The 56,376-nt window shown below is 71.4% G+C and carries 56 protein-coding genes, 1 tRNA gene and 1 pseudogene (1 of these 58 only partly in view); 40 read left to right on the top strand and 18 right to left on the bottom strand.

The genetic code is table 11. From position 1 onward, the window contains the following. From AB0J93_RS25380 to AB0J93_RS25355, 6 genes are all read left to right on the top strand, one after another. Positions 1-42, top strand: partial view of a hypothetical protein gene (locus tag AB0J93_RS25380; protein WP_363924828.1) — the 3' portion only. It extends 255 nt beyond the left edge of the window; only the last 42 of its 297 coding nucleotides appear in the window; its start codon lies off the left edge, out of view; its stop codon occupies positions 40-42. Between the two features lie 15 nt (positions 43-57). Then, positions 58-966 carry a bifunctional DNA primase/polymerase gene (locus AB0J93_RS25375; RefSeq protein WP_363924827.1) on the top strand — a complete coding sequence of 303 codons (909 nt, stop codon included), beginning with the start codon at positions 58-60 and terminating at the stop codon, positions 964-966. Further along, entirely contained in the window at positions 963-1,733 is a 771-nt protein-coding gene (locus AB0J93_RS25370; protein ID WP_363924826.1) for a DUF6884 domain-containing protein, read from the top strand. Before AB0J93_RS25375 ends, AB0J93_RS25370 begins: the two co-directional genes overlap by 4 nt. Continuing rightward, on the top strand, positions 1,730-3,331 hold the full coding sequence (locus tag AB0J93_RS25365; protein WP_363924825.1) for a YfjI family protein: 1,602 nt from the start codon (positions 1,730-1,732) through the stop codon (positions 3,329-3,331). The genes AB0J93_RS25370 and AB0J93_RS25365 overlap by 4 nt, the downstream gene beginning before the upstream one ends. A gap of 532 nt (positions 3,332-3,863) precedes the next feature. After that, positions 3,864-4,064 (top strand): helix-turn-helix domain-containing protein, encoded by a 201-nt coding sequence (locus tag AB0J93_RS25360; RefSeq protein WP_210936130.1) that lies wholly within the window; start codon positions 3,864-3,866, stop codon positions 4,062-4,064. Continuing rightward, a complete protein-coding gene (locus tag AB0J93_RS25355) occupies positions 4,061-5,464 on the top strand; it encodes a tyrosine-type recombinase/integrase (protein WP_363924824.1) in 1,404 nt (467 codons plus the stop codon). The genes AB0J93_RS25360 and AB0J93_RS25355 overlap by 4 nt, the downstream gene beginning before the upstream one ends. 124 nt (positions 5,465-5,588) lie before the next feature. Here AB0J93_RS25355 and AB0J93_RS25350 read toward each other — a convergent pair. Beyond that, positions 5,589-5,675 (bottom strand) — tRNA-Ser (locus AB0J93_RS25350). 149 nt (positions 5,676-5,824) lie between these two features. Here AB0J93_RS25350 and AB0J93_RS25345 point away from each other — a divergent pair. Further along, positions 5,825-6,802: an NAD(P)H-quinone oxidoreductase gene (locus AB0J93_RS25345; RefSeq protein ID WP_363924823.1), complete on the top strand. Its 978-nt coding sequence runs from the start codon at positions 5,825-5,827 to the stop codon at positions 6,800-6,802. A gap of 72 nt (positions 6,803-6,874) precedes the next feature. On the opposite strand, the gene soxR is transcribed toward AB0J93_RS25345, so the two are convergent. Further along, positions 6,875-7,312, bottom strand: coding sequence for a redox-sensitive transcriptional activator SoxR (soxR, locus tag AB0J93_RS25340; protein ID WP_363924822.1), 438 nt, complete (start codon positions 7,310-7,312; stop codon positions 6,875-6,877). 46 nt (positions 7,313-7,358) lie between these two features. Between soxR and AB0J93_RS25335 the strand changes: the two genes are divergently transcribed. Both AB0J93_RS25335 and AB0J93_RS25330 read left to right on the top strand, forming a co-directional pair. Further along, positions 7,359-8,084: a transketolase gene (locus tag AB0J93_RS25335; RefSeq protein WP_363924821.1), complete on the top strand. Its 726-nt coding sequence runs from the start codon at positions 7,359-7,361 to the stop codon at positions 8,082-8,084. Between the two features lie 2 nt (positions 8,085-8,086). Beyond that, a complete protein-coding gene (locus tag AB0J93_RS25330) occupies positions 8,087-8,974 on the top strand; it encodes a transketolase (RefSeq protein WP_363924897.1) in 888 nt (295 codons plus the stop codon). Positions 8,975-9,100: 126 nt separating this feature from the next. Here AB0J93_RS25330 and AB0J93_RS25325 read toward each other — a convergent pair whose 3' ends face one another. Continuing rightward, on the bottom strand, positions 9,101-9,805 hold the full coding sequence (locus AB0J93_RS25325) for a glycosyltransferase family 2 protein (RefSeq protein ID WP_363924820.1): 705 nt from the start codon (positions 9,803-9,805) through the stop codon (positions 9,101-9,103). 125 nt (positions 9,806-9,930) lie between these two features. Between AB0J93_RS25325 and AB0J93_RS25320 the strand changes: the two genes are divergently transcribed. Both AB0J93_RS25320 and AB0J93_RS25315 read left to right on the top strand, forming a co-directional pair. Continuing rightward, complete coding sequence (locus AB0J93_RS25320; RefSeq protein ID WP_363924819.1) at positions 9,931-12,213, top strand: hypothetical protein; 2,283 nt, start codon at positions 9,931-9,933, stop codon at positions 12,211-12,213. 164 nt (positions 12,214-12,377) lie between these two features. Then, positions 12,378-13,976 carry a ricin-type beta-trefoil lectin domain protein gene (locus tag AB0J93_RS25315; RefSeq protein ID WP_363924818.1) on the top strand — a complete coding sequence of 533 codons (1,599 nt, stop codon included), beginning with the start codon at positions 12,378-12,380 and terminating at the stop codon, positions 13,974-13,976. Between the two features lie 79 nt (positions 13,977-14,055). Here AB0J93_RS25315 and AB0J93_RS25310 read toward each other — a convergent pair whose 3' ends face one another. From AB0J93_RS25310 to AB0J93_RS25290, 5 genes and pseudogenes are all read right to left on the bottom strand, one after another. Further along, a complete protein-coding gene (locus AB0J93_RS25310; RefSeq protein WP_363924896.1) occupies positions 14,056-14,547 on the bottom strand; it encodes a hypothetical protein in 492 nt (163 codons plus the stop codon). Between the two features lie 203 nt (positions 14,548-14,750). Next, positions 14,751-16,138 (bottom strand): annotated as a pseudogene (locus AB0J93_RS25305) (HAMP domain-containing sensor histidine kinase). Further along, positions 16,131-16,823, bottom strand: coding sequence for a response regulator transcription factor (locus AB0J93_RS25300; protein ID WP_363924817.1), 693 nt, complete (start codon positions 16,821-16,823; stop codon positions 16,131-16,133). Before AB0J93_RS25300 ends, AB0J93_RS25305 begins: the two are co-directional and overlap by 8 nt. Before the next feature lie 70 nt (positions 16,824-16,893). Continuing rightward, on the bottom strand, positions 16,894-17,403 hold the full coding sequence (locus AB0J93_RS25295; protein WP_363924816.1) for a hypothetical protein: 510 nt from the start codon (positions 17,401-17,403) through the stop codon (positions 16,894-16,896). A gap of 168 nt (positions 17,404-17,571) precedes the next feature. Then, complete coding sequence (locus tag AB0J93_RS25290) at positions 17,572-18,744, bottom strand: acetyl-CoA C-acyltransferase (RefSeq protein ID WP_363924815.1); 1,173 nt, start codon at positions 18,742-18,744, stop codon at positions 17,572-17,574. Positions 18,745-18,945: 201 nt separating this feature from the next. Here AB0J93_RS25290 and AB0J93_RS25285 point away from each other — a divergent pair, with 201 nt between their 5' ends. After that, entirely contained in the window at positions 18,946-19,356 is a 411-nt protein-coding gene (locus AB0J93_RS25285; RefSeq protein WP_363924895.1) for a PH domain-containing protein, read from the top strand. Between the two features lie 61 nt (positions 19,357-19,417). Here AB0J93_RS25285 and AB0J93_RS25280 read toward each other — a convergent pair whose 3' ends face one another. Both AB0J93_RS25280 and AB0J93_RS25275 read right to left on the bottom strand, forming a co-directional pair. Beyond that, entirely contained in the window at positions 19,418-20,329 is a 912-nt protein-coding gene (locus AB0J93_RS25280; protein WP_363924814.1) for a rhomboid family intramembrane serine protease, read from the bottom strand. Positions 20,330-20,716: 387 nt separating this feature from the next. Further along, on the bottom strand, positions 20,717-21,244 hold the full coding sequence (locus tag AB0J93_RS25275; protein ID WP_093410764.1) for a peptidylprolyl isomerase: 528 nt from the start codon (positions 21,242-21,244) through the stop codon (positions 20,717-20,719). A gap of 59 nt (positions 21,245-21,303) precedes the next feature. On the opposite strand from AB0J93_RS25275, the gene AB0J93_RS25270 reads away from it, so the two are divergent. Beyond that, the gene (locus AB0J93_RS25270) at positions 21,304-22,101 is read left to right on the top strand and encodes a hypothetical protein (protein WP_363924813.1); all 798 of its coding nucleotides are present in this window, start codon (positions 21,304-21,306) and stop codon (positions 22,099-22,101) included. A gap of 156 nt (positions 22,102-22,257) precedes the next feature. Here AB0J93_RS25270 and corA read toward each other — a convergent pair whose 3' ends face one another. The 4 genes from corA to AB0J93_RS25250 form a co-directional block, all read right to left on the bottom strand. Further along, on the bottom strand, positions 22,258-23,316 hold the full coding sequence (corA, locus tag AB0J93_RS25265) for a magnesium/cobalt transporter CorA (protein ID WP_363924894.1): 1,059 nt from the start codon (positions 23,314-23,316) through the stop codon (positions 22,258-22,260). A gap of 461 nt (positions 23,317-23,777) precedes the next feature. Then, a complete protein-coding gene (locus AB0J93_RS25260; RefSeq protein WP_363924812.1) occupies positions 23,778-24,872 on the bottom strand; it encodes a PLP-dependent aminotransferase family protein in 1,095 nt (364 codons plus the stop codon). A gap of 128 nt (positions 24,873-25,000) precedes the next feature. After that, the gene (locus AB0J93_RS25255; protein ID WP_363924811.1) at positions 25,001-25,459 is read right to left on the bottom strand and encodes an ester cyclase; all 459 of its coding nucleotides are present in this window, start codon (positions 25,457-25,459) and stop codon (positions 25,001-25,003) included. Between the two features lie 106 nt (positions 25,460-25,565). After that, positions 25,566-25,958 (bottom strand): CBS domain-containing protein, encoded by a 393-nt coding sequence (locus AB0J93_RS25250; protein ID WP_221086736.1) that lies wholly within the window; start codon positions 25,956-25,958, stop codon positions 25,566-25,568. A 117-nt stretch (positions 25,959-26,075) separates the two neighbouring features. On the opposite strand from AB0J93_RS25250, the gene AB0J93_RS25245 reads away from it, so the two are divergent. The 5 genes from AB0J93_RS25245 (at position 26,076) to AB0J93_RS25225 (ending at position 29,855) form a co-directional block, all read left to right on the top strand. Further along, on the top strand, positions 26,076-26,525 hold the full coding sequence (locus AB0J93_RS25245; RefSeq protein ID WP_363924810.1) for an NUDIX domain-containing protein: 450 nt from the start codon (positions 26,076-26,078) through the stop codon (positions 26,523-26,525). After that, complete coding sequence (locus AB0J93_RS25240) at positions 26,522-27,265, top strand: hypothetical protein (RefSeq protein ID WP_363924809.1); 744 nt, start codon at positions 26,522-26,524, stop codon at positions 27,263-27,265. The genes AB0J93_RS25245 and AB0J93_RS25240 overlap by 4 nt, the downstream gene beginning before the upstream one ends. Before the next feature lie 103 nt (positions 27,266-27,368). After that, the gene (locus AB0J93_RS25235; protein ID WP_363924808.1) at positions 27,369-28,100 is read left to right on the top strand and encodes a phosphocholine cytidylyltransferase family protein; all 732 of its coding nucleotides are present in this window, start codon (positions 27,369-27,371) and stop codon (positions 28,098-28,100) included. After that, positions 28,088-29,155, top strand: a complete 1,068-nt coding sequence (locus AB0J93_RS25230; RefSeq protein ID WP_363924807.1) for an iron-containing alcohol dehydrogenase family protein — start codon at positions 28,088-28,090, stop codon at positions 29,153-29,155. The genes AB0J93_RS25235 and AB0J93_RS25230 overlap by 13 nt, the downstream gene beginning before the upstream one ends. Then, entirely contained in the window at positions 29,139-29,855 is a 717-nt protein-coding gene (locus AB0J93_RS25225; RefSeq protein WP_363924806.1) for a CDP-alcohol phosphatidyltransferase family protein, read from the top strand. Before AB0J93_RS25230 ends, AB0J93_RS25225 begins: the two co-directional genes overlap by 17 nt. A 171-nt stretch (positions 29,856-30,026) precedes the next feature. On the opposite strand, the gene AB0J93_RS25220 is transcribed toward AB0J93_RS25225, so the two are convergent. Continuing rightward, positions 30,027-31,364 carry a glycosyltransferase family 4 protein gene (locus tag AB0J93_RS25220; RefSeq protein WP_363924805.1) on the bottom strand — a complete coding sequence of 446 codons (1,338 nt, stop codon included), beginning with the start codon at positions 31,362-31,364 and terminating at the stop codon, positions 30,027-30,029. Between the two features lie 24 nt (positions 31,365-31,388). Between AB0J93_RS25220 and AB0J93_RS25215 the strand changes: the two genes are divergently transcribed. From AB0J93_RS25215 to AB0J93_RS25130, 18 genes are all read left to right on the top strand, one after another. Beyond that, positions 31,389-32,249, top strand: a complete 861-nt coding sequence (locus AB0J93_RS25215) for a DNA-formamidopyrimidine glycosylase family protein (RefSeq protein ID WP_363924804.1) — start codon at positions 31,389-31,391, stop codon at positions 32,247-32,249. A 266-nt stretch (positions 32,250-32,515) separates the two neighbouring features. Then, entirely contained in the window at positions 32,516-34,087 is a 1,572-nt protein-coding gene (locus AB0J93_RS25210) for a sugar transferase (protein ID WP_363924893.1), read from the top strand. Positions 34,088-34,137: 50 nt separating this feature from the next. After that, the gene (locus AB0J93_RS25205) at positions 34,138-35,364 is read left to right on the top strand and encodes a histidine kinase (protein WP_363924803.1); all 1,227 of its coding nucleotides are present in this window, start codon (positions 34,138-34,140) and stop codon (positions 35,362-35,364) included. Continuing rightward, positions 35,361-36,140, top strand: a complete 780-nt coding sequence (locus AB0J93_RS25200) for a LytTR family DNA-binding domain-containing protein (RefSeq protein ID WP_363924802.1) — start codon at positions 35,361-35,363, stop codon at positions 36,138-36,140. The genes AB0J93_RS25205 and AB0J93_RS25200 overlap by 4 nt, the downstream gene beginning before the upstream one ends. A 102-nt stretch (positions 36,141-36,242) precedes the next feature. After that, positions 36,243-36,689, top strand: coding sequence for a hypothetical protein (locus tag AB0J93_RS25195; RefSeq protein ID WP_363924801.1), 447 nt, complete (start codon positions 36,243-36,245; stop codon positions 36,687-36,689). Between the two features lies 1 nt (position 36,690). Then, entirely contained in the window at positions 36,691-38,331 is a 1,641-nt protein-coding gene (locus tag AB0J93_RS25190; RefSeq protein WP_363924800.1) for a cation acetate symporter, read from the top strand. Between the two features lie 108 nt (positions 38,332-38,439). Further along, positions 38,440-39,204 (top strand): ABC transporter ATP-binding protein, encoded by a 765-nt coding sequence (locus AB0J93_RS25185; RefSeq protein ID WP_363924799.1) that lies wholly within the window; start codon positions 38,440-38,442, stop codon positions 39,202-39,204. Beyond that, a complete protein-coding gene (locus AB0J93_RS25180) occupies positions 39,189-40,880 on the top strand; it encodes an ABC transporter permease (RefSeq protein ID WP_363924798.1) in 1,692 nt (563 codons plus the stop codon). The genes AB0J93_RS25185 and AB0J93_RS25180 overlap by 16 nt, the downstream gene beginning before the upstream one ends. Positions 40,881-40,986: 106 nt before the next feature. Then, entirely contained in the window at positions 40,987-41,517 is a 531-nt protein-coding gene (locus AB0J93_RS25175) for a flavin reductase family protein (RefSeq protein ID WP_363924797.1), read from the top strand. 40 nt (positions 41,518-41,557) lie between these two features. Beyond that, positions 41,558-42,532, top strand: coding sequence for an NAD-dependent epimerase/dehydratase family protein (locus AB0J93_RS25170; protein WP_363924796.1), 975 nt, complete (start codon positions 41,558-41,560; stop codon positions 42,530-42,532). Positions 42,533-42,596: 64 nt separating this feature from the next. Beyond that, positions 42,597-43,823, top strand: coding sequence for an LCP family protein (locus tag AB0J93_RS25165; protein ID WP_363924795.1), 1,227 nt, complete (start codon positions 42,597-42,599; stop codon positions 43,821-43,823). Positions 43,824-43,994: 171 nt separating this feature from the next. Continuing rightward, entirely contained in the window at positions 43,995-45,182 is a 1,188-nt protein-coding gene (locus AB0J93_RS25160) for an LCP family protein (RefSeq protein ID WP_363924794.1), read from the top strand. 199 nt (positions 45,183-45,381) lie between these two features. Further along, on the top strand, positions 45,382-46,320 hold the full coding sequence (locus tag AB0J93_RS25155) for an LCP family protein (RefSeq protein ID WP_363924793.1): 939 nt from the start codon (positions 45,382-45,384) through the stop codon (positions 46,318-46,320). Positions 46,321-46,389: 69 nt separating this feature from the next. Continuing rightward, positions 46,390-46,725 (top strand): rhodanese-like domain-containing protein, encoded by a 336-nt coding sequence (locus AB0J93_RS25150; RefSeq protein WP_363924792.1) that lies wholly within the window; start codon positions 46,390-46,392, stop codon positions 46,723-46,725. A gap of 10 nt (positions 46,726-46,735) precedes the next feature. After that, a complete protein-coding gene (locus AB0J93_RS25145) occupies positions 46,736-47,527 on the top strand; it encodes a glycerophosphodiester phosphodiesterase family protein (RefSeq protein ID WP_363924791.1) in 792 nt (263 codons plus the stop codon). Positions 47,528-47,586: 59 nt separating this feature from the next. Continuing rightward, complete coding sequence (locus tag AB0J93_RS25140) at positions 47,587-49,044, top strand: ATP-binding protein (RefSeq protein WP_363924790.1); 1,458 nt, start codon at positions 47,587-47,589, stop codon at positions 49,042-49,044. Positions 49,045-49,077: 33 nt separating this feature from the next. Next, positions 49,078-49,524, top strand: a complete 447-nt coding sequence (locus AB0J93_RS25135; RefSeq protein ID WP_363924789.1) for an ATP-binding protein — start codon at positions 49,078-49,080, stop codon at positions 49,522-49,524. Between the two features lie 87 nt (positions 49,525-49,611). Continuing rightward, a complete protein-coding gene (locus AB0J93_RS25130; RefSeq protein ID WP_363924788.1) occupies positions 49,612-50,493 on the top strand; it encodes a DUF5926 family protein in 882 nt (293 codons plus the stop codon). 51 nt (positions 50,494-50,544) lie between these two features. Here AB0J93_RS25130 and AB0J93_RS25125 read toward each other — a convergent pair whose 3' ends face one another. Beyond that, a complete protein-coding gene (locus AB0J93_RS25125) occupies positions 50,545-51,762 on the bottom strand; it encodes an arginine deiminase (RefSeq protein ID WP_363924787.1) in 1,218 nt (405 codons plus the stop codon). 163 nt (positions 51,763-51,925) lie between these two features. Here AB0J93_RS25125 and AB0J93_RS25120 point away from each other — a divergent pair, with 163 nt between their 5' ends. From AB0J93_RS25120 to pheA, 4 genes are all read left to right on the top strand, one after another. Next, entirely contained in the window at positions 51,926-52,666 is a 741-nt protein-coding gene (locus tag AB0J93_RS25120) for a hypothetical protein (protein WP_363924786.1), read from the top strand. Positions 52,667-52,833: 167 nt separating this feature from the next. Continuing rightward, positions 52,834-53,292 (top strand): PAS domain-containing protein, encoded by a 459-nt coding sequence (locus AB0J93_RS25115; protein WP_363924785.1) that lies wholly within the window; start codon positions 52,834-52,836, stop codon positions 53,290-53,292. A 62-nt stretch (positions 53,293-53,354) separates the two neighbouring features. Next, positions 53,355-54,038 (top strand): hypothetical protein, encoded by a 684-nt coding sequence (locus AB0J93_RS25110; RefSeq protein ID WP_363924784.1) that lies wholly within the window; start codon positions 53,355-53,357, stop codon positions 54,036-54,038. Between the two features lie 9 nt (positions 54,039-54,047). After that, complete coding sequence (gene pheA / locus AB0J93_RS25105) at positions 54,048-55,004, top strand: prephenate dehydratase (RefSeq protein ID WP_363924783.1); 957 nt, start codon at positions 54,048-54,050, stop codon at positions 55,002-55,004. A 65-nt stretch (positions 55,005-55,069) separates the two neighbouring features. Here the strand turns inward: pheA and AB0J93_RS25100 are convergent, their stop codons facing one another. Then, positions 55,070-55,786, bottom strand: coding sequence for an AIM24 family protein (locus AB0J93_RS25100; RefSeq protein ID WP_363924782.1), 717 nt, complete (start codon positions 55,784-55,786; stop codon positions 55,070-55,072). Between the two features lie 67 nt (positions 55,787-55,853). After that, entirely contained in the window at positions 55,854-56,198 is a 345-nt protein-coding gene (locus AB0J93_RS25095) for a metallopeptidase family protein (RefSeq protein WP_281566818.1), read from the bottom strand. Positions 56,199-56,376 lie beyond the last annotated feature (178 nt).

The raw sequence follows: 56,376 nt of genomic DNA, 5'->3' as shown, positions 1-56,376 counted from the left end.
GCGCTGCTCAACCTCGACACCGCCCGCCGCAAGACCGCCTGATCAGGAGACATCTCCATGTCTGACCTGCTGACCGCTGCGCTCGGCCACGCCGAACGCGGATGGCACGTCTTCCCGCTCCGTCCCGACGACAAGCGACCCGCCTTCCCCGACCATGCCGCCGACCGGTGCATCGGCCGCGACCCGCGCTGCCGCGCTGCTGGCCGGCATGTCGGGTGGGAGGACCGTGCCACCACCGACCCCGACCGCATTCGCCGCGCATGGTCGGCCCGCCCGTACGGCATCGGCATCGCGTGCGGGCCGTCTCGGCTCGTGGTGGTCGACCTCGACACCCCGAAGCGGTCCGCCGAGACGGGCGGGCGGGACGGCCTGGCGGTGCTGGCCGAGCTGGCCGACGCCCACCGGGCGACCATCGATCCGACCTACACCGTCACGACCGGCCGAGGCGGCACTCATCTCTACTACCGCCACCCGGCAGGTGGCACGGTGCTGCGGAACACGGCCGGGACGCTCGGGCCGATGGTCGACACTCGCGCCGCCGGTGGCTACGTCGTTGCCGCCGGTTCGACCGTCGCCGCACGGCCCTACACGGTGGCGCTCGACGTTGATCCCGCACCGCTGCCCGGGTGGCTCGCCGACCTGCTCGCCCCTGCACCGTTGCCGCCGCAGCGGCCCGTGGTGGTCGACCTCGGCACCAGCCGTGCCCGGGCGTACGTGCGGGCCGCCATCGCCCGAGAAGTCGACCGGGTGACCGCCGCCGCGCCGGGCGAGCGGAACCGCAGCCTGTACGTGGCCGCCGTCGCGCTCGGGCAACTCGTGGCCGGTGGCGCGCTGACCGAGGACGACGCCCAACACCTGCTGGAACAGGCGGGCGTGACGGCCGGGCTGCGCACCGCCGAGGCGTACCGCACCGTCCGATCCGGCCTCACCGCTGGTGCCCGCCGACCTCGGACGGTGGCCGCATGACGCCGCCTGACGACAACCCCGGTTGTCACCGTGCGCCGCAGCTCGACGCGGCGACCGGTCACGTGAGCGAGCATGCCGCCGCGCTGGCGACCGCCCGCACCCCGTCCGATGCACTCGCCGCGCTGGCCGCGTTGGAGACGGCGTGCCGTGAGGCGCGAGAGTGGCTGGCGGTTGACCTGGTGCTCATCGACGGATGGTCCTACGCCGACCTCGGCCGCACGCTGAACGTCACCCGGCAGGCCGCAGCCAAGGCATACGCCGATCCGGTGAACACCCGCATGCGGCGCACCGTGATGGGCCGTGATGACGCGCTGGTGATCGTGCCCTGCGGCACGGCGAAACTCGGCCGACCCGCGCATGCCGGGCACATGTACACCGGCAGCTACCACCGGGCGTGCCGCCGCGCCGCCGACCGTCTCGGCGGACGGCTGTTCATCCTGTCCGCCCGCCACGGCCTACTCACCCCGCACACCGTGATCGAACCCTACGAACAGCGCATGAACACGCCCGGTGCGGTCACGGTGCCGACCCTGCGCGCCCAAGCCCGACGCCTCGGCATCGACACGGCAGGCCGAGTGACGGTGCTTGCCGGCCGCGACTACGCCGACCCGGTAACAGCGGTCTGGCCGCACGCCGTTCGGCCGTTGGACGGCACACGCGGGATGCCCGAACAGATGGCCCGGCTCGCCGAGCTGGCGCGCACGACGACAACCCCGGTTGTCACCAACCCAGGCCCCACCGCACCACCGGAAGGACGTGCCGCATGAGCGCCGCCCGTCTCCACCTAGTCACCGACCATCCGCAAGCCACCAGCGAGGAAACCGCAGGCGGGCCGCTGTGGGATGTTCCAGTGCCCTTGACCGGTCCCAACACCGCGCCGCCGCCGTTCCCGGTGGAGGTGTTTCCCCGATGGTTGGGCGACATGGTGACCGGGGTGGCCCGGTTCACCGCCACCGACCCGGCGATGGCCGGCACCCTCGCCATGGCCGTCCTGTCCGCGTGCGCGGGTGGCCGGCTGGACGTCGAACCCGTGCCCGGGTGGCGGGAGCCGGTGAACATCTTCGCCGCCGTCATCGCCGGCCCTGGCGAACGGAAGTCACCCGTGCATCGAGCGATGACCGCACCCCTGTTCGCTGCTCAGTCGACGCTCGCCGAGGCGGCGCGGCCTCGGATCGCTGAGGCCGCCGCGCTGCGGGACATCGCCGACCGGCAGGCCGAGCAGGCGAAGACGGCCGCGGCGAAAGCGACTGACCCCGGCAAGCGGGATGAAGCCGCGGCCGAGGCCGTCGCCGCTGCCATCGCGGCCGAGGCGATCACGGTCCCGACGTTGCCGAAACTGATCGTGGATGACGCCACCCCGGAAGCGTTGATCGGCCTGATGGCCGCGAACGGCGGGCGGATGGCGATCATCAGCGATGAGGGCGGGATCTTCGACACCCTCGCCGGCCGGTACTCCGGTGCGCCGAACCTCGACCCGTATTTGAAGGGTCACGCGGGTCAGCCGATGAGCAACGAACGGCAGACCCGCGAGGGTGCATCGGTCGACAAGCCGGCGCTCACGGTGTGCGTGATGGCGCAGCCGACCGTGCTGCGCAAGTTCGGCGGTAACGCCGACCTGGCCGGGCGTGGCCTGCCGGCCCGGTTCCTGTTCGCCCTGCCCCGATCGCTGGCCGGATATCGGCCGGTGGACACGCCGCCGGTGCCGGAGCAGGTGACCGCCGGCTACCGGCACCGGGTGCACGACCTGGCCGCGACGTTCGCCGAGTGGCCCGACCCGGACGTGGTCACCCTCACCGACGACGCCGGACGGGTGCGGCGGGCCGCCGCCGAGCAGGTCGAAGCCGAGCTACGGCCCGGCGGAAGCCTGTACGACATGCGCGAGTGGGGCAACAAACTCACCGGCGCAACCCTGCGGCTGGCCGGGCTGTTGCACGTCGCGCACCATCCGACCGATGCGTGGCTGCGGCCGATCGACGCCGACCGCATGGCCGACGCCGTTCGCCTGGCCGAATTCTTCGCCGCGCACTATCGGACCGCGCTGACCGCCATCGGTACCGACAGCGCGGTGGAGAACGCTCGGTACGTGCTCGGCGTGCTCACCGGCAAGGGCATGACCACGTTCACCCGCCGGGAGCTACACCGCCGGGTGTCGCGCCGGCTACCGAAGTCCGATGACGTGTCGGCGGTGCTCGCCGAGCTGGCCGCGCTCGGATGGGTCCGCCACGGGCCGGACGGCCGCTACGAACTGCACCCCCGCGCCACCGCCGAGCAGGAACCCGGAAGCGTTGACACGCTGACACCTGACCCCGACAGCGACGTTTCCGCAGCTCAGGACACCCGAGCGGGTGTCAACGGCTCGCGTTGACAGCCGTTGACAGGCGTTGACAACCCACCGCCGGCCCGCCCGGTGTCAACGGGTGTCAACGGGTGTCAACGCCCCCCGGTGACACCCGCTCACCCGCCGCCACCTGCGGAAACGGCCGAATGTTGGCGGGTTGTCAACGTGTCAACGTTTCCCGGCCCATTTTCGACCGGCACCGGCGATCCGGATCGGGCCGCCGGTGGCCGGAAACGGCCGCTGAGAGCGTCTGAGAGCGCCACGCCCTACGCCCTACACCGGGACACCCGCGATCTTGCGCCCACGGCGCTCTCAGCGGGCCGTTCTACGCCACTCTGCGGCGATACCTCCCCGTACCTCCACAAGTGACCGCCACCGACCGGAAGGCCGCCACCGTGCGAATCAGGCTGCACGGCACACCCGCTGAAACAGCCGCAGCACTCAACGCCATCGCCCGAGTGCTGCACATCCGCTCTGCGTCCCGGCCCTACCCCGACCGCCGATCCCCGATGTTCCAGCGCATCTACCTCGACGCCACCCCGAGGGAGGACACCCGCCGATGACCGCCCGCCGCACCTCCACCGGCAACCTGCTCACCCTCGCCGAAGTCCTGGACGAACTTCGCGTACCCCGGTCGACCTTCTTCCGCTGGAAGGCCACCGGCCGCGCACCCCGAACCATCAAGTACCCGAACGGAAGCCTCTACGTCCGCCGCCGCGACCTGGACAACTGGCTCAACGATCACGAGGAGGCCGCTTGAGCAGCTACGACGTACGCATTCACGCGATCCTGGCCAATGACCTAGCGGGCAAGCGGAAGTCGTACACGGTCCGATGGAAGGTGGCCGGCAAGCCGTTCCGAAACACGTACGCCACTCGGGCACTCGCCGAGAGCTTCCGATCAAAGCTGGTCGTGGCACAGCGCGAGGGAACGGCATTCGATGAGAAGACCGGGCTACCGGAACCGATGGCACGGGAACTGAACAGCCGGAATTGGTATGACGTAGCCGTTGCGTTCGTGGACATGAAATGGCCGCGTGCGGCAGCGACGCAGCGCAAGAGCATTGCCGATGCGCTCACCACAGTCACGCTCGCCCTGCTCGCCACGTCACGCGGCGCACCGGATGACGCCGAGATCCGTCACGCCCTCTACACCTGGACCTTCAACAAGTTGCAGCGCGACCGGGACAACGGCATACCGCCGGAGAACCTTGCGCCGGTCATCCGATGGCTGACCGCGAACACTCTGCCGCTCACCGACGTGGCAAATCCAGCCACCATCAGGAAGGCACTCGACGCTCTCACGGTTCGGATCGACGGTGGCCCGGCCGCAGCGAACACCGTCGCAAGAAAGCGGGCCGTCTTCTACAGCGCCTTGAAGTACGCGGTTGAACTTCGCTATCTCGAAGCTCACCCAATGGACTTCATTCAGTGGCGAGCGCCGAAGAACACCGATCAGGTTGACCGGAAGGTGGTCGTGAATCCTGAACAAGCGCGTTCCTTGCTCTCAGCAGTGCGCAAGCGCGATCCGCACTTGGCAGGCTTCTTCGCCTGCATGTACTTCGCCGCGCTCCGCCCCTCCGAGGTAATCCACCTACGCGCCGACGAATGCGAGCTACCCGAAAAGGGATGGGGTTGGCTCCACCTCAGCGGTTCTACGCAGCAGGTAGGCGAGGATTGGAGCGACAGCGGCAAATCGTTGGAAGATCGGGAGTTGAAGCACCGGGCGAAGAAGGCGACCCGCGATGTCCCGGCCTGCCCGGAGTTGGTTCGCATCCTGCGGCAGCACGTCCGGGCGCACTGCCGCGACGCCAACGGGCGGATGTTCAACGCCGCTGGCGCGCGACCCGCCCCGGTGTCCAAGAGCACCTATCTGCGCGCCTGGCGACAGGCACGCGAGGCTGCGCTGACACCGGCTCAGCAGCGCTCACCACTGGCGCACCGGCCGTACGACCTGCGGCACGCGGCCGTGTCGCTCTGGCTGAACGCCGGAGTGCCGGCTACCCAGGTCGCCCAATGGGCGGGGCACAGCGTGCATGTGCTGTTGAAGGTCTACGCCTCGTGCATCGACGGCCAGGACGAGGCCGCCCGGAAGCGAATCGAGGGAGCGTTAGGCACCGACGACCAGGCCGAGGAAGCGCCGGGCGACGCCGACACGTAAACGACACGACCAGTGAGACACGGCGGCACCGGGCGAGACAAAGTGAGACTCATTCACCACCCATAGAAGCGCCCCCTGATCAGCGTTCGCGCTGGTCAGGGGGCGTTTTTGCTGTCCAGGTGGGCGGAGGGTGTGGGATTCGAACCCACGAAGACATTGCTGCCTTACCGGTTTTCAAGACCAGCGCCATCGGCCACTAGGCGAACCCTCCCGGACCACGCGGTGCGCGGCCGTGCCTAGTCTGCCACGCCGCGTACATCGGTGAACGGCCGAGCTACCCGGTGCCTCGGGACCACTGACGCTGGGTGTTGACCCGGGGCACCGACGTGGAGCCGGCCCGGGATCGGGTAAGACTGGGCCATGCGAGCGATCACCATTGCGGAGCCCGGCGGACCCGACGTACTGGCCTGGAGCGAGGTGCCGGACCCGCGGCCGGGTCCGGGTGAGGTCGTCGTGGACGTACGGGCCACCGCGGTGAATCGGGCCGACCTGTTGCAGCGGCAGGGGCACTACCCGCCCCCGCCGGGCGCGCCCGCGTACCCCGGGTTGGAATGCTCCGGGGTGGTGAGCGCGACCGGGCCCGACGTGGTCGGCGTGCGGGCGGGTGACCAGGTCTGCGCGCTGCTGGCCGGCGGCGGGTACGCCGAACGGGTGGCCGTGCCCGCCGGGCAGTTGCTGCCGGTGCCGGCCGGCGTCGACCTGGTCGACGCCGCCGGGTTGCCGGAGGTGGCGTGCACGGTGTGGTCGAACGTGGTGCAGGTGGCCCGCCTGGCGGCGGGAGAGACGTTGCTGGTGCACGGCGGTGGCAGCGGAATCGGCACGTTCGCGATCCAGCTCGGTGCGGCGCTCGGCGCGACAGTGGTGGCGACCGCCCGGGCCAGCAAGCACGAGCGGCTGCGCGAGTTGGGCGCCGATCTGCTTGTCGACTACCGGAAGCAGGATTTCGTCGAGGAGATCCGTCGGGCCACCGACGGCCGGGGCGCAGACGTCGTCCTGGACATCATGGGCGCGTCGTACCTGGGCCGGAACGTGGCCGCCCTGGCCGCCGACGGTCGGCTTGTGGTGATCGGCATGCAGGGCGGTCGTAAGGGTGAGTTGGACCTGGGTGCGCTGTTGGCCAAGCGCGGCACGGTCGCGGCCACCGCGCTGCGCTCCCGGCCGCTGGAGCAGAAGGCGGCGATCGTACGCGGGGTACGCGAGCAGGTCTGGCCGCTTGTCGAGGCGGGCCGGGTGCGTCCGGTGATCGACCGACGGCTGCCGATCACCGACGCGGCGCAGGCGCATCGGCTCGTGGAGTCGAACGAGCACGTCGGCAAGGTGCTGCTCACCGTCGGCTGAGCCCCGGCGACATACCCGCCACCGACAGCCAGGCAACCGGGCAACCGGGCAACCGGGCAACCGGGCGGGAAGCTAGCCGGGCAGCACGAGGCGGGCTCCGGGGCCCTCACCGCCCAGGTTGTCCTCCGGGTTGTAGAGGGTGCAGCGGCGCAGTGAGAGGCAGCCGCAGCCGATGCAGGCGTCCAGGTCGTCGCGGAGCCGGCTCATCAGCCGGATCTTCTCGTCCAGTCGGGCCCGCCAGACCGTGGAGAGCTTGGCCCAGTCCTCGGCGGTGGGGGTACGGGCGGCGGGCAGCGAGTCGAGCGCGGCACGGATCTCCTCCAGCGAGATGCCGACCTGCTGGGCGATCCGGATGAACGCCACCCGCCGCAGCTCGCCGCGGTGGTAGCGGCGCTGGTTGCCGCTCGTCCGCTCGGCCCGGATGAGCCCCAGCCGCTCGTAGTAGCGCAGGGCGGACTGCGCCACCCCGCTGCGGGCGGAGAGTTGGCCGATGGTCAATGCTTCCTGCATCACGTCGCCTTGAGTTGAACCTCGCTTCAACTTGCAGGCTATCCGTATGACCACACTCGCCACCACGGCCCGGGTCGCCGAGGCCGCCGCGCCGCTCGACGGGCGCGATCCGGTCGCACCACTGCTGGAGCGCGTTCGCGCCGGTCGGCAGTTCGGTGCGAACGTCCTGTCGACCCTCGACGTGCTTCAGGTGCTCTACGACCGGGTGCTGCGGATCACCCCGGAGACCGTCGACGACCCCGACCGCGACCGCTTCCTGCTCTCCAAGGGCCACGCAGTGGCCGGCTACTACGCGCTGCTCGCCGCGAAGGGCTTCATCCCGCCCGACTGGCTGGACGACCAGGGCGGGCCGGGGAGTCGACTCGGCGACCACCCGGACCGCACCCTGATCCCCGGCGTGGAGATCGGCTCCGGCTCGCTCGGGCACGGCCTGGGGCTGGGCGTCGGCACCGCACTCGGGCTACGTGCCCAGGGCCGGCACGAACCACGGGTGTACGTGCTGCTCGGCGACGCCGAACTGGACGAGGGCTCCAACCACGAGGCGATCGCGTACGCCGGAGCGGTCGGTCTGGGCAACCTGACCGCGATCGTGGTGGACAACTCCTCCGCAACCCACGGCTGGCCGGGCGGAGTGGCCACCCGGTTCACCGTCAACGGGTGGACCGCCGCGACGGTCGACGGGCGGGACCGGGACGCCCTCCACCCGGCGCTGACCGGACACCACGGCCACCGCCCGCACGCCGTCGTCGCGCTCATCAGGGACGGTGAGTGATCGTGCGGGACACCTTCGTGGCCACCACGACCGCGTTCCTGGACGACCCGCGGACCGTCGTCGTGCTGGCCGACATCTCCGCCGCGGCGTTCGCTCCGGCCGCTGCCCGGCATCCAGACCGGGTGCTCAACGTCGGTATCCGGGAGCAGCTCATGTTGGGGGTGGCCGGGGGCCTGGCACTGACCGGGCTGCGCCCCATCGTGCACAGCTATGCGCCGTTCCTCGTCGAGCGGACGTACGAGCAGATCAAGCTGGACCTCGACCACCAAGGGGTGGGAGCGGTGCTGGTAAGCGTCGGCGCGTCGTACGACCGCGCGGCAGCGGGCCGCACCCACCTCGGCCCGGCGGACGTCGCACTGATCGACACCCTGCACGACTGGACGGTGCACGTACCCGGCCATCGGGACGAGATCCCCGGGCTGCTGCGCGACGTGGTCTGCGGCCGGGACTCGGCATACGTGCGGCTGTCCACCCAGAGCAACGCGCAGGCGTACCCGGAGGCGGGCGACCTGCGGGTACTCCGGGACGCCGGACCGGGGGCGGCGCTGCTGGTCGCGGTCGGTCCCACGGTGGACGCGGTCCTCGACGCGACCTCGGACCTGCCGGTCACCGTGGCGTACACCCACCGGCCACGCCCGTTCGACACCACCGGCCTGCGGGCGCTCGTGGACAGTGAGGTGATCCTGGTCGAGCCGTACCTGGCGGGCACCTCGGCCCGGCTGGTCTCGGCCGCGCTGACCGACCGGCCGCACCGGTTGTTGGCGCTCGGGGTCCGTCGCGAGGAGCTGCGCCGGTACGGTTCGGCGGCGGACCACGCGCGGTGGCACGGGCTGGACGCGGCCGGACTACGCCACTCGATCACCGAGTTCCTGTCTCCGGCGCTGGTCTGATCGCTCGCCGGTTCGCGGCATGTCGCGGTTTCCGGGGCCGTGATACGGCCGGCATGCCGCAACCGGCGCCGTGTCATCGGCGGGGCGCGGTCAGCCGGGCGGTCAGCGGGGCGGTCAGCGGGGCGGTCAGCGGGGCGAGGCGTCGGGGTTTCGACGGGTGCGCTCGCGGCCGAGGATCCAGAGTGCCTCGACGCCGTCCCGCCAGGTGATCTTCTTGCCTTCCTCGCGGCCCCGGGCCCGGTAGCTGATCGGCACCTCGTAGGGCCGGATGCGGCGACGCAGCAGCTTGCCGGTCACCTCGGCCTCCATGCCGAACCCTCGGGAACGGACGTCCAACGAGCGGTAGAGCGCGACCGGCATCAGCTTGAAACAGGTCTCCAGGTCTCCGATGTAGGAGTTGAACAGCACGTTCGCCGCCATGGTGACGCCCTTGTTGCCGATCACGTACCAGAAGCTGTAGGCGCTGTGGCTGCCGAATGTGCGGTTGCCGTAGACCACCGTCGCCCGCCCGTCCAGCACCGGGGCCAGCAGCTTGGGGATGTCCTGTGGGTCGTACTCCAGATCGGCGTCGAGGATGACCATGTACTCGCCCTCGGCGTTGGCCACCGCCGTGCGAATGGCCGCGCCCTTGCCCGCGTTGCGCTGGTGCGTGATGACCCGCAGCCGGGCGTCGTCGGCACGCCCGAGGATCTCCCCGGTGCCGTCGCGGCTGCCGTCGTCGACCACCACGAGCTCGATCTCGCACGGGTATTCGACCGCCAGCGCCTGCTTGAGGGCATCCGCGATGCGTTCCTCCTCGTTGTAGACCGGCATGAGGATCGACAGCTTCACGGGAATCTCCACGAGGGCGGGTAATGTGTCGGCCATAGCCTAGCCCGGCAGCTCAGTCAGGTGGCGACGACCACCGACGGCGATCCACGGTCGGACACCCAGGATGATGGTGTTTACTTCCGGCCATGTCGGCCGCCGGCTTCCCGTTCGTCCTGGTTCCCGTCGCCGCGCTCGTTCTGCTCAGCGTGGCACTACGGCCACGCAAGGTGGACGTCGTGGCACCACGGCGACTCGCAGTGCTCCGGGCGGTCCTCGTCGTCGGTGCCTTCGCGGTGGCGACCGTCGAGGCGCTGGGCGCGTTGCGGCTGCTCACCGCGCCCGCCTTCGGCCTGGCCTGGCTGCTCTTTCTCGCCGTGGCGGCAGTGGCTGTGGCGTGGCGTCGGCGGGTCGACACCCGGCTCCGCGAGCATGACGCGACCGGGCGCCGGGGCACCGCAGCGGTCGGCGGTCCCACGCCACAGTCGCTGCCCGGCCCCGCCCGCGCCGACGCGCCGGAACCGCCGGCGGAGGTCCTCGGTGAAGCGTCGAGGGGGGCGGCCACCGCGACGGTCGTCGTGGGGCCGGATCGTCCGGCGGTACCTTCCGCTTCGGACACCAGGCCGGGCACCCCCGCGACCGGCGGCTGGCGCAACGCCGCCAGCGGTTTCTGGCGTACGGCGAGCCGAGGCGAACGGCTGCTCGCCGGTACGGTCGCCGGGCTGCTCCTGGTCGAACTGCTTATCGCCCTGCTGGCCGCACCGAACAACTTCGACTCGCAGACCTACCACCTGCCCAAGGTGGAACGCTGGGTGGCCCAGGGCGACCTGACGTTCTGGGCGACCGCGATCCACCGCCAGGTCACCATCCCGCCGGGCGCCGAGTACCTGCTGCTGCACCTGCGACTGCTCACCGGCGGCGACGCGCTGCACCACCTGGTGCAGTGGGCCGCCGGACTGGTCTGCCTGCTCGCGGTCGCCCGGGTGACCGCGCAACTCGGCGGTGGCCGGCGAGCCCAGTTGCTCACCGTGTTCGTGCTGGCCAGCACGCCGATGGTGGCCCTACAGGCGACCAGCACCCAGACCGACCTGGTCTGCGCCGCCTGGGTGCTCTGCGCCGGCACGCTCGCGCTGGACGGGCTGCGCCGACGTGCGCACCTGGGTGACCTGCTCGTGCTCGGGGCGGCCACCGGGCTGACCGCGGTCACCAAGACCAGCGGGCTGCTGGCGGTCGGTCCGCTGCTGGTGCTCTGGGGGCTCGGCCAGCTACGCCTGGCGTACGTCGACCGGCCGGCCACACACCGTCGGGCCCCGGTCGGCGGGATCACCCGCACCGTCGGCGCTTCCGTCCTGATCCTGCTGGTCGCCGCCGCGGTGGTCGGCCCCTTCCTGGGCCGGGTGTACGCCGAGTTCGGCCACCCGCTCGGACCGGAGCGGCTGCGCGAGTCGGTTCCGATGGAACGGCACGACCCGCCGTCGGTGCTGGTGAACGCGCTCCGGATCGGGCACACCGCGCTGGACACTCCGCTGGCACCGCTGCGCGAGGTGTCCGCCGAGGCGATCATCGGGGTGGCCGGACTGATCGGGGTCGACCCGCAGGACCGCGCGATCACGTTCGGCCGGGAGATCTTCCCGGTCGCGTCCTGGTATCCCGACGAGGACCGGGTCGCCTTCCCGCTGGCCGGTGCGCTGGCGCTTGTCGGTGCGGTGGCGGCGCTGCGCCGCCCCGCCCGGGTCAGCCCGGGTGCGGCGGGGGCGCTGCGCGGGTACGCCCTGGTGGTGGTCGTCGCCGTGGTGCTGCACACCGCGACGATCAAGTGGCAGCCGTGGGGGAACCGCCTGATCCTCTACGCCCTGGCGGCCTCGGTGCCACTGGCCGGTCTCTGGCTCGACGCCCTCTTCCGTCGCTCGGGTCAGGTCGCGTCCCGCGTCCGCGAACGACGCGGTGGCCCAACGGGTGGCGGCGGCAGGCGGCCCGTCGCCGCCGGGCTCGCAGTGACGGTGCTGGCCACCTGCGCGCTGGCCGGAGTGTTGTCGCTGTCGTACGGCTTCCCGCGCCGGCTGGTCGGGGCGGGCTCGGTCTTCACCACCTCCGACTGGGAGAGCCGTTTCGTCCGGCGTCCGCAGTGGGCGGCGGAGTACCGGTGGGCGGCCGACGCGGTCCGGACTGCCGACGCGCGCCGAATCGGGCTGTCCCAGCGCAACGACGACTGGGAGTACCCCTGGTGGTTGCTGCTCCGCGACGCGGACGGTAGGCAGCCCGAACTGCTCGCGCTCCAGTCGGTGCTTGACGATCGACCACCGGCCGACCCGGCCTCGGTCGACGCGATCCTCTGTGTCGGCAGCCGGAAACTCTGCGCCGACCTGCTGCCCGCCGGCTGGCGGCTGGAGTTCCGCAGCTACGTCGGCTACGCCCTGCCCGAGCAGCGGTGACCGGTCACCGCTGTGCACCGAGCGGTCCAGGCGGAAAAAGCGCCATTGGCCCGGTTCGGCGCAGCACGTAAGTATCCCGAGACGTATTCACATACCTGCATCGCACGCGTTACCGTCCGGTAACCCGATCGACGTCCCGCGATCGGACCGAAAGGAGTGCGTCGATGTCTGGTACCCACGCCAGGCGTGAACGGACACCTCGACGGCGACTTGCCGAGGTCGCCGTCCTCGCCACCGCTCTCGTCCTGCCGATGCTGGCCACGGCCTCACCCGCCGCCGCGGCCGACCGTCCCGCCGTCCAGCCGCTCCCCGCCCACCTCGAATCCATCCGCGCAGCCGAGGCCACCGCGCTCTACGGCGCCCCCGGCATCCGCCCGCTCGACCAGCGCCGGACCGCGCTGATCACCATGGGCGACAGCCAGATCTCCGGTGAGGGGGTCGGCAACTACGTGCCCGGCACCCACCAGCCGGGCAACTGGTGCGACCGCTCGTACGACCAGGCGGTCTTCCGCACCGGTATCGCCGCCGACGAGCGCTACAACATCGCCTGCTCGGGCGCCACGCCGTGGAATCTGATCGCCGGCGGTCCCACCCAGCACAACGAGCTGAACCAGGGCGACCACCTCGCGATCAAGGCACGCAACACGCACATCAAGCTGATCTGGGTGGTGGCCGGTGCCAACGGCGACGGCACGATCCAGTTCGGCCCGGTCGCCACCGACTGCGCGGTCCGCCGCGTCTTCTTCCAGGGCCCCTGCTGGCCCACCTACACCGACCAGTGGACGGTACGCACCGACGGCAGCCGCCGGGCCGTCGAGGAGGCACTCACCGACATCCGCCGGACCATGACGAACGCCGGCTACCTCAGCTCGGACTACGAGCTGGTGTTCATGTCGTACTCCAGCCCGGCCAGCCCGGACGTGGAGGACAATCCGAACTTCCCCGGCTGGTACTCCGGCGGCTGCCTGCTCTACCTCGCCGACGCTGCGTTCGCCCGGAACAAGGCGGTGCCGCTGTTCGAGTCGGCGCTGCGGGCGGCGGCGGCGAACACCGGCACCCGCTACCTCGACGCCAGCCGCCTCTTCCACGGCCACGAGGTGTGCACCGACAACACCTCGGTACGGGGGCTGTACATCGAGGTGGGGATCTGGGACGAGAACGCGGCCCGACAGTCGTTTCACCCGAACTACCGGGGGCACGGCATGTTCGCCCAGTGCATCACTCAGTTCCACACGTCCGGCCAGCAGCAGGGCACCTGCGTCGACCCGGCCAGCACCGGCAACGGGGTGCTCTACCCGGGGCTGATGGAGTTCAAGCAGCTGCGCAACGCCGCCACCGGCACCTGCGTGGACGGCAAGGGCTACAACTCGCGCAACGGCACCGTCCAGCAGTCGTACCGCTGCCACGGCGGACGCAACCAGGGCTTCTGGTACGACCCGACCCGGCAGTCGCTGCACTCCGAGCTCTCCCACGACCGCTGCCTCGACGTGGCCGGTGGTTCGATGCGGTCGGGCACGGCGGTCAACATCCACGACTGCCACGGCGGCACCAACCAGAAGTTCACCTTCGCCGGCAACCAGCTCCGCGCCGCCGGTGACACCAACCTCTGCCTGGCCTTCGACAACCCGCTGCTCGGTACGCCCCGACTGCGGCTGGCCACCTGTTCCAGCAGTTCCCGACAGCAGTGGTCGTTCGAGTCGCGGTCGTTCGCCCAGCCCGTCGGCTACGGACGGGACGACTTCATCGGCTCCCGGGTCTACTGACACCTGGGGCGGCAGGCCCGCCGGGCCCGGCACCGGGTGATCGAGCTTGATCACCGCACCGGGCGCGGCGGGCCCACGGTCACTTCTGGTTGACCGGAACGACGATCAGACGGGCCTGCGGCTGCTCGCCGTTCATGGTGCCGGCCACGCCCAGCTTGGTGCCGACCTTGATGTCCGTGGACGCGATCGACTTCCGCCGTTCGATCACCCGCAGGTCGTCGGCGAAGGTCCAGGTCCGGGTGAAGCCGTCGGTCGACTTGACCGTGATCTTGTCGTCCGCGAGTTCGGTCACCTCGCCGCGCTGCACGGAGACGGTCTTCGTGCCGCCGTCCTTGGTCTGCACCACGACGTCGCCGTGCAGCGTGTTCTTGCGCAGCAGCACCCGGGCCGCCCGACGCTTGCGCCACTCCTCGACCCGCTCCTTGCGCTTGTTGGCCGCGCTCGGGGTGGGCTCCACCGGCGCGGCCGTGCTCGGGTCGGCGTCCAGTTCCTCGGGGTCGAGGCCGAGCGCGGCAAGTGCCTGACCCTCCGCGCCCATCGCGGCCACCACCTCGACCGCACCCTCCTGCATCGCGTCCCGCTCGGCCCGGCCCACCCCGCAGCCGGCGGCGGCCAACGCGACCGTCACCAGCAGCGCCCCGGTGGCGGTGAAGGATCTCCTGCGTGCCATGCCTCGTCCTCTCGTCGGTGCTGGTCTGCCGGATTCCGTCAGGCCGAGACGAGGCCGGGCGGAGATCCGGGTATCCAGCCTGGACCGACCGGATGAGCCGACCGTCAGGCCGATGTTCGGGTCAGGTAAGGAATCCCGGCAGCCGGATGGTGAACGCGGCCCCGCCCTCGGGAGCGTGCCCGGCGGTTATCCCACCGCCGAGCCGGCGGACCAGGCCGGCGGCGAGCGCGAGTCCGAGCCCGCTGCCGACCTTGCGTAGCCCTCGGTAGCGTTGGTGCAGCGCACCACGCTCGAAGGCCACCGTCAGGTCGTCGTCGGTCAGCCCCGGTCCGCCGTCGCGGACCTCGATCACGCCACCCGCGGCCGGGTCGGCACCGGCCGCCCGGACCGCCAGCACCACCGGTGCACCCGGTGGCACCACCCGCAGCGCGTTCTCCAGGAGGCCGTCGATCACCTGCCGGATCCGCCCCGGGTCGGTGTACGCCGGCACCGGCTGCCCCGGCAGCTCCGTCCGGAACGTCACCCCCACCGAGGAGCATCGGTCTGCCCAGGTCCGGCCGGCGTCAGCGGCCAGGCCGGCCAGATCCACCGGCACCGGTTCGAGGGGGAAGTCGACCGCCTCCAGGCGGGCCAGGGCGAGCAGGTCGGCGACCAACCGGTCCAGGTGCTCCGCCTCGGCGAGCATGGTCCGGCCGGTCTCGGCCGCCGCCGACGGTCCGACCACCCCGTCGGCCAGCGCCTCGGCGTAGCCACGGATCGCGGTCAGCGGGGTGCGCAGTTCATGCGAGACGGAGAGCAGGAACTCCCGCTGTCGTCCCTCACTCGTGGCCAGCGCGGCGGCCAGCCCGTTCAGCGCGTACGCCAGGTCGGCCACCTCGGCCGGCGACTCGACCGGCACCCGGACGGTGCGGTCGCCCGCCCGCAGCCGGGTTGCGACGAGGGCCGCCCGGCGGATCGGCCGGGCCAGCCGCCGGGCGAGCAGCGAGCCCGCGACCGCGCCCGCGGCCAACCCCGCCAGCAGTGGCAGCCAGAGGCCGCGCAGCACCTGACGCCACACTCCGGCCCCGAGCGGGCGGGTCAGCACCACCCCGTCGCCGCCGGGCAGTGCCCGGCCCTCGACGAGTGCCCGTTCCCCGTCGACCAGCCGCCGGCCGGAGAAATTCCGGCCGTTGGACACCCGCTTCACCACCTGGGGAGGCAGGCCGGCACGGTCGACGTCACCGCCCGAGATCAGGTAGATGGTGGTGCCCTGGTTGCCGAGTTGGCGGATCAACCGCTCGCCGGCCAGTTCCCGGACCCGGCCGGGCCGCGCCCGCAGCAGCTCGGCGGCGACCTGCGCCTGCGCGGCGAGCGCCTGCCGGTCCCGCCGCTCGGCGGCGCGGACCGCCACCGGCACCGCCACCACCGCGGTGACCAGCACCGACACCAGTGCCACCGCGCAGGTCACCAGCACCGCGCGGGCGGTCAGCGTGCGGCCGGGACGATCAGCCATCGGCGGCGTACCCGACTCCGCGATGGGTCCGGATCACGCTCGCCGCGCCGAGCTTCGCCCGGACCTGCGCCACGTGCACGTCGACGGTACGGGTGCCGGCGTGCGCCGCGTATCCCCAGACCGCGGCCAGCAGTTCCTCCCGCGAGAAGACCCGACCCGGCCGACTCATCAGGTGAGCCAGCAGGTCGAACTCGGTGGAGGTCAGCTGCACCTGGGCACCGTCGGCAGTGACCGACCTGCGGTCGGGGTCGACGGTGACCCGGCCGAGCACGACGGGTTGCCCGGCACCGCCCGGCGGGCCGGCGGCCCGGCGCAACACCGCCCGCAGCCGGGCGACGAGTTCGCGGGGGCTGAACGGTTTGGTGACGTAGTCGTCGGCCCCCAGTTCCAGGCCGACGACGCGGTCCACCTCGTCGTCGCGAGCGGTGAGGAAGATGACCGGCGTCCAGTCGCCGGCCTCGCGCAACCGACGGCAGATCTCGGTGCCGGCCAGCCCGGGTAATGCGATGTCGAGCACGCAGGCCACCGGACGCAACCGGCGGGCGGCCGCGAGGCCGGCGCTGCCGTCCCGTTCGACGTGTACGCCGAAGCCGTCCCGGCTGAGGTAGAGCCGGACCAGGTCGGCGATGCTCGGTTCGTCCTCCACCACGAGGACCAGCCCGCGTTGCGGGTTCTCGGCGGTCACTGGGCCATGATTGCCGATCGACGGGATCCGGCAGCGTCAAGCTTTGTTCGGATTCGGTAAGAAGACCCGGTCAGTGGGCCACGACGGGCTGGAAGGCGCCAGGTCTGGCGGCGGGCGCCTCGGCGACGGTGGCCACGATCCGCGGCTGTGCGCTGCGTACCCGGGCGCGGAAGGCGTGATTGAGCAGCGCGTCCAGCTGCCACACCTGCTTCGGGTGCTGGGTGCGGATCAGGAAGCGCTCGCGGATGCCGTCGATCGCGGTAGCGGCCAGTTCCACGCAGTGCAGTCGCGGGTCGGGGCTCCAGGTGACGTGGCTCAACTCGCGGAGTTCCGTGTTGAGATGCAGGCGAAGCCGATGCAGCACCCGGGTCTGCCGGGTGACCACCAGCCGCCGGTGGGTGAGCAGCAGCAGATACTCCCCGTTTACCGGCCGGTCGGGCCGGCTGCACCGGGTGACCAGGATGGTGGCGTCGCCGGAACCCACGCAGCGACGAAACACCGGCATGTGCCGGCTGGCGGTCTGCACCGCCAGCCCGGCCTCGGCGGCGGCCGGAAGGAACGTTCGGGAGAAGACGTCCATGACCTGCCCAACGACCCTGCCCCCACGGTGACATGGCCCCTGGACATGCTTTCTGCAATTTCCACCCCGCCCAACCCCACCCCCGAACCCGAAGAGTTGATCAAGAAGTTTTGGTCTCTGACCGGCGCCCAGGAGACCAAAACTTCTTGATCGACTTTCTTCAGGGGGTCAGAGGAGTTCGAGGATGGTGGTGTTGGCCATTCCGCCGCCCTCGCACATGGTTTGCAGGCCGTAGCGGATGTTGTTGTCACGCATGTGGGCGAGCATCGTGGTCATGATCCGGGCACCGGAGCCGCCGAGCGGATGCCCCAGGGCGATCGCACCGCCGCGCGGATTGAGCCGCTCCGGGTCCGCCTCGGTCTCCGCCAACCAGGCCAGCGGTACGGGGGCGAACGCCTCGTTCACCTCGTACACCCCGATCTCCTCGATGCCCAACCCCGCGCGACGCAGCGCCTTCGCGGTGGCCGGAATCGGCGCGGTCAGCATGGCCACCGGGTCGTCGGCCGCGACCACGGCGGTGTGGACCCGGGCCAGCGGACGCAGCCCGTGCCGGCTGGCCCACTCGCTCGTGGTGACCGCGAGTGCGGCGGCACCGTCGGAGATCTGCGAGGCCGAACCGGCGGTGACCACACCGTCGGGCCGGAACGGAGTGGGCAGCTCGCCCAGTTTCTCCAGCGAGGTGTCGCGCCGGATGCCCTCGTCCACCGCGAACTTTCCGCCGTCGGCGAGCGCCACCGGGGCGAGCTCGGCCTCGAACGCGCCCGCGTCCTGCGCGGCGGCGGCCTTCTCGTGGCTGGCCAGCGCGAACTCGTCGAGCTGAGTGCGGGACAGGCGCCACCGCTGGGCGATCAGCTCCGCCCCGACGCCCTGGTTGAAGGGGAGCGGGGAGTCCTCGGCGACTCCCTCGACCCCCCGGTAGCGGGTCAGGATCTGCTCGCTGAACGGCATCCCACCGGCCACGCTGGAGCCCATCGGCACCCGGGTCATCGACTCGACGCCGCCCGCGACGACCAGGTCCGCCTGGCCGGAGAGCACGGTGGCCGCGGCGAAGTGCAGGGCCTGCTGGCTGGAACCGCACTGCCGGTCCAGGGTGGTGCCGGGCACCGACTCGGGCCAGCCGGCGGCCAGTACGGCGTTCCGGGCGACGTTCCACGACTGCTCGCCGACCTGGGAGACGCAACCCCAGACCACGTCGTCCACCTGAGCCGGATCGATTCCGGTGCGTTCGGCGAGGGCGCGCAGTACGTGCGCGGACAGATCCACCGGGTGCACCGTGGCCAGGCTGCCTTTGCGCCGCCCGACCGGGGTGCGCACCGCACCGACGATAACCGCGTCACTCATATCTACTCCCCGGTAACTTGGGCTGCTCCGATCCTACGCCCACCCCGGCCGACCGCCACGCCCCCGCCGCCCACGCCGGCCGACGCTTCGGGGCGAATGCCGGTGACCGGCGACGGCCGACGCTTCGTGGCGGATGCCGGTGACCGGCGGCGCTGGCATGCTGGTGCCGTGGCGTACGACACCATCGCACAGCAGTGGCGGGTGCCCCTGGCCCTACCGGTCCTCAAGCTGGCCGCCGCAGCCAGCTTGCTCGCCCTGGGGATCCTGCTCGCCGAGGGTGACCCGCTCCGACCGGTGCTCGGCGGGTTGGCGGCGGCGGTCCTCACCGGGTGGGGCCTGCGGGATCTGGTCGCGCCGGTGCGGTTGGCGGTGGACGCGACCGGCATCACCGTACCGGCCGGGTTGCTGAGCCGGCGGCACCTGCCCTGGCCGATGGTGGAGACCGTCCAGGTGCACCGTCGGTCCGGGCGCGGACTGGCCGGCCCGACCCTGGAGATCGATGCGGGCGATTCACTGCACCTGTTCAGCCGACTCGATCTCAACGCGGATCCGGCCGAGGTCGCCGACGCGTTGCGTACCGCCCGGGCGGGAAGTCCCGGCGGCACCGGTTGATCCACGCCCTGCGCCGGCGACGTGACCGGGCCTGCGTCGCCGGTGCCGGGCCGGGCAGCGGTCAGCCCAGCAGCGCGGCCGTGCGGACCAGGGCCATCCCGAGCAGCGCCACCACGATGATCGCGCCACCGCCGAACTGCACAAGCGTCCGGCGCGACCGCGGCGCGTAGGCCAGCACCAGAGCCATCAGCGCGCCGAACACCAGACCGCCCAGGTGACCGGCGATCGAGATCTGCGGCACGGTGAAGGTGAAGATCAGATTGATCACCAGGATGGGGAGGATGGCCGAGGTGTCCCGACCCAGTCGCCGCATGATCACGAAGATCGCCGCGAAGAGGCCGAAGATGGCGGTCGACGCTCCCGCCGACATCTGGTTGGGCGCGCTGAACACGTAGACCGCGACGTTGCCGCCGAAGCCGGCGATGAAATACAGGGCGGCGAACCGCAGCGGCCCGAGCACCGCCTCCAGCGAGCGGCCGAGCACCCAGAGCGCCCACATGTTCAGCAGCAGGTGCACCACGCCGTAGTGCAGGAACATCGCGGTGACCAGGCGGTACCACTGGCCCTCGGCGACACCGCCGACGGTGCCGTCGAGGAACATCGCCCGGCCCAACACCGCACCCCACTCGGTCAACGGGGTGCTGCCGCCCATCAGCCCGCCGAAGCCGTTACCGCCGGCCGCCGCGTCCCCGCCCCGGTCGGAGGCGATCGAGACCAGCATCACCAGCAGGTTGAAGGCGATCAGAGTCTTCGTCACGTAACCGTGTCGACCGACCACCCCGCCACCGAAGGCGGTACGCGCCGGCCGCACGCTGCGGCGTCCCTCCGCCACGCACTCCGGGCACTGGAACCCGACCGACGCCTCGTTCATGCAGTCCGGGCAGATCGAACGGTCGCAGCGGGTGCAGCGGACGTACGTTTCCCGGCCGGGGTGGCGGTAGCAGGCCGGCATGGTCGGCGGGGACTCGCTCATCGCTGGCCCCAGACACCCGAGCGCTCAGTCATGCGAGCAAAGGTACCCCGAGCCACCACTCAGGCGGGTCGAGGCGTACCCCGCCAATCCGGCTCACCGCCGTCGACCGCGGCTCACCGCGGTCGACCTCGGCCGGCGGCCCCGGGGACGCGTCGGATCTTCGTCCAGCCGTGGCGGAGTGCTGGCGGCCCGTGGCGGAGTGCTGGCGGCCGGCCGGCAGAGCGAAGACCGGTCCGGATACCGGTGGGGTATCCGGACCGGTCTGCAACGCCGCCGGTCGCCGTCCGGTCCCGTCGGCGTGCCCGAACTGGCCCTCGGCGAGCCGGTCGACCAGACCATGAAACCGCAGGCCGGCGAGGGCCTTCGGCACCGTGCGCGGACGCCCGGTCAGGCCGAGCGCTCGATCTCGACGCGCTCGATGACGACGTCCTGGAGCGGCCGGTCGCTGGGGCCGGTCGGGGTGTTGGCGATCGCCTCGACGATCTTCGCGGACTGCTCGTCGGCGACCTGTCCGAAGATGGTGTGCCGGTTGTTCAGGTGCGGCGTCGGCGAGACGGTGATGAAGAACTGCGAGCCGTTGGTGCCGGGTCCCGCGTTCGCCATCGCCAGCAGGTACGGCCGGTCGAACCGCAGCTCGGGGTGGAACTCGTCGGCGAAGGTGTAGCCCGGCCCGCCCCGGCCGGTTCCCGTCGGGTCACCCATCTGAATCATGAACCCGCTGATCACCCGGTGCGAGATGGTGCCGTCGTAGTACGGACCACTGCCCGGCTGCCCGGTCCGCGGGTCGGTGTACTCGCGGGTGCCCTCGGCCAACTCGACGAAGTTGCGGACGGTCTTCGGGGCGTGGTTGCCGAAGAGCTCCAGCCGGATCGGGCCGGCGTTGGTGTGCAGGGTGGCGTAGACAGCCTCGGCCACGGGTACTCCTTACTCGTTGGTCAGTTCCATGCGGATCCTCCCATGTGCCCGATCTGGACATGCGGAGGCATCCGAAGGTGGAGGATGAGACAGAGCAACTCCCAGGAGGTGGGACCGTGTTTGGAAACTGGCGGCGCAAGACCCAGGCGCAGTTGGCCCGGGCCGAATTGAACCGCAGCATCGGTCACCTGAGGCAGGCCGCCACGCATGCGGCGAGGGGAGCCGGCGACACGGTCGGTCCACGGTTCCAGACCGCCCGCGGTGCGGTGGCACCGACCGCCGTCGTGGTCCGGGACCGGGCATCGAGCGGCCTCGCGTCGACGGCCGCCGCCCTCGCGCCGCTTGCTCTGGCCGTACGTCATGCGCAGTCCGACGCGGCCGATCGGGCCGTCAAGGGGAAGAAGGCCGCAGTTGCCAAGCAGGCCGCGGTCAGCAGGAAGGCGAAGAAGATGAAGGCGAAGAAGAAGTCCCGCCGGAGCGGGACCATGATCGGCCTGCTCGCCGCCGGAACGGTGGCCGGGCTGGCCGGCGCGATGGCCCTGCGGCGGCACCGCGAGCAGCAGGAGTGGGCCGAGTACGACGCGGGTGCCGCGCTCGAGCCGATGCACGAGGAGGTGGAGACCATCGAGGTGCGTACGACCGGCCCGGCCGGTGCCGGCAAGGTCTCGACCGGAGCGGGCAGCTCGGCGGTGGCCGGCGGCGACAGCGCCTCCACCACCCCCACCGCGACCGCGCCGTCCGGGGTATCCGCCACCGGGAAGGTCCCCTCGGTCGCCGAGGGTGCCCGCACCAGCACCGGCCGCCCCGCCGACGACCTGAGCAAGGCCACCAACCACAAATCCAACACCCGCGCCTAACCCCACCCCCACCCCCACCCTCGCCCCCACCCTCACCCTCACCCGAGTTGATCATGAAGTTGTTGCCGCGCACACTGGTGTGTCGTGGCAACAACTTCATGGTCAGCGCAGACCGAGAAGCGGGCGGTGGGTGGGGAGGGGGTGGGTGGGGTGGGGTCAGAGCCAGTCGTTGCGGCGGAACCAGCGGTAGAGGGCCAGCGAGATGCTGAGCATCAGGGCCAGCACCACGGGGTAGCCGTAGGTCACCCTCAGCTCCGGCATGAAGTCGAAGTTCATGCCGTAGATGCCGGCGATCGCGGTCCACACGGCGGCGATGGCCGCCCAAGCCGCGATCTTGCGCATGTCGTTGTTCTGGTCGACCGTCACCTGGGCCAGTCGCGCCTGGAGGATCGAATTGAGCAGGTCGTCGTAGGAGTTGACCAGCTCGACGGTGCGACTGAGGTGATCCTGCACGTCGCGGAAGTAGCGGCGCACCTCCTTGGGCACGTCCCGGTTCATCTGCGTGGTCAGCGACAGCAGTGGACGCTGCAACGGCATCACCGCCCGCTTGAACTCGACCAGTTCCCGCTTCATCTGGTAGATCCGCTGGATCCGGCCGCTGGTCTGGCGGTCGAACACCTCCGTCTCCAGCACGTCCATGTCGTCCTCAAGCTGGTCGGCAACCTCCAGGTAGAGATCGACGACTCGGTCCGTGATCGCGTACGCAACCGCCCAGGGACCGTTGAGCAGCAGTTCCTGGCGAGCCTCCAACTCCTCGCGTACGGGCGCGAGCCGGCAGGCGTCGCCGTGCCGGACACTGATCACGAACTGTGGGCCGATGAAGAGCATCACCTGCCCGGTCTCCACCACCTCGGAGTTCTCCGTCAGCTCGGTGTGCTCGCAGTAGCGGGCGGTGCGCAACACCAGGAAGCTGACCTCGCCGAAACGTTCCAGCTTCGGACGCTGCTGGGCCTTCACCGCGTCCTCCACGGCCAGCTCGTGCAGCCCGTACGTGGTGGCGATCTCGGTCATCTCGGCGAGCTCCGGCTCGTGCAGGCCGAGCCAGACGAAACCTGCTTCGGCGCCGCGAGCCGCGGCCAGCGCGTCGGCGTAGTCCCAGTCTCCGGCCTGCCGCTTACCGTCGAGATAGAGCGCGCAGTCGACCACCGCGTTGCGTCGCTGGGCGGCCGACGTCTGATCGGCCTGCGAACCGTCCGGGCTGAGCCGGCGCGTCACGGCCCGCACGGGTGACCAGTTCCGAGGCCGCAGAGCGCGGCTCCCGTTGGCGCTCGCACTCCGGGTGCCAGCGGCGGCCGGGCCGTCCGAGGAGGTCGTCCCCGCAGGCTGCGTCCGCTCCGTCATCACGCCCTCCCCCCGTCTGCTGCGGTTTGCAGGTTACGCCGCCGCCGCGATCATGGCCGGGCGGCAGGGGTGGCGCCGGACGGACCGGACCGCATCGGGGGGGTGAGGGGCGATCCGGCCCGCCCGGCGCCGTGGGGGCGGGGGGTTGTGCTGTCGCGTCACACCAGCGCGTGGGCGGCCGGGCCGCGCCGGTACCGGAATCGCGACGGGTGCGGTCGCCCCGATCTCCTGGTACGCGTGCTGAGTGACGCTCGCAGCATTGTGGGCCCCGAGTCGCTTCAGCGGGAGACCCGGGCCGGCCGGTATCGCCGTTCTGTCGGAAAGCCGACAGAAATTCAGCCACGCACCGCCTTCATCGCCTCGGCCAGCCGCCGAACTCCCTCGTCGATCCGATCCGCGGTGACCGCGGAATAGGCGAGCCGCAGCGCGTGTCGGCCGCCGTCGACCACGAAGTCGCTGCCCTTGACCACCGCGACGCCACGCTCGGCCGCCGCCGGGGCGAGCCGGTCGACCGCTACGTCCTCCGGCAACTCGACCCAGAGGAAGTAGCCGCCGTCCGGCTCCACGAACCGGGCCTCCGGAATGTGCCGGCGCAGCGACTCGGCGAGCACGGTGGCGCGCTCACCGAGGGCCGCCCGGACCGTCTCGATCGAACGCCCGATGTCCCCCGACACGCAGAACTGGTGCACGATGGCCTGGGACACCATGCCGGGAGAGATGTAGAGGCTGGTCGCCTTCTTCGCGATGTCGCCGATCAGGTCCGCCGGGCCCACCAGGTAGCCCACCCGAACGCCAGGGCAGACGGTCTTGGTGAAGCTGGAGGCGTGCACGACCACGTTGCGGGTGTCCATCGACAGCATCGATGGCAGCGCCTCGCCCCGGAACCGGATGTCCGCGTACGGGTCGTCCTCGAAGATCGTGAAACCGAACTCCGCGGCCAGGTCCAGCAGTTCGCGCCGCTTCTCCAGGGACAACGTCACGCCGGCCGGGTTCTGGTAGTTCGGGATGACGTGGGCCAGCCGGGGGCGTACCCCGGACTCCAGCAGCTTGCGCAGCTCGGCGGTGTCCAGGCCGTCCGGCTGGATGGTGACAGCGTGCAGCTCACTGCCCAGGTTCCGCAGGTTCAGCAGGGTGCGGTCGTAGGTGGGACGCTCCACCACCACCGCGTCGCCGGGACGGACCAGGTGATCGAAGAGAAAGGCGTCGGCCTGCAACGAGCCGTTGGTGACCAGCACCTGCTCCGCCTCGACACCGTGCTTCTCGGCGATCCACTTCCGGAGCGGGACGTAACCGACGGAGGTGCCGTACGCCGTCACCCCGGCGGGGTCGGCGTCGAAGGCGCGGACGGCGGCGGCCTTGAGCCCCTCGACATCGACGATGTCCAGTGAGGGGGCGCCACGGGCAAAGGAGATCAGCTGCTCGGCGGTCATGGCTGTTCAGCGTACGGGCGGAGGTGGGGCGTGCGCGGAAGGCACGGCGATGTCCGCATCCTGAGCCACCGGGTCGGGTGAACGGTCGCGTCCGGTGGCCGACCCGTACCCGCCGACTGTGTGGCAGGTCAGGCCGGAAGGCCGACCGGTTCGTCCTGCGGCCGGCGCGACGTCCCCGCGACCCGCAGGCCCAGCAGCGTCATCAGCTCCCCCCAGTCGAAGTAGGACCGCCAGGCGGCGATCCGGCCCCGACGCACCCGGACCACGTCCACCACTTCCCAGGCGACGTCCCGTCCGGTGGGCGCGACGGTCCCGAAAGGGGTGTGCAGCACGCCGGTGTGGGTGCCGGTCAGCAGGTGCTCGACCGCCGCGCCGCCGGCCGTGCGCACCGCACCGAGCGGATCGACCCGCAGGTCGGGAAAGGCACCCGTCCAGGTACGCAGCAGGGCCGGCAACTCGGTCGGACGCACCGTGACGCCGGGCATGGCGTAACGGGCGTCCGGCGCGTACAGCTCCGGCAGGCGAGCCACGTCGCGCCGCAGCAGCATCTCGTACTGCTGCTGGATCAACCGGTCCGCGCCACGCATCACGCCTCCCCGCGGGGCACGGTCGGCCCGTGCCCGCAGCAGGGGTACTACCCGCCGACCAGCCCGCCCAACCCGGACGGATCGACCGACCGCCGATCGGCGTCGGTCAGCCGGTGCCGACCATCCGGCTGGCCGCCCACACCCGCATGATGTCGCGTACGGAGATGACGCCGGCGACCTCACGACCGTCGAGGACGACGAGGTGCCGGAAGCCACCCCGGGCCATCGCCGCCGCGGCTTCCTCGATCGTCCATTCCGGCCCCGCATAGACGACGTCCCAGGTCAGATGGGCTCCGGTCCGCTCGACGTCGCAGTCAAGACCGGCCCCGATCGCGTTGAGCACGTCGCGCTCGGTCATGATCCCGATGCCCTCGGAATCCGGGTCGATCACCACCGCCGACCCGATGCCGCGCTCCGACATCATCCGCGCCGCCTGCCGCAGCGTGTGCTCCGGACCGACCACGAGGATCTCACTGGACATAGCTTCCCGAACCTGCATGACACATCACCCCTTTGGGACGGCTGCACCCGGTTACCCGCAATGGTGAGCCCCGTAGGTTTCCAGGACAAGACCGGACATCGTCGCGGCGGGACGGTCACGGCTACTGTTCTTGACGTGTCCACCGAGCCGCTGCGCTGCGCGGGAGCGCTGATCGTCGCCCCCGACGGACGCCTGTTCTTCCAACGCCGCTCGCCGCACCGGCGGCTCTTCCCCAACTGCTGGGACATCGTCGGCGGGCACCTCGAACCGGGCGAGTCCGTGCAGGACGCGCTGTACCGGGAGGTCACCGAGGAGACCGGCTGGCGCGTGTCCGAGGTGATCGCCGAAATCGGCGAGTACCGCTACGTCGGGGACGACGGCCTGGCCCGGATCGAGAGCGACTGGCTGGTCCGGGTCGACGGCGAGCTGACCGCACCCGTGCTGGAGACAGGCAAGCACACCGAGTACCGCTGGCTCGGCCCCGACGATCTCGATCTGCTCGACGAGCACCGTGAGGTCAACGACGGGTTGATTCGGCACATCGCCGAACGGGCCTTCGCCGTCCTGCGGTCCATCGGTTCGTGAGCGACACGGTCGGGCTTGCTCCGCACCGGTACGCGGCGTTGGTGGCGCCCGCCGTGGACCGGGTCTTCACCGCGGCCATGCAGGCCGGTGGGCACGGTGGCGCAGCCGAGCTGAGCCAGCGGTACGGCGGACCGCCCGCCACCGGCTTCCTGGTGGAACTGCGCACCCGGCTGGCCGCGCCGGGTGGCACGGTCGACGGCCCGGGGTTCGCCGCGGTGACCCGCTACCGGGACCCGACCGCCTGCCGGCGGAGTCTTGATCGGCACGTCGCGTACGGAATGGTCCACCGCCGGCCGGACGGCGGGCTCACCGCCACCGAGCGGGGTCTGGCCTTCCTCGCCGAGCTGTACCAGGTGCACGCCGAGGTGACCGAGGAGTTGTGGGCCGGCCACCACGACCGGGTGCTGCGACTGGTGCAGGTCGCCGGTCGGCTGCTGGCCGTCGCGGAGGGCGGCGGGGCGTTCCACGCGGTGGCGCCCCCGTACGAGCCGGACGGCATCCCACCCGTTGTGCTGCTGCTCAACCGGCTCGGCGCCCTGCGGTACCACCGCGCCGACGCGCACGCCGACGCGTGGCACGCCGCCGGGCACACCGCGACGAGCATCGTGGCGCTGCCCGACGGACCGCAGCGCCAGGCCATCGAGCTGGAGACCGACCGCCGAGCGGCCGGACCGTACGCCGTGCTGACCGCCGAGGAGCGGCTGACGATGCTCGCTGACCTGGCGGCTCTGCCCGGCTGACCGAGGTGCCCGCCGGCTGCTCACCGCTGACCGGCGGCAGCGCCGCCACGGGCGGCGCTATCCTCCTTCGGTGAACGCCGCGAGAACAGGAAACGATGCTGGCATGGTCGGAATGGTGCTGGCAGCGGGCGCAGGCCGCCGGCTGCGCCCGTACACCGACACGCTGCCCAAGGCGCTGGTGCCGGTGGATGGCGAGATCACCATCCTCGACATCGCGTTGCGTAACCTGGCCGAGGTGGGGCTCACCGAGGTCGTGGTGGTGGTCGGCTACGCCGCCGACGCCGTCCGCGAACGCCAGGCCGAGTTGGAGAGCCGGTACGGCGTCACGATCACCCTGGTCCCCAACGACAAGGCCGAGGAGTGGAACAACGCGTACTCCCTCTGGCTGGCGCGTGACTGGTTCTCCCGGGGCGTCCTGCTGGTCAACGGTGACACCGTGCACCCGGTGAGCATCGAGAAGACCCTGCTGGCCGAGCGGGGGCCCGGCGTGCTGCTGGCGATCGACACTCTCAAGCCGCTGGCCGAGGAGGAGATGAAGACCACCTTCGACGCCGCCGGCCAGCTCACCCGGATCACCAAGCTGATGGACCCGGGCGAGGCGTACGGCGAGTACATCGGGGCCACGCTCATCGAGCCGCAGGTGGCCGAGGCGCTCGCCGACGCCCTGGAGGCGACCTGGCGGCGCGACCCGAACCTGTACTACGAGGACGGGTACCAGGAGTTCGCCGACCGTGGCGGCGAGGTCCGGGCCGCGCCGATCGGCGACGTGGCGTGGGTCGAGGTCGACAACCACGCCGACCTGACCCGGGCGCGGGAGATCGCGTGCCGCTACTAGCCCGTACCGTCGCGACGCCGCTGTCGATCGAGGTCCGCCGGGGTGCCGTGGCCGACCTCGGCTCGCTGCTGGCCGACCGCCGGATCTCCAGCGGCGGCGACGTCGCGGTGGTGGTCGGCCCGGGTCAGGGCGAGAAGATCGTCGAGCTGTGCCGGCCCTCGCTCGGGTCGGCCGACGTGTTCACCGTCGCCGGTGGCAGCGTCGACTCCGCCATCGAGCTCGGCGACCAGCTACGCCGCCGCAGCTACGACGCGGTCGTCGGCATCGGCGGCGGGAAGACCATCGACACGGCCAAGTACGCCGCCACCCGCTACGGCATCCCGATGGTCACCGTGGCGACAAGCCTCGCCAACGACGGGATCGCGTCTCCGGTGGCGTCGCTGACCCACGAGGGCGGCAAGGGCTCGTACGGGGTGCACATCCCGATCGCCGTACTTGTCGATCTCGACTTCGTGGAGAACGGGCCGGACCGGCAGACCCAGGCCGGCATCGGCGACGCGGTGAGCAATCTGAGCGCCTGCGCCGACTGGGAGCTGGCCCACGAGGTGCGCGGCGAGCCGATCGACGGCCTCGCCGTGACGCTGGCCCGCACCGGGGCGGAGGCCCTGGTCAACCATCCCGGCAAGATCACCGACGACGGGTTCCTGACCACGCTGGCCGAGGCGCTGATCCTGGGCGGCATCTCGATGTCGATCTGCGGTTCCAGCCGGCCGGCCAGCGGCGGCGACCACGAGATCTCGCACGCCATCGACCACCTCTTCCCGAGCACCGCCTCGCACGGCGAGCAGGCCGGGCTCGGTGCGCTGTTCTGCACCTTCCTCCGGGGCGACCTGGAACGGTTCGGCCAGCTCGCCCGCTGCCTGCACCGACACGGGCTGTCCACCCGACCCGCCGACCTCGGGCTCACCGACGAGCAGTTCGTCGAGGCGGTGGCCTTCGCCCCGCACACCCGGCCCGACCGTTACACGATCCTCGAACACCTGGCGCTGTCCGCCGACGACCTTCGTACCCGGCTGGGAGACTACGTTGACGCCCTCCGTGAGCACCTTGGCTGAGCCGTCCCACCCCACGGTCGCCGACTTCCACCGGGTGAACCGGGGCGGTGGTCTGTTCAGCGAGTCGGTCAGTCAGTGGATCGGCGCGGTCTTCGCGCTTGTCGCCCAGCGTGTCGGGCTCCGGCCGACCGCGCTGACCATCACCAACCTGCTGCTCGGGCTGGCCACCTCGGTCACCGTGGTCGCCCTCGCCGGCCCGGTCGCCGCCGGGGACGTGCCGGCTCCGGTGGTCGGGCTGGTCGCGCTGTTCGGCTGGCAGATCGCGTACGCCCTGGACTGCGCCGACGGTCAACTGGCCCGGGTGACCGGGCAGGGCAGCGTGGCCGGTGCCCGGGTCGACGTGCTCTGTGACGTGGCCGCCCAGATCGCGCTGGTCGCCGCCCTGTCCGCCACCGCCGTGGCGCAGCAACCGGCAACGCCGACCTGGCTGGTGGCGACGTTCGCCGGCACCTGGATGGTCAACCTGGTCACCTCGGTGATGCAGTCCGGCCCGAACGCGGCAAGCATGGTCACCTCCACCAGCCTGCCGGTACGCCTGATCAAGCTGGTCCGCGACTACGGCGCGGTGATCTTCGTGGCCGCCCTGGTCCTGGCCCTAGCCCCAGCCCTCACCCTCTGGGTCATGATCGCCTTCACCGCAGTCAACGGCGGCTTCCTCCTAACCAGCATCGCCTTCTCCGCCCGCGCCTCCCTCCGCTGACCGCCCCACCCCGCACCCCTGACCCACCTCGTTGATCATGAGGTTGACGGCACTTTGAAGATCGAATACTGCCGTTAACCTCATGATCAACGGGATGGGTCAGGGGTGGGGTCGGGGGTGGGGTCGGGGGTGGGGTCGGGGGTGGGGTCGGGGGTGGGGTCGGGGGTGGGGTCAGGGGTGGGTCAGGGAGGTGTAGACGTCCAGGAGGTGGTTGGTGACCACGTCGGGGTGGAAGGTGCGCTCGTAGCGGGTGCGGGCGGAGGCGGACAGTGCGGCGGCCCCCGCTGCGGCCATCGGCAGGGCGGCCGCCAGGGCTGCCGGGTCCGGAGGCACGACCCAGCCCGCCTCGCCGGTCACCACACCGGCCGGCACCGCCGACGTTCCCCCGGTACCAGTGGCGGCACAGACAGACCCGGCGTCGGCGGAGGAGTTCGGAGCCGAGGAGCCGGGCACGGCACCGGAGACGGCGGGGGCGGACGCCGACGCGGACGCCGCCGGACCGGTGCCGGCGGGCTCCCGAGGGGTGTCCGCGCCGACCAGGTAGGGAATGCCGCCGAGTGCAGTGCCGAGCACCGGCCGGCCGCTGGCCAACGCCTCGATGATCACGGTCGGCAGCACGTCGTGCCAGGTGGACGTCGCCAGCACCACGGCACTGGCGGCCAGCGCCTGCCGGACGCCGGCCCGGTCCAGTGGTCCGAGGTAGCTGACGTCGGAGCGCTCTGCCGCCACCGCTTCGACAAGCGGGCGCAGTTCGCCATCCCCGGCGACGCGAAGCAGGCCCAGCGCGCCGTCCGGATGTCGCCGCCAGGCCTCCACAAGCAGGTCGAGGCCCTTCTCGGGGGAGAGCCGGCCGAGGAAGAGGAAGCCCTGGCCGAGCGGTGCGGGCACGCCGGGGTCGGGGATCCCGTTCGGTTTCACGACGATTCGCGAATCGGGGATGCCGTAGTCACGCAGGTGATCGGCGACCGCGGTGGTCAGGGCGATGAACCTGTCCACCGACTTCCAGGTACCCCGGTGCACGGCCAGGGTGGTGGCCATCAGCGCGCTCTGCGCCCGTGACCCCCGGTAGCAGCGATGCACCACCGCCGGCACACCCAGTGCCCGGCCCCGGCAGTCCTGGCAGATCATGCCGTCCCGGAAGTACAGCCCCGAGGAGCAGACCTGTCGGTAGTTGTGCACCGTCTGGACTACGGGCACCCGGTGCCGGTGCGCGGTCCGCACCACCCAGGGCGACAGCAGTGGGTACGGATTGTGCAGGTGGAGCACGTCCGGGCGATGCTCGGTGAGCAGCCGGGCCAACTCCTGCTGGGCGCGTGGTGCGTAGATCGGGGAGATCGGCAGCAGCGCCTTCGCCGTCTTCGGCATCGTCGGGATCTCGTCGGAGCTGCGCAGGAACGGCAGCACCTCCACCCCGGCGGCGGTGAGCTGGGCGATCTCGGCGTCGACGATGGTGTTCTCACCGGAGGGCTGAGCTTCCCGGTACCGGTTGTGCGCCACCACGATTCTCACGGGAAAGAAGGCTACCGTTGGACGATGCCCGAACTACCGGAGGTGGAGGCGCTCGCCGGTTACCTGCGACAGCGCGCGGTGGGCCGGCGGGTCGACCGCCTGGAGGTCGCCGCGATCAGCGCCCTGAAGACGTACGACCCGGCACCGACCGCCGTCGCGGGCCGGGCGGTGACCGACGCCCGGCGGTACGGCAAGTTCCTCGACGTGGTCTTCGACGGCGGCCTGCACCTGGTGGTCCACCTGGCGCGCGCCGGCTGGCTGCACTACCGGGAGGCATTCGCCTCGACCGTTCCGTTGCGGCCCGGCAAGGGACCGATCGCGATCCGGGTACGCCTCGACGACGGCTCCGGCTTCGACCTGACCGAGGCCGGTACGCAGAAGAAACTCGCCGCCTACCTGGTGACTGATCCGCAGGCGGTGCCCGGGGTGGCCAAGCTCGGGCCGGACGCGCTCTCGGCCGACCTCGCCACCTTCGCCGGCGCCCTGCGTGGCCGCCGGGGCCAGGTCAAGGGGGTGCTCACCGACCAGGCGGTGCTCGGCGGGGTCGGCAACGCGTACTCGGACGAGATCCTGCACGCCGCGAAGCTGTCACCGTTCGCGTTGACCGACCGGCTGACCGACGACCAGATGGCGACCCTGCACGCGGCGGCCCGTCGGGTGCTCGGCGACGCGGTGACCCGGTCGCTCGGGCAGCGGGCCGCGGAGTTGAAGGGCGAGAAACGCTCGGGGCTCAAGGTGCACGCGCGGACCGGGCTGCCCTGTCCGGTCTGCGGGGACACCGTTCGGGAGGTCTCGTTCGCCGACTCCAGCCTCCAGTACTGCCCGACCTGCCAGACCGGCGGAAAGCCCCTTGCTGACCGACGGTTGTCCCGGCTTGTACGGTGAGTAACGCCACTCGCTGATTACGGAGCGGAATCGGACGCGCGGTGCGCAACCGCCGGTCCGGCGCTCTACCCGGGCCGTCATCCATCGGTATAGTGGCCCGGTCCCCGGCCTCCGAATGGCACGGGGCCGGCCAGATCCCAGGCGGTAGGTGGCCGCCGCGCAATGTCCCTCGGGTCGGCGACGGAACGGAACTCGCGTGGGAAACTGGAACGGTGGGCGACCCGGGCGGTCACGGCGAGTGAACGCGACGGGTCATGCGGGAGGACATGGGTGAGGTGACGGCTAGCCTCCAGCGCCCGGTGACCAACGAAGGCCGGAGCAGACTCGTGCGGCACGTCGACAGCTTCGAGATCCAGCCGCCGAACCCGTCGTCGCCGAACGGCGTACCCCGATCGGCGTGGGCCCGGGCCCGACGACGCGTGTCGCGCTGGCACCGGCCCTACACGGCGATCCTGCTGCTGCTCGACTTCGCCGCCGCGGCCTTCGCCAGCTACACCGCGATCCGCACCTTCGACCAGGCCACCGCGGGTTTCCACCAGGCCCAGAACGATCCGACCTGGTTCTACACGGTCGCGTTCCTGCTGCTGCCGCTCAGCTGGCTGGTCATCCTCTGGTTCAACGGCGCCTACGACCGACGCTGCCTCGGGCTCGGGCCGGACGAGTTCAAGCGGGTGATCCGGGCGGGGGTGACCGTCTGCGCGGCGTTGTCGTTCCTCGCCTTCGCCACCAAGACCGACCTGTCCCGGTTCACCGTCGGCACTGCGTTGCTGCTGGCGCTGCTGCTGATCCTGCTGGGCCGGATCCTGGCCCGTTTCGTGCTGCACACCGTCCGGCGCAACATCCAGCAGGCGGCGCACCGGATGGTGCTGGTCGGCACCCTGCCGGAGTGCCTTGAGGTGTACACGGCGGTCACCCGTACCCCGTCCGCCGGGCTCGTCCCGGTAGCCATCCACATCACCGACGGTTACGCGGCGGCCAAGGGCGTGCAGACCCCGGTTCCGGTGTACGCGGGCCGCGACGTGCTGGCCCTGGTACGCGAGGTGGGCGCGGACACCATCGCGGTCTGTGGCTCGGCCAGCGCTGAGCCCGGTGAACTGCGCCGCCTGGCCTGGCAGTTGGAGGGCTCCGGGGTAGACCTGGTGGTCGCTCCGCAACTGACCGACATCGCCGGGCCCCGGGTGCACATCCGCCCGATCGAGGGCCTGCCGCTGCTGCACGTCGAGGAACCCACCCTGTCCGGGCCGGCACTGCTGGCCAAGAACATGATGGACCGCGTCGCCGCGGGGCTCGGGCTGCTCGCGCTGGTCCCGGTCTTCATCGCGATCGCCATCGCCATCCGGATCTCCGATCCGGGTCCGGTCTTCTTCCGTCAGCCCCGGGTGGGGCACGAGGGGCGCACGTTCCGGGTGTGGAAGTTCCGGACCATGTACGTCGACGCGGAGGACCGGCTGGCCAGCCTGGTCGACCAGAACGAGACCGACGGCATGCTGTTCAAGATGAAGCAGGATCCCCGGGTCTTCCCGGTGGGCCGCTTCCTGCGCGCCTCGTCGCTTGACGAGCTGCCGCAGCTGATCAACGTGCTCAAGGGTGAGATGTCGCTGGTCGGGCCGCGCCCGCTGCCCGCCGACGACGGCGACTTCCTGGGTGATGTCCGACGCCGACTGCTGGTCCGTCCGGGTATGACCGGGTTGTGGCAGGTGTCCGGCCGCTCCGATCTCTCCTGGGACGAGGCCGTCCGGTTGGACCTGTACTACGTCGACAACTGGTCGCTGGCGTACGACCTGAGCATCCTGTGGCGCACGGTCGGCGTGGTCGTGGCGCGCAAGGGCGCGTACTGACCGGTGCCCACCCCTTTCCCACAGCGTCCGCAACCAGCAGGATCGTCGACGTGGGTGGCAACCTCTCCGCCGTGATCGGCGTCTTCTCACTGGTCAGTGTGCTGGCCGGGGCGCTGTTCGCGGTCGGCCGGCTGCGGGGGCGGCGCGGCATCGCTACTCCCGGCCAACGGGCCACCTACGAGGTGCTGCACACCGCCGGGCTGGCCGCCGAACCGCTGCGGGCCGGGCTGAACCCGGCCGGCGCGGCGAAGGCCGCCCGCCACCTGCGCACCCTGGTCGGCGCGGAAGGGCTGGCGTTGACCGACACCGACGACCTGCTCGCGCTCGACGGACGCGGCGCGCACCACCGGGAGCAGCTGCGGACCGCCGCCCGGCGGGTGATCACATCCGAACGTTCCACCGTGCTGGGCGAGGCGGAGCTGACCTGCGACCGGATCGACTGCCCGGTCCGGGGCGCGGTGGTGGCCCCGCTCGGTGGGGCGTCCGGCCGGATCACCGGCGCGCTTGTCGCCGTCACCGACGGCGCACCGGCACCCGGTCTGGTCCAGGCCACCCTGGAGACCGCCCACTGGGCCGGCAGCCAACTGGCTCTGGCGGAGCTGGACTCGTCCCGGGAGCGGTTGGCCCGGGCCGAGGTACGCGCTCTGCGCGCCCAGATCAGTCCGCACTTCATCTACAACGCGTTGACCGCGATCGGTTCCTTCGTCCGCACCGACCCGGAGCGGGCCCGAGAGCTGATCCTGGAATTCGCCGAGTTCACCCGGTACTCGTTCCGGGCGCACGGCGAGTTCACCACGCTGGCCGAGGAGCTGCGCTCGATCGACCGCTACCTGACCATCGAGCGGGCCCGGTTCGGCGACCGGCTTCAGGTGCGGCTCCAGATCGCCCCCGAGGTGCTGCCGGTGACCCTGCCGTTCCTGTGCCTGCAACCACTTGTCGAGAACGCGGTACGCCACGGGTTGTCGCGTAAGCCAGGCACGGGCATGGTGAGCATCGAGGCCCGGGATGCCGGCGCCGAATGCCACATAACGGTGGAGGACGACGGAGTGGGGATGGATCCGGCCACGCTGACCGCGGGGATCGCCGAGCTGGCCGGGTCGACCGGCGACCCGGGGGACGACCCGGGCCAGCACGTCGGGTTGTCGAACGTCGACGAGCGGCTGCGCTCGGTCTTCGGTGACGGCTTCGGGCTGGTCGTCGAGACCGGTGTCGGCTCGGGTACGAGGGTGAGCATGCGGGTGCCGAAGTTCCACCCCGGCGTACGGGCGGGTTCGTGACCGGCTCCGGCCCGGCCGCCGCCAGCGGCTTCCTGCGGGTGCTCGCGGTCGACGACGAGCCACCGGCGCTTGACGAGTTGGCGTACCACCTGCGGGCCGACCCCCGGGTGGCCCGGCTGCACACGGCCGGCGACGCCACCGAGGCGCTGCGGGTCCTCCGCGACGACGACGTGGACGTGGTCTTCCTGGACATCCGGATGCCCGGCCTGGACGGCATGGAGCTGGCCCGGGTGCTGCGCCGCTTCGCCCGACCTCCGGCGATCGTCTTCGTGACCGCGTACGACGACGGTGCTGCGGACGCTTTCGACGTGGGCGCCACCGACTACGTGCGCAAGCCGGTACGCGCGGAGCGGCTGGCCGAGGCGCTGCGCCGGGTGGTCGGCTCGCGGGTGGTACCCACCCATCCCGCCGCGTTGGCCCGGGCCGAGGAGGATCCCACGATCCCGGTCGAGCTGGCCGGTACCACCCGGATGCTGCCCCGGTCCGCCGTGCGGTGGGTCGAGGCACAGGGCGACTACGCCCGACTGCACACGGCGGACGGGTCGCACCTGGTGCGGGTGTCGCTGGCCACGCTCGCCGAACGGTGGGCCGACGCCGGGTTCGTCCGGATCCACCGGTCGTACCTGGTGCAGCTACGGCTGATCGCCGAACTCCGCCTGGTCAACTCCGGCTACGTGGTGGTCATCGACGGTACCGAGCTGCCGGTGAGCCGCCGGCACACCCGGGAGTTGAAGGACAAGTTGGTCCGGGCCGCCAAGCAGGAGTGGAGCCGCTGATCGGCGACGTTGTCCACCGGGTTGTCCACAGGCCGGACCCGTTGTCCACATCGTTGTCCACAGGCCGCTTGACATTCCCGTCGGGCGGACGAGACTGCCGGGATGGCCGCCGAGGATGCACTGCCGGCACCCCGCCGACCCGATCCGACCGGGACCGTCGACGAGCGCGTCGGGTCCGGGCCGCCCGCGCGTACCCGGGTGGTGTTGGCCGAGGTGTCCCGCCGGCCGCACTGGCCCGCGGGTACCCACACCGAGCTGACCCAGCAGACCCGGGTCGGTGAGGCACTCGTCCGCGGCCTGGTCCGCGCTCAACTGGCCCTGGCCCTGCAACTGTCGGCGGTGGTGATGGTCGGGCTGGGCGGGCTGCCCTGGCTGTTCGCCATCGCGCCCTCGGTCGGCCGGATGACCGTGCTCGGCGTCAACCTGCCGTGGCTGCTGCTCGGGGTGCTCTCCTTCCCGTTCCTGGTCGCCGTCGGGTGGACGTACGTCCGCCTGGCCGAACGCAACGAGCAGGACTTCACCGACCTGGTCCAGCGGCCGGAGCGCTGACGTGGGCAACGACCTCGTCGTACCGGCGATCGTGGCGGTCACCCTGGTCACCGTCGCCATCGGCTTCTACGGGCTGCGGCTGGCCCGCACCACCTCCGACTTCCTGGTCGCCTCCCGGGTGGTCAGCCCCACCTGGAACGCTGCCGCGATCGGCGGCGAGTACCTGTCGGCGGCGAGTTTCCTCGGCGTCGCCGGGCTGATCCTCAAGTACGGCGTGGACGTGCTCTGGTACCCGGTCGGGTTCGCCGCCGGATATTTGGCCCTGCTGCTCTTCGTGGCCGCGCCGCTGCGCCGCTCCGGCGCGTTCACCCTGCCCGACTTCTGCGAGCTGCGGCTCGGGTCCCGCCGGCTACGGACGCTGGCCACCGTCTTCGTGATCTTCATCGGCTGGCTCTACCTGGTGCCGCAACTCCAGGGTGCCGGCCTGACGCTGGCCACGCTGGCCGGCTCGCCGTACCCGGTCGGCGCGCTTGTGGTGGCCGCCGTCGTGACCGCGAACGTGGCCCTGGGTGGGATGCGGGCGGTCACCTTCGTGCAGGCGTTCCAGTACTGGCTCAAGCTGACCGCGCTCGCCGTACCGGCGATCTTCCTGGCCCTGCAGTGGCAGTCCGACGGCCGTCCTGCGGTGACCCCGCCGGACGGATCCACGTTCCGGACGGCGACCACCGTCGTGGTCGAGCAGCGGGCGGTGCTCACCCTCGCCGACGGCCAGACCCTGGAGGTACGCCCCGGCGACGAGCTGAGCTTCGCCGAGGGTGAACCGGTCCCGGAGGTCTCCGGTGTGGCGAACGGGGCGACCGACTGGCTGCTGCCCAGCGCCGCGGGATCCGACGACCGGGGGCTGTTCGGCACGTACTCGCTGATCCTGGCCACCTTCCTGGGCACCATGGGGTTGCCGCACGTCCTGGTGCGCTTCTACACCAACCCCGACGGGGCCTCGGCCCGCCGGACCACGCTTGTGGTGCTTGCCCTGGTCGGCGTCTTCTACCTGTTGCCCACCATCTACGGCGTGCTGGGCCGGATCTACACACCGCAGCTGCTGGTCACCGGCCAGACCGACGCGGTGGTGGTACTGCTGCCCGAGGCGGCGCTCGGTGCCGGGACCACCGGCCGGCTACTGGCGGCGCTGGTCGCCGCCGGGGCGTTCGCGGCGTTCCTGTCCACCTCGTCCGGGCTGCTCACCAGCGTCGCCGGGGTGATCTCCACCGACGTGCTCGGTCGAGGCTCGGTGCGCGGCTTCCGACTGGCCACGGTGATCGCCGGGGTGGTGCCGACGATCCTCGCCCTCAACGTCTCCGGCCTGGACGTCTCGCAGGTGGTGGGGCTGGCGTTCGCGGTCGCCGCGTCCAGCTTCTGCCCGCTGCTGGTGCTCGGCATCTGGTGGCGGGGCCTCACCGACGCGGGCGCCGCCGCCGGGATCCTCGTCGGCGGTGGCGCCGCCGTGACGTCGGTCCTGATCACCGTCCTCGGCCCGCCCATGACCGGTTGGCCGGCCGCCCTCATCGCCCAGCCGGCAGCGTGGACGGTGCCGCTGGCCTTCACGGTGATGATCGCGGTCTCGCTGGCCACCCGCCGCCGTGCCCCGGCCGACATCGGCCGCACCATGCTCCGGCTGCACGCCCCCGACGCCCTCCGTTCGTGAGGAGAGGCTCCTCCGGCACCGGCTCGGCGCTGGTCCGACTCGGGGATGAGCTGCGGATCCTCCTTCGGTCGGGCGGCGGGCTGGTCGGAACGGGATACGGTCGGGCGCATGACTGGTGAGCATTCGGCGCTGGCGCTGCGCGGCCTGGCCAAGAGCTTCGACGGCAAGGTCGCGGTGGCCGGCGTGGATCTCGACGTCCCGGCCGGCTCCTTCTACGGGCTGCTCGGCCCGAACGGCGCCGGCAAGACCACCACCCTGTCCATGGCGGTCGGGCTGCTCCGCCCCGACGCCGGAGGGGCCTGGGTGCTCGGTCGCGACGTGTGGGCCGACCCGGTCACCGCGAAGCAGTTGCTCGGCGTCATGCCGGACGGGGTACGCCTGTTCGACCGGCTCAGCGGGGCCGAGCTGCTGGCGTACCACGGTCTGCTGCGCGGCATGGACCCCACCGTGGTCGACCAGCGAGCGGCGGAGCTGCTCGACGTGCTGGCTCTCGCCGATGCCGGCCGGACGATGGTGGTCGACTACTCCGCCGGCATGAAGAAGAAGATCGGTTTGGCCTGCGCGTTGTTGCACGGGCCCCGGCTGCTCGTGCTGGACGAGCCGTTCGAGGCGGTCGACCCGGTCTCGGCGGCACTGATCCGGGACATCCTCAAGCGGTACGTGGCCGGGGGCGGAACGGTGGTCTTCTCCAGCCACGTCATGGAGGTCGTGCAACGGCTCTGCTCGCACGTGGCGATCCTCGCCGGGGGCACCATCAAGCGGGTCGGCACGCTGGAGCAGGTACGCGGCGACCGTTCGCTGGAGGACGTCTTCGTCGAGGTGGTCGGCGGGCGTACCGCCACCGGTGAGGAGCTGGCGTGGCTGTCCCGGTGACCGTGCCGGCGGACCAGGCGCGGCCGGTCTCGGCGCGTCACTTCGTCCGGCTCAAGCTGCGGGTGATGGGCAACAACTTCCGCGGTCAGGGCTGGCGGGTGGCGCTGTTCCTGGTCGGCTCGCTGATCGGGCTCTGGTTCGCGGTCGGTGCCTTCTTCGGCCTGGCCGCTCCCGGGCTGGCCGGCGACGACCGGTACGCCCTGCTGATCGCCGCGTTCGCCGGCGGGCTGACGGTGCTCGGTTGGCTGCTGCTGCCCCTGGTCTTCTTCGGCGTCGACGAGACCCTCGACCCGGCCCGGTTCGCGCTGCTGCCGCTGTCCCGGCGCACCCTGGTGACCGGGCTGTTCGCGGCGGCGCTGGTGAGCGTACCCGCGGTCGCCGTGCTGCTGGCCCTCTCCGGCCTGGTGGTCACCGCCGGGGTGTTCGGCGGCTGGTCGGCCGCGCTGGTCACCGCCGTCGGGGTGGTCTGCGGGCTACTCCTCTGCGTCGCCGCTGCCCGAGCGGTGACCAGCGCATTCGCCTCCATGCTGCGCTCCCGCCGGGTACGCGACCTGGCCGCCGTCCTGCTCGCGGTGCTCGCCGCGTCGCTCGGCCCGTTGCAACTCGCCGGCGTGGCCGCGATCCAGGACACCGACTGGGACCGGCTCACCGGCGTGGCGACGGTGATCGGCTGGACCCCCTTCGGTGCCCCCTGGACGGCGGGTATCGACGTGGCACAGGGCCGGGCCTGGGCCGCACCCGTGAAGCTGCTGATCACCGTCGTGACGATCGTCGCGCTGCTGGCCTGGTGGTCACGCTCACTGGAGTCGGCGATGGTGGGCGCGGCGAGCGCCGGACCCACCCGGGCAAAGCCCGGAGTCACCGGCGGCGTGGTGGCCCAGCTCTTTCCCCGGGCCGCCGGCTGGCTGCGTCGGGACCGGTTCGGTGCCCTGGTCGCCCGGGAGGCCCGCTACTGGTGGCGAGACGCCCGTCGACGCGCCAATCTGATCACCATCGCGGTGGTCGGTCTCTTCGTGCCGGTGATGGTCAACTTCGGTGGGCAGGGCTTCACGATCGACAGCGAGCAGGGCTTCAGCCCCGCCGGGGACTCCTCACCGGTGCTGGTCAGCCTCTCGATGCTCTTCGTCGGTCTGCTCGCCGCCGTGACGCTGGCCAACCAGTTCGGCTTCGACGGCAGCGCGTACGCGGCCAACGTGGTGGCCGGCGTGCCGGGTCGGCTGGAGTTGCGCGCCCGGATCACCGCGTTCTCGCTCTACGTGCTGCCGATGCTGGCGGTGGTCGCCGTGGTGATCGCGCTGGTGCTCGGCGAGCCGGCGTGGATCGGGTTCATGGCGGGTGCGCTGGTCGCCACCTACGGTGCCGGGCTGGCGGTCAACTCGTTCGTCTCCGTGCTGGGCGCGTACTCGCTGCCGGAGACGAGCAACCCGTTCGCGATGAACAGCGGGGCCGGGGTGGTGAAGGGGATGCTGACGCTGCTGGCCATGGTGGCCACCGCCGCGCTCGCCGCACCGATGGTGCTCGCCGCGGCACTGCTCGGCGACGCCTGGCTCTGGCTGGGCCTGCCGCTGGGCGTGGCCTACGGCGTCGGCGCGGCGCTGCTCGGCGCGTACCTGGCCGGCGACGTGCTGGACCGCCGCCAACCCGAACTGCTCGCCCTGGTCACCCCCCGCCGCTGACCGTCGCCACCACCTGCGGCATGTTGCGGCATCACTACCGCCGGATACCGCGACATGCCGCATCTCGCGAGGCTGCGGTCAAGGTCCGGCAGGCGGACGGGTCACAATGTTTCACGTGAATCATGAGCCGGGTGCCCAGATCCACCACACCGACCCGTTCGCCGCGCCGGCCGACAAACGTTCCCCGGTACGCCGGCTGCGGGGGCGAATCGCCGCGCCGGTGACCCTCTGGACGGCGCCCGGGCCGGCCGGGCTGACGGTGTCGTCGACCCTGGTCGCCGAGGGCGAGCCGGGCCGACTGCTCGGACTGGTGGACGCCGAGTCGGAGCTGTGGGCGGCGGTCGAGGAGACGGGCCGCTTCGCCGTGACGCCGCTCGGTCCACCACACCGGCAGCTCGCCGACCGGTTCGCCGGTCTGTTCCCGTCGCCGGGCGGCCTCTTCGCCACCGGCGCCTGGGTCGACACGCCGTACGGGCCGGTGCCGGGCGACGCGGGTGGCTGGGCCGGTTGCCGCCTCGACGGTGCCCGGGAGTACGGCTGGGGCCTACTGGTGGAGGCGACCATCGAGCGCGTGGAGTTGGCCGACGACGCCGAACCGCTGCTGCACCACCGGGGCCGCTACCGGGAACTGGCCTGACCGTTACGACGGACCGACCACTCCTTTAGGCTGACCAGTCATGAAGGTTGAGCAGCGCTTCGGTCCCGGTCACCGGGTCCTGGTCACCGGCGGCGCCGGTTTCGTCCCGTCGCACCTGGTGGATTCCCTGATCGAACGCGGCTGCACAGTCGTCGTCCTCGACAACTTCGTCACCGGGTCCAAGGAGAACGTCGCGCACCTGCTCGACACGCCGAACTTCACCCTGGTGGAGGCCGACATCTCCGACGGCCTGCCCAGCCACCCGGCGTTGACGGCCCGGTTCGACGCGATCCTGCACATGGCCTCACCGGCCAGCCCGACCGACTTCGAGAAGCTGCCGGTGGAGATCCTGCGGGTCGGCTCGGTGGCCACCCTGCACCTGCTGGAGCGGGCCGCCGCCGACGGCGCCCGGTTCCTGATGGCCTCCACCTCCGAGGCGTACGGCGACCCGAAGGAGCACCCGCAGCGGGAGACGTACTGGGGCAACGTCAACCCGATCGGCATTCGCAGCGTCTACGACGAGGCGAAGCGGTTCTCGGAGGCCGCGACGATGGCGTACCGCCGCAGTCGGGGCGTGGATACCGCGATCGTGCGCATCTTCAACACCTATGGGCCGCGGATGCGGCCGGACGACGGGCGGGCCATCCCGACCTTCATCTCCCAGGCGCTGCGCAACGAGCCGATCACCGTGCACGGCACCGGCAACCAGACCCGTTCCATCTGCTACGTCGCCGACCTGGTCCGGGGCATCCTGCTGCTGCTGGACTCGACCGAGAGCGGGCCGGTGAACTGCGGCACCGAGCACGAGATGAGCATGCGGGAGTTGGCCGAGACGATCGTGTCGCTCTGCGGCAGCCGGTCCGAGGTGACCTACGTCACGCGCAGTGCCGACGACCCGGAGATGCGCCGCCCGGATCTCACCCTCGCCCGCGACGCGCTCGGCTACGAGCCCACCGTCGCTCCCGAGGAGGGACTGCGGCGCACCATCGAACACTTCCGCCAGCGCCTGGGGTAGTCGACAGCGACGGCGCACGGTTCGGTAGGGGCGAGACTGGCTCGCGCTGCGTACATTGAGTTACATGTCAGCGACCATTTCCGCCGCGCTACCGGCCCTCCACCTGCACCGCAGCGCCGGCCGGGCGGCGGTGCCGGGCCCGGGGCGCGGGGGCCGGGCCAGCGGGCCGACCGACGACACCCGGTGGCACCCGGCGTACGACGATGAGCCGATCCCGTCCGGCGGCGCGGGAGGACCACGCGGTCCGCTGGGTCCGGGTGGGCCCGGTGGCGGCCCGTCGCCGCGACGGCGGCCGCACTGGCGCCGCATCGCGCTGGTGGCCGGTGTCGCCGTGCTGGTGCTGGCCCTGATCGGCGGCGCGGGTGCCTGGTTCTACGCCCGCAGCCTCGACAACAACATGGCCCGGACCGACCCGTTCTCGGAGATCACCGGTGACCGGCCACCCAAGGCGGTCAACGGCGCGCTGAACATTCTGATGGTGGGGACCGACTCGCGGGATCCGGACGCGCCGATGGACCGGGCCGGCGAGTGGCGGGCCGACACGATCATCGTCATGCACATCCCCGCCGACCACAAGCAGGCGTACCTCGTCTCCATCCCACGGGACCTGTACGTGCCGATCCCGGAGAGCGCCGGTGCGGGATGCGAGACGGGGCAACGTCGCAAGATCAACGCTGCGTTCGCGTTCGGTGGCCTGCCCCTGGCGGTACGCACGGTCGAGTGCTTCACCGACGTGCACATCGATCACGTGATGGCCATCGACTTCGCCGGGTTCAAGCAGGTCACCGACGCCCTCGGCGGGGTGGACCTGGAGGTGGAGCGGACCATCACCTCGATCCACAAGCCGTACCGGAAGTTCACCAAGGGCACCAACCACATGAACGGCACCGAAGCCCTGGACTGGATCCGCCAGCGCAAGCAGTTCCCGGACGGTGACTTCGCCCGGATGCGCCACCAGCAGGATTTCCTGCGGGCGCTGATGGACAAGGCGGCCAGCACGGGCACGCTTACCAACCCGAAGAAGCTCAACGCCTTCCTCCAGTCGGTCACCGAAGCGGTCACCGTCGACCAGGGCTTCTCGCTCACCGACATGGCGGTGCAGTTCCGCAATCTGCGGGGCGAGAACCTGACCTTCGTCACCAGCCCGCACCTGGGCAGCCAGACCATCAACGGCGAGTCGGTGGTCGTCTCCGACCGGGAGAAGGCGCTGACCATGTACCGGGCCATGGCCGGGGACACGATGGCCGACTGGATGCAGGCCAACAAGAAGCCGGCCACCGGCAACGGCTGAGCACGAGCGACGACAGGAACGGCCGATCGTCCACAACTAAGTGGACGATCGGCCATTCCGGCAGGATGACGCGGTGGAGAACGTGAATTGGACACCACGCGAACTCGCCAGCACCGGAATGCGAACGTAAAGTGTTCCCGCCCCCTTCTGCGTACACGAGCTGGAGCACGCATGCCGGTTCACAGCCCCGCCCTGCTTGAGCCGCCGCGCGCGTCCGCCGCCCCGCCCACCCTCACGGGCGAAGGCTCCGGCAAGTCCGGCAAGAAGCGCCCCCGGCGCAAGGATCCGCTCTGGGCCCGGCTCACCGTGATTTTCGGCGCCGCGCTGATGATGACAAGCGGTGTGGCGATCGTCGGCAGCAAGGCGGTGATCAGTCAGGCCACCGGCAGCATCTCCCAGCGCAACCTGCTCGGCGACGCCGGCAAGACCTCCGCGGAGGGTGGGGCCGATCTCAAGGGCCCGATCGACATGCTGCTGCTGGGGGTCGACGCCCGGGAGCGGTGGGCGGCAGACGACGTACGCGCGGACAGCATCATCGTGCTGCACATCCCGGCCACCCACGACCAGGCGTACCTGATCTCGATCCCGCGGGACACCGAGGCGCGGATCCCGGCGTTCGAGAAGACCGGTTACCCGGGCGGCGTCGGCAAGATCAACGGCGCATTCCAGGCCGGCGCCCAGAACGGCGGCGGTTGGGAGGGTGGCGCCCAGTTGATGGCGCAGACCATCAAGGGCATGACCGGGGTCAGCTTCGACGGGGCCGCGATCATCAACTTCGGCGGCTTCAAGAACGTCATCGACTCGCTGGGCTCGGTGCGCATCTGCCCGAAGCAGGAGGTCACCTCGATCCACATGTCGTACGTCGACGGCAAGCCGATGTGGAACGCGGACGCCAAGAAGACCGGCAAGCCGCGTACCCCGGTGGTGCACAAGAAGGGGTGCCAGGAGATGGAGGGCTGGGCGGCCCTGGACTTCTCCCGCCAGCGGTACGGCCTCAAGAACAGCGACTACGACCGCCAGCAGAACCAGCAGCAGCTGATCAAGGCGATGGCCAAGAAGGCCACCCAGAACGGGAGCCTGACCAACCCGGTGAAGCTGAACGGGTTGATCAAGGCGGCCGGTAAGGCGTTCATCCTGGACACCGGTGGTGTGCCGGTGGAGGATTTCGTCTTCACCATGCGCGGGGTGACCGGAAACGAACTGATCATGCTGAAGACCAACGGCGGCACGTACAACGCCAAGGGCAACGGCACCGAGGCGCTCAGCGAGCAGACCCTGGACATGTTCCAGGCGGTTCGGAAGGACAAGCTCGCCGAGTTCGTCTTCTACAACCCTGAGGTGATCTCCTCCCGGAAGTGACCGGCAGGGCATCGCGATAGCCGAAACCGTCGTCACTCTTCGTGACAGTTCCGTAGCCTGATGTGAGTCAGATTCACGTTGGGTTCGCGGGAGGGACGTCACGGCCAGGCGGCGGCGTACGAGCGGAGAGCGGGCACCGGGCGGGCGCACCCGGGGACCGCGGTGGCCTCGCGTACTGCTCGGCATCGGGTTGACGGCGGTGCTGCTGGCCACGCTCGCCGTGGTCGGGCTCCGGATGCTCACCGACCGGTACGAGCGCACGATGACCCGGGCGGAGTTGCTCGACCCGAGCGCCCGCGCCGACCGCACCGACCTGGACGGCCCCCTCAACTACCTGCTCGTCGGCTCGGACCGGCGACCCGGTGACGCCGGCTCCGAGCAGCGCACCGACACCATCCTGATCGTGCACGTGCCACCCGGGCTACGCGAGGGCTACCTGGTCTCCGTGCCGCGCGACCTGCTGGTGGCCATCCCGCCGGGCGGTGGCTACCCCGGCGGCGAAGACAAGATCAATACGGCGTACGAGTACGGTGGCGGCGGTCGGCCCGGTGCGCACCTGCTCTCGGCCACCCTGGCCCGGCTCACCGGCATCCGGTTCGACGGTGCCGCACTTGTCGACTTCGCCGGTCTCCGAAACGTGATCGACCTGCTCGGCGGGGTCGACATGTGCGTACGCAACGAGGTGAAGTCGATCCACACCGACCGGGTCTTCCGTCCCGGCTGCCAGCGGATGGACGGCGAACAGGCGCTGGACTACGTGCGCCAGCGCTACGACCTGCCGGGCGGCGACTACGACCGGCAGACCCACCAGCAGCAGTTGCTGGGGGCGATGCTGGAGCAGGCCGGTGATACCCGACTACGCACCGACCCGGTACGGCTGCACCGGCTGATCGGGGCCGTCGGCGGCTCGCTGACGCTGGACACCAACGGCGTGCCGGTGGAGGAGCTGTTGCTCGCGCTGCACGGACTGGCCACCGACGGGCTACGCGGCGTGCAGGTGCCGTCCTACCCCCAGATGATCGACCAGGTGTCCTACGTCCGACTCGACCACGAAGGTGACGGGCTGTTCGCGGCGGTGCGCGGCAGCCGGATGCCGGAGTGGGCCGGCGCCCATCCGCGCTGGGTGACCCGGCTCTGAGAGGTGTCGGTAGCCATCCCGCCGGGAGGTCGCGGGCGGCCGCGCGACGAGGTTCTAGGCTTGGTACCCGTGTTCGGACCTCAGATACCCACCGTGACCGTTTCCGAGATCAACGATCAGACGTACCTGCTCGACGTCCGGGAGGACGACGAGTGGGGCGCCGGCCACGCCCCGGGCGCCCACCACCTGCCGATGATGGAACTGCCGGCCCGGCTGGCCGAGGTGCCGACCGACCGGGACGTGGCCGTCATCTGCCGCTCCGGCGGTCGCTCCGCTCAGGTCGTCGCGTATCTGCTGCGTAACGGTTGGGAGCAGGTGAGCAACGTCGCCGGCGGGATGGGCGACTGGGCGGCGGCCGGTCGACCGGTGGTCGGCTCGGACGGGCAGCCGGGCCGGGTCCTGTAGGACGCGAGCCGTGGACGGCCCTCTCGTCTTCGCGCACCGTGGCGCCTCGTACGACCTGCCCGAGCACACCCTCGCCGCCTATCTGCGCGCCCTCGACGAGGGTGCCGACGGGCTGGAGTGCGACGTCCGGTTGACCCGCGACGGGCACCTCGTCTGCGTACACGACCGGCGGCTGGACCGGACCAGCAACGGCCGAGGTCTGGTCAGCGCGCGTACGCTCGCCGAGTTGGAGCAGTTGGACTTCGGTTCCTGGCATCCCGGGGGTGTTCCGGCCAACGGCGACGAGGTGCTCGACGACTCGCACACCCGGCTGCTCACCCTCGAACGACTGCTGGAGGCGGTGCTGGCCGCCGGACGGCCCGTCCGGCTGCTGGTGGAGACCAAACATCCGTCCCGCTACGGCGGCAACGTGGAGCGGCGGCTGGTCGCCCTGCTGCGTCGGTACGATCTGGCCGAGCCGCGCCCGGACACCCCCGTACGGGTCACCGTGATGTCCTTCTCCCCGCTGGCGGTACGCCGGATCCGGGCACTGGCTCCCGCGCTGCCCACCGTGCTCCTGCTGGAGGTGCTGCCCCGCTGGCTGCCGATGGGTCGGCTGCCGTTCGGTGCCGGCATCGCCGGACCGGGGATCGCGCTGGTCCGCGCCCGTCCCGCCCTGGTCCCGGCGCTGCGGGCGGCCGGCAGTCAGGTCTACGTCTGGACCGTGAACGAGCCGGCCGACCTCGACCTCGTGCTGGCGGCGCGGGTGGACGGCGTGATCACCGACCGCCCGGCGCAGACACTCGCCCGGCTGCATCGGTGATCGCGGCCTAAGCCGCTCGGGGGTGCCCGGGAACGCGGACGGCAGGCACACTCGGGGTCATGCCGGACCGCACCGACTACTCGGCTCTCATCGCCGGGCACACCGCCGTCATCGAGATGATCAACTCCGGTGACGCGGGTCTGCCGGTCCTGAACCAGTTGCTCCGGGTGGCCCAGCCGGCACTCGGGGCCGCCGGGATGGCGTTCGTGGAGTTCGCGCCCAGCGGTGGCCGGGTGATAGCCGCCACCGGCGCCGCCGAGTGGACCGTCGGTCGGCCGCTGCCCGCCAACGATCCGGTCACCATCTGCCTGCTCGCCGGCCCCCGGGTGCAGTGCGTACGTACCGACCAGTTCACCAACCCGCTCACCAGCGAGCTGGCCCAGCGCGGCCTGCGGCGGATGGTCGTCTCCCGGGCCTCGATCGGCGGCCACACCGTCGGCAGCCTGCACGCCCTCTACCTCGCCGGCGACGAGGAACCCACCGCCGAGCAACGCGGCGTGGTCGGTTACCTCGGCTCCTGCATCGCCCACATGTACGGCGACCAGAGCGGCCTGCCGGTGCACGGCGACGGTCCGGTGGTCGCGGCGCTCGCCGACGGGCTGGCCGTGGTCGACCGGGACGCCAAGGTCCGGCTCTGGAATCCGGCCGCCGCGCAGGTGACCGGTCGGTCCACCGCGGAGGCGATCAACCAGCCGCTGCCCTTCCCGCTGCCGCCGTCCGGGCAGGTCCTCGATCATCGCCTGCCGAGCGGACGCTGGCTGCGGATCACCTCGGGTGAGCTGCCGGGCCCCGGCGCCCTGCGGGTGGTCACCTTCCGGGACACCACCGACCAGCAGCGGCACGACCACGAACGGGATCTCTTCGTCGCGGTCACCAGCCACGAGCTGCGTACCCCGGTCACCGTCATCAAGGGCTACGCGGACACCCTCACCGACCACTGGGAATCGCTTAGCGAGACCGACCGGCGGCAGGCGGCCCGGGTCATCGGCCAGCGGGCCAACGAACTGGCCCGGCTGCTCGACCGGCTGCTCGCCTCCGCAGCCGAGGCGTGGCCGGGCGATGGGCCGCCGGCACCCTTCGACCTCACCGAGACGCTCCGGGTCGCGATCGCCGACCTGCCCACGGACCTGCGTCGGCGGACCACCCTTGAGGTGCCGGCCGAGTTGCCCAGGGCGATCGGCCATCGGCAGAGCCTGGCCACCGTGCTCACCGAACTCGTCACCAACGCCGGCAAGTACTCCCCACCTGACTCCCCGATCGACGTCGCCGCAGGTGCCGACGGCCAGACCGTCTGCTTCCGGGTCAGTGACCGGGGCATCGGCGTACGCCCGGAGCACGTGGAACGGGCCTTCGACCGGTTCTGGCAGGGAGACTCCGGCGACCGGCGTCGTTATCCCGGCACCGGTCTCGGCCTCTATCTGGTTCGCCGGATCGTTGAACAACAGAATGGGTGGGTATTCCTTCGACCGAGAAGTGGTGGGGGTACGGTCGCAGAGGTGCGGCTGCCCCGCAGGTGACAGTGGGGGTCACGGGGCGAAAGAGGGGCAGAGGTGGCGACGACAGCGGTCGAACGGGCGTGGTGCGTGGTGGTGCCGCACCATGCCAGTGGGGCGCGGATCGCCCGGCACCGGCTCGCCGCCGAGCTGGCGGGCCGCGTGTCCCCGGCGATGCTGGCGGATCTCGTGGCGGTCCTGGCCGAGCTGGTGGGTAACGCGGTCCGGCATGCCGACCCGCTGCCGGGCGGCGTGGTCCGGGTCGCCTGGCGGCTGCGCCACGCGCCCGAGGGTCCGCAGCTCCGACTGCGCGTCACCGATGGCGGTGCCGCGGGTGCCCCCTGGATCCGCCCGCCGGACCCGGACGCCGCCGACGGCCGTGGCCTGCACATCGTTTCGGGTCTGGCGACCAGTTGGGGTGTGGAGCGCGACGGTCTCGGGCAGAGCGTCTGGGCCGACTTCGACCCGGTCGGTGACCGGCCGGCGCTGGTGACCTCCGGCTGAGCCGGTCGGTCGACCCGCTGCCGGGTCCGGCCCCTACCGTCCACCGGAGGGCTCCGGCGCGGGTGTCACGCGCTAGGCTGTGTCGCCGTGAGCAAGCGTCGAAAGAACCAGCGGGCCGCCGCGTCCGGCAAGCGGGAACGGATCCGGGACGTCTTCGTTCCCCGGCCCTTCGAGGGGCTGGCCGACGAGCCCGAGTGGATCGCCCTGCGGGAGCTGGTGCCAGCCGCCTCCGCACCGCTGCGGCTCACCCCGGCGCTCGTCGACGAGCATGGCGACCGACCGGTCACGCTGGCCACCGTGCTGCCGATGGCCGCCCCCGCGATGAGCCGGGACGACGGCCACATCTTCATCGGGCTCCAACGTCATCTTCAGTCCGGTGACGTCTCTCGCGACCTGGCCGAGTCGCTGCTCTGCGCACTGCGTACCGCCCCCGGCGCCCAGGTCGCGGTGCCGCCGCTGCCCGGTCCCGGTCCCCGGTTGCAGGACATCCTGGTCGATGGGCCGTTGGAGATCAGCCTGCACGAGGGCTTCGAGTTCTGGCTGGCCCCGGAAGCCGCCGAGGACCCGACCGTGCGGGCCTCCCTGGAGCGGGCCAACGCGGCGATCTATCCGACGGTGCGGCTGACCGCCGCGCGTGCCGCGTACTGGTGCCGGGTGTCGGAGAAGGCTCACGTCCGCTGGGTGCTGCCCGAGGCCGAGGAGGCCGCCCTGGATGCGCTGGCTCGGCTCGGCGCGGCCGGCTCGCTGACCCTCGGCGACCAGACCCGGTTCGCCGGCATGTTCCGGGCCCACGGGCGGCTGGTGCCGGTCTGGGACCTGCCCGAGGCGACCCCGGCCGGTGACTGGGAGCAGCCGGTCGCCGACTTCGCCAAGCGGTACGCCGACGCCCTGGCCGAGACCGGCCCGCTCGACCCCGACGCCCGCAGGTCCCGGCAGGGGCTGCTCGGCCGCCAGCTCACCCTGCGCTGACCGCAGCCCGGCAGCTGACTGGTCCCACCGGGCACCTGCTCCGCCCAGCCGTCAGGAAGCTGCCCTGCCCTGCTCCCGGAGCAGCGGGCAGGACATGCAGCGGGGGCCACCGCGTCCCGAGCCCAGCTCCGAGCCGGCGATCGGGATGAGTTCGATGCCGGCCCGCTCCAACTGGGCGTTTGTCTCGACGTTGCGCTCGTAGCCGACGCAGAGTCGCGGCGCGAGCGCCAGGGTGTTGTTGCCGTCGTCCCACTGCTCCCGCTCGGCGGTCACCGGGTCGAGCCCGGTGTCGATCACCCGCAGCCGGTCCAGGTCCATCGCGTCCGCGGCGGCCCGGAGGAACGGCGCCGGCCCGTCGACCCGCGGGTCCTCGCCGTCGGCACCGGCGATGACGGTGTACGCCGACAGGGTGCTGGCCACGTTCGGGTACATCAGCACGGCGTCGACGTCGACCATCGTGCAGATCGTGTCCAGGTGCATGGTGGCCCGTTCCTGGGCGATCGGTACGACGAGGATGGTGTGCGCCAGGCCGGCCGCGAAGACCCGACGCGCGAGGCGTTCGGCACCGGCGGGTGTCGTCCGCTCGCCGACCCCGACGGCCAGCACGCCGGGTGCCAGCAGCAGCACGTCGCCACCCTCCAGAGGCTCCAGGCCAGGCCGGTAGACGAATTCGGTGCCGGCGAACCGGGGATGGTGACGGTAGATCGCGTCGGTAAGCGTGGTCTCCCGCCGCCGGGCGGGCATCGCCAGACTCGTCACACCGACCCGATCACCGATCCACAGTGACGAGTCGCGGGTGAACAGCAGGTTGGGCAGCGGGTCGATGATGAAGTCGTGTCGGTCCATCAGGGTGTAGACGAGGCCACCCCGGCGGTCCCGGCCGAGCCGCAGCTCCTCGTGGGCCAGACCGGCCACCAGGACGCTGGCCAACGCGGCCGGGTCGAGGTACGCCAGATGCGCGGCGACCCGGGCGCGCAGGCTGTCGCCGAGCCTGGGCGAGTTGAGCACCTCGTCGGTCAGTTCCGTCCGGGCCTCCGACACGGCCAGCGTCTCGGTGAGCAGCTCGGTCAGGTAGAGCACCTCGACGCCGCGTTCCCGCAGGGCTCCCGCGAAGGCGTCGTGCTCCTCCTGCGCCCGGCCCACCCACGGGATCGCGTCGAAGAGCAGCGAGTCGTTGTTGCGTGGGGTCAGCCGGGCGAGTTCCGGCCCCGGCCGGTGCAACAGGACGGTGCCGAGCCGGCCGACCTCACTGTCCACGTGGTGGCTCACCCCCGCAGCGTAGGGCAGGGTTTGGCGGTATCCGGTAAAACAACCGTGGGTGAATATGGCATTCATCCACAGTCATTCCGGCGCTCCGGCTTGCCGAGCACCGGGACTGGCAACGTAGGGTAGTGAGAACGTAACTTCGAGGGACCTTTTGCCGGAGGTCGCGATGACTGTCTTCCCCGCACGTCGAGCCGTACCGTCCGCCAGGGCGCTGCCGCCAGTGGCGGTACCGCACCCCCGGGCCGAGTCTCCCGGGGTGGTCGCGACTCCTCGCCCGTCTCCGTTGGAGTGGGCCCGCCGCCGTCGGGCGGAGCGGGGCGCGCGACGGCTGGAGGCGGCCGGTGCCCGCGCTCTCGGTCAGCTCGACCATCTCGGGCCGGCCTGGCACGTGATCGACTGGCCCCGCACCGACGTGGCCGATGTCCTCCTCGACGACCCCGCGGACAACCGGGCCGGGTTCCTGGCCATCGGCCCGAGCGGGCTCTTCGCCGTCACCATCGCCGACCACGGCCGGGCCCGCGTCCTGGTCGCCGGTGACGTGGTGCAGATCAACGGCAAGCGTCCGCCGTACGTGGCCGAGGCCCGTCGCGACGCCCGACGGGCGAGCAAGGCGCTGACCGCGGCCGTCGGCCACCCGATCCCGGTGACCCCGGTGCTCACCTTCGTGGGCTCCGGGGTCATCAGCGTCTACGGTCTGCCGAAGGATTGCCTCATGGCGACCCATCGGGAGCTCGACCGGCTCCTCGTGGCCGGCGGCAACCGGATCAGCCCGGCCACCGCCGAGAAGCTGTCCCGGGTCGCGCAGCACCCCGGGACCTGGGGAAACGGCGGTTACCCGCCGGCGGCCGACTACCGGTGGTACGAGGACGGCCGAATGGCCGCTGACAAGCCGGCCGGCCGCCGGTAACGTCAGCGGCGACGCCACGCGGCCGGGCACGGCTCAGCTCCCGCCGGCCCGCGCCGTCGCCGACCGGGCACTGATCAACACCGACGGCACCGTACGCCCAACGCGGTCGGCGGTCGCTGCCGCGACCGGCTAGCGTGGACGTACCGTCGGTGTGCATAGGAGGCTCGGTGGCCCACGTCGAACTCTCGCTCTCGGAAGTGTTCGCACCCTCCGGGGGGACACCGACAGAGCCTGGGTGCGACAACATCGGCCGCTGGTCGGCCACGGTCTCCAGTGCCGACGAACCCTGCCTGCTGATCGACGCCGAGACCCGGGTGCTTGCCGTCTCCACCGCCGGTTGCGAGCTGCTTCAACTTGGTGCGCCGGAGGACGTGATCGGCCTGCCGCTGCTCGACGGCGGGCTGCGACTGCTCGACTTCACCGCCTACCGCGGCGAGTTGGCCGAGCCCGAGATCGACAAGATCCCGCCGCTGCTGGCGCTCACCTCCGGCCGCCTGGCCCGTGGCCTGCTACGGATCGAGTCGGCAATGGAGGACGCAGCCGACGCGACCGTCGACGCGATCTCCACCCCCGTGGTCGCCGACGGCGAGGTGGCCGGCTCCCTCACCTTCTTCTCCGAGGTCTGACTTCCTCCTACCATGGGCTCGGCCACCTGCCATCCAGAGTTTCCCGCCCTGAGGACCACCCCGTGCCGCCCAGCTCGCCGTTCCCCGTCGACCCCGATCGGCCCACCGCCGGCTCCCGGTCCCCTGCCGAGGTCTCCCGCCGGCCGCGCCGTCGGCACGGTCGGCTGATCGGTGTTGCCGTGCTGACCGTGTTGGCCGGCGGATGTGGCGCGCCCCCGGAGGTACGCGACAGCGGCGGTCTGCCGACCCTGGCGCCCACCCGGGCGCCGAGCAGCCCGACCAGCTCCGCCACGCCGTCGTTCGGCGCACTTCCCGGTGCCGGTCCGACCACTCCGTCGTCCGACCCGGGACTGGTCGCGCTGGCCTGCCCCGGCGAGCCGTCCGCGAAGCGGATCATCGAACTGGTGCGTGGCCGTCGTGGGCTGCTGCCCGGCAGCGCTCGGGTCAGCGTCCGCAACGGTCCGTTGTGTGCCGCCGACTGGCACCTGACCACCCTCGACGTCGCCGGTTACGAACCGCTCCAGGTGGTCACCCGCGACCGGGCCGGGACCTTGCGCCTGGTGACCGCCGGCACCGACGTGTGCACGGCCGAGGTGCGGGTCGCCAGTCCGCCCGGCATCCAGACCCTGGCCTGTGGCAGCGACGGCGGCGGTTTTCCGGTGCCGGTCCCCGCGCCGACGCCATCGCCAACTCCGTCGACCCCCTCACCCACGCCGTCGGGCTCGTCGCCGACTCCGGGTGCGTAGGCTGAGCGCATGCCGGGAACGCCGCCGACCCGTTTCGTCTACCTCGGCCCCGAGGGCACCTTCGCCGAGCAGGCACTACGCACCGTGCCCGCCGCCGAGCGGGGCAGCCGCACGCCGGCCCGCAGCGTCGGCGAGGCACTGGAGGCCGTCCGCGCCGCCGAGGCCGATGCGGCTCTGGTGCCGCTGGAGAACTCGATCGGGGGCGCGGTCGGGGTCACCCTCGACGAGCTGGCCGAGGGGGAACCGCTTGTCATCACCCGGGAAGTGATCCTGCCGGTGGAGTTCGTGCTCGGGGCACGGGCGGGAACCCTGCTGCCGTCGGTACGCAGCATCGCCGCCCACCCGCAGGCGTCCACCCAGTGCCGGGGTTGGCTGCGGACGCACCTGCCCGACGCGGTCGTGGTGGACGTGCTGTCCAACGGCGCGGCGGCGGCCGGCGCGGCCGACGGTGAGTACGACGCGGCCATCTGCGCACCCATCGGCGCGACCCGGCACCGGCTCGCCGTCCTGGCCGACAAGATCGCCGATCACCCCGACGCGGTGACCCGCTTCGCGCTGTTGTCGCGGCCCGGTCCGCCTCCGCCGCCCACCGGCGACGACGTGACGTCGCTCGCCGTCTACATCGCGCACGACCGGGTGGGCGCGCTGCTGTCCGTGCTGATGGAACTGGCGGTCCGGGGCGTCAACCTGACCCGGATCGAGTCCCGACCGACGGGCGAGGCCCTCGGCCGCTACGTCTTCTTCCTCGACTGCACCGGCCACGTCGCCGACGCCCGGCTGGGCGAGGCGTTGCAGGGGCTGCGCCGGGTCTGCGCCGACGTACGTTTCCTCGGCTCGTATCCCCGGCACCGCTGGGACGGATCGGCCAGGGAACGGCCGGTGACCGCCCCGGCGGGCCTCTCCGACGCCGACTACACCGACGCCGCCGCCTGGCTCGCCCGGCTGCGCGCGGGCGAGCTGACCTGAGCGACCCGGTGGAGCCCGCCGACGCAGCCGGGCCCGGCTGCGCGCGAGCCTCATGAGACCACGACCTACCGGAACAGGCCGCCGAGCACACCGCCCTGGTCCTGCTGACCGCTGCCCATGATCGGCGGTTCCTCGGAGGGCTGGACGACGACGAAGCCGTGGCCGGCGAAGCTCATCGTGTACGCCTCACCGGTGCTGCGCCCCAGCAGCGTGCCGAGCCCGATCTGGTCGGCCCGGTGGTAGCCGGTCTGCAGGCTCGCCGACCAGCAGACGGCGGCCTGTGGGTCGACGTAGGTGGGCGCGTCGACGTTGAGCACGACCGGGGTTCCCCGGGTGGTGACGGCGATCCTCCCGTGCCCGGTGAAGACGCAGTTGAACAGGCCGGACGAGGCCATGCCGGCCCCGCCGACCATCTTGATGTCGTAGCGCAGGGTGGCGTCGAACGCCAGCACGCTGGAGCCGTTGATGGACAGGGCGTCGCCCGGCTCCAGGTCGATGACGTGCACGTCCTTGGCGAAGTCGGCCAGGAACACGTCGCCGCGCCCGCTGAGTTTCATCAGCGGCACGCCCTCGCCGGTGAGCTTCTGCTTGAGGAAGTTGCCCAGGCCGCCGGAGCCGAGTGCCTGGAACTGCACCTGACCCTGGTACGCGACCATCGAACCGACCCGGGCCATCGCCTCACCGTCGAGTTCGATCTTCAGCATCTTGGAGTTCTGCAACCGCATGCCGGGTTGCGCCGACTCCTGCTCCAGATTCGCCGCCGAGAACAGCTCGCTGCGCATGGTTCCTCCCGTACTAGCCGTACCTGGCCGAGACGGTAGAGCCAGCCCGCAACCCTGGACGGGACCGTCAACCCCAGCCCAGCTCATGCAGGCGCGCGTCGTCGATGCCGAAGTGGTGGGCGATCTCGTGCACCACGGTCACGGCCACCTCGTCGACGACGTCCTCGTCGCTGTGGCAGATGCGCAGGATGGGGTTGCGGTAGATGAGGATGCGGTCGGGCAGTACGCCCGCGTAGTCCCAGCCGCGTTCGGTAAGCGCGTGTCCCTCGTACAGCCCGAGCAGGTCCTCCCCGGGCGGCGGGTCGTCCTCGACCAGGATCACCACGTTGCTCATCAGCGCCAGCAGTTCCTCCGGAACCTCATCAAGCGCCTCCCCCACCAGTTCCTCGAACCGCTCCCGCCCCATCTCCACCGCCACACCCTCATTCTTCCCCACCCCACCCGCGATCTTGCACTTCCGGTCGTCGCGAACCGGCACAGAAGCCGCGTAACGGAGACCAAAAGTGCAAGATCTGTGACGGTTTTTGTCAAGCGGTGGCTTCGAGGGTGCGCCAGATTTGGCGGGCTATGTAGCGTTTGAGGCTTCGGGT

Origin of the sequence: Micromonospora sp. NPDC049374 (assembly GCF_040677165.1) — a bacterium.
In the GTDB taxonomy this organism is placed as follows: Bacteria; Actinomycetota; Actinomycetes; order Mycobacteriales; family Micromonosporaceae; genus Micromonospora.
The sequence above is the reverse complement of the archived record's forward strand: the minus strand, read 5'-3'. Positions and strand labels throughout refer to the sequence as shown.

Bases quoted from the DNA above. Each gene is read 5' to 3' on its own strand.
- AB0J93_RS25345 (WP_363924823.1), top strand. From the start codon at position 5,825: ATGCGAGCGATCACCATTGCGGAGCCCGGCGGACCCGACGTACTGGCC.
- AB0J93_RS25370 (WP_363924826.1), top strand. From the start codon at position 963: ATGACGCCGCCTGACGACAACCCCGGTTGTCACCGTGCGCCGCAGCTC.
- AB0J93_RS25310 (WP_363924896.1), bottom strand. From the start codon at position 14,547: ATGCAGGAGGGTGCGGTCGAGGTGGTGGCCGCGATGGGCGCGGAGGGT.
- AB0J93_RS25365 (WP_363924825.1), top strand. From the start codon at position 1,730: ATGAGCGCCGCCCGTCTCCACCTAGTCACCGACCATCCGCAAGCCACC.
- AB0J93_RS25210 (WP_363924893.1), top strand. From the start codon at position 32,516: ATGGGTGAGGTGACGGCTAGCCTCCAGCGCCCGGTGACCAACGAAGGC.
- AB0J93_RS25295 (WP_363924816.1), bottom strand. From the start codon at position 17,403: ATGGACGTCTTCTCCCGAACGTTCCTTCCGGCCGCCGCCGAGGCCGGG.
- AB0J93_RS25185 (WP_363924799.1), top strand. From the start codon at position 38,440: ATGACTGGTGAGCATTCGGCGCTGGCGCTGCGCGGCCTGGCCAAGAGC.
- AB0J93_RS25335 (WP_363924821.1), top strand. From the start codon at position 7,359: ATGACCACACTCGCCACCACGGCCCGGGTCGCCGAGGCCGCCGCGCCG.
- AB0J93_RS25255 (WP_363924811.1), bottom strand. From the start codon at position 25,459: ATGCGTGGCGCGGACCGGTTGATCCAGCAGCAGTACGAGATGCTGCTG.
- AB0J93_RS25195 (WP_363924801.1), top strand. From the start codon at position 36,243: ATGGCCGCCGAGGATGCACTGCCGGCACCCCGCCGACCCGATCCGACC.
- AB0J93_RS25320 (WP_363924819.1), top strand. From the start codon at position 9,931: ATGTCGGCCGCCGGCTTCCCGTTCGTCCTGGTTCCCGTCGCCGCGCTC.
- AB0J93_RS25280 (WP_363924814.1), bottom strand. From the start codon at position 20,329: ATGAGCGAGTCCCCGCCGACCATGCCGGCCTGCTACCGCCACCCCGGC.
- AB0J93_RS25315 (WP_363924818.1), top strand. From the start codon at position 12,378: ATGTCTGGTACCCACGCCAGGCGTGAACGGACACCTCGACGGCGACTT.
- AB0J93_RS25360 (WP_210936130.1), top strand. From the start codon at position 3,864: ATGACCGCCCGCCGCACCTCCACCGGCAACCTGCTCACCCTCGCCGAA.
- AB0J93_RS25290 (WP_363924815.1), bottom strand. From the start codon at position 18,744: ATGAGTGACGCGGTTATCGTCGGTGCGGTGCGCACCCCGGTCGGGCGG.
- AB0J93_RS25140 (WP_363924790.1), top strand. From the start codon at position 47,587: ATGCCGGACCGCACCGACTACTCGGCTCTCATCGCCGGGCACACCGCC.
- AB0J93_RS25270 (WP_363924813.1), top strand. From the start codon at position 21,304: ATGCGGAGGCATCCGAAGGTGGAGGATGAGACAGAGCAACTCCCAGGA.
- AB0J93_RS25235 (WP_363924808.1), top strand. From the start codon at position 27,369: ATGGTCGGAATGGTGCTGGCAGCGGGCGCAGGCCGCCGGCTGCGCCCG.
- AB0J93_RS25120 (WP_363924786.1), top strand. From the start codon at position 51,926: ATGACTGTCTTCCCCGCACGTCGAGCCGTACCGTCCGCCAGGGCGCTG.
- soxR (WP_363924822.1), bottom strand. From the start codon at position 7,312: ATGCAGGAAGCATTGACCATCGGCCAACTCTCCGCCCGCAGCGGGGTG.
- AB0J93_RS25375 (WP_363924827.1), top strand. From the start codon at position 58: ATGTCTGACCTGCTGACCGCTGCGCTCGGCCACGCCGAACGCGGATGG.
- AB0J93_RS25100 (WP_363924782.1), bottom strand. From the start codon at position 55,786: ATGCGCAGCGAGCTGTTCTCGGCGGCGAATCTGGAGCAGGAGTCGGCG.
- AB0J93_RS25175 (WP_363924797.1), top strand. From the start codon at position 40,987: ATGTTTCACGTGAATCATGAGCCGGGTGCCCAGATCCACCACACCGAC.
- AB0J93_RS25260 (WP_363924812.1), bottom strand. From the start codon at position 24,872: ATGACCGCCGAGCAGCTGATCTCCTTTGCCCGTGGCGCCCCCTCACTG.
- AB0J93_RS25165 (WP_363924795.1), top strand. From the start codon at position 42,597: ATGTCAGCGACCATTTCCGCCGCGCTACCGGCCCTCCACCTGCACCGC.
- pheA (WP_363924783.1), top strand. From the start codon at position 54,048: ATGCCGGGAACGCCGCCGACCCGTTTCGTCTACCTCGGCCCCGAGGGC.
- AB0J93_RS25160 (WP_363924794.1), top strand. From the start codon at position 43,995: ATGCCGGTTCACAGCCCCGCCCTGCTTGAGCCGCCGCGCGCGTCCGCC.
- AB0J93_RS25170 (WP_363924796.1), top strand. From the start codon at position 41,558: ATGAAGGTTGAGCAGCGCTTCGGTCCCGGTCACCGGGTCCTGGTCACC.
- AB0J93_RS25215 (WP_363924804.1), top strand. From the start codon at position 31,389: ATGCCCGAACTACCGGAGGTGGAGGCGCTCGCCGGTTACCTGCGACAG.
- AB0J93_RS25250 (WP_221086736.1), bottom strand. From the start codon at position 25,958: ATGCAGGTTCGGGAAGCTATGTCCAGTGAGATCCTCGTGGTCGGTCCG.